The organism is Enterococcus thailandicus (assembly GCF_001886265.1).
GTDB lineage: Bacteria > Bacillota > Bacilli > Lactobacillales > Enterococcaceae > Enterococcus_B > Enterococcus_B thailandicus.
Genome location: NZ_JXLE01000011.1, coordinates 1 through 57671 on the forward strand (window position 1 = coordinate 1; position 57671 = coordinate 57671).

At 35.8% G+C, this 57671-nt stretch carries 57 protein-coding genes, 1 pseudogene and 1 other annotated feature (1 of these 59 running past the window's edge); of the genes and pseudogenes, 44 read left to right on the forward strand and 14 right to left on the reverse strand.

Features of this window, described 5'->3' with window-relative positions:
• Positions 1–404, forward strand: a pseudogene (locus RV17_RS08575) (helix-turn-helix domain-containing protein); the annotation flags it as partial.
• A 220-nt stretch (positions 405–624) separates the two neighbouring features.
• On the opposite strand, the gene cadA reads toward RV17_RS08575, so the two are convergent.
• Together cadA and cadC are read right to left on the reverse strand one after the other, a co-directional pair.
• Complete coding sequence (gene cadA / locus RV17_RS08580; RefSeq protein ID WP_002372033.1) at positions 625–2742, reverse strand: cadmium-translocating P-type ATPase CadA; 2118 nt, start codon at positions 2740–2742, stop codon at positions 625–627.
• Positions 2739–3098: a Cd(II)-sensing metalloregulatory transcriptional repressor CadC gene (gene cadC, locus RV17_RS08585; protein ID WP_002372035.1), complete on the reverse strand. Its 360-nt coding sequence runs from the start codon at positions 3096–3098 to the stop codon at positions 2739–2741. The genes cadA and cadC overlap by 4 nt, the downstream gene beginning before the upstream one ends.
• A 357-nt stretch (positions 3099–3455) precedes the next feature.
• Between cadC and arsC the strand changes: the two genes are divergently transcribed.
• The 6 genes from arsC to RV17_RS08615 all read left to right on the forward strand — a co-directional run bounded on the left by arsC (position 3456) and on the right by RV17_RS08615 (position 8188).
• A complete protein-coding gene (gene arsC / locus RV17_RS08590) occupies positions 3456–3863 on the forward strand; it encodes an arsenate reductase (thioredoxin) (RefSeq protein ID WP_002372037.1) in 408 nt (135 codons plus the stop codon).
• A 1300-nt stretch (positions 3864–5163) separates the two neighbouring features.
• The gene (locus tag RV17_RS08595) at positions 5164–5427 is read left to right on the forward strand and encodes an uberolysin/carnocyclin family circular bacteriocin (protein ID WP_067484535.1); all 264 of its coding nucleotides are present in this window, start codon (positions 5164–5166) and stop codon (positions 5425–5427) included.
• Positions 5411–6583, forward strand: coding sequence for a hypothetical protein (locus tag RV17_RS13600; protein WP_176694881.1), 1173 nt, complete (start codon positions 5411–5413; stop codon positions 6581–6583). The genes RV17_RS08595 and RV17_RS13600 overlap by 17 nt, the downstream gene beginning before the upstream one ends.
• A gap of 71 nt (positions 6584–6654) precedes the next feature.
• Positions 6655–7104: a hypothetical protein gene (locus tag RV17_RS08605; protein ID WP_071869001.1), complete on the forward strand. Its 450-nt coding sequence runs from the start codon at positions 6655–6657 to the stop codon at positions 7102–7104.
• Positions 7104–7694, forward strand: coding sequence for an ATP-binding cassette domain-containing protein (locus RV17_RS08610; protein ID WP_071869002.1), 591 nt, complete (start codon positions 7104–7106; stop codon positions 7692–7694). The genes RV17_RS08605 and RV17_RS08610 overlap by 1 nt, the downstream gene beginning before the upstream one ends.
• Positions 7691–8188 carry a hypothetical protein gene (locus RV17_RS08615; protein WP_071869003.1) on the forward strand — a complete coding sequence of 166 codons (498 nt, stop codon included), beginning with the start codon at positions 7691–7693 and terminating at the stop codon, positions 8186–8188. Before RV17_RS08610 ends, RV17_RS08615 begins: the two co-directional genes overlap by 4 nt.
• An 86-nt stretch (positions 8189–8274) precedes the next feature.
• On the opposite strand, the gene RV17_RS08620 is transcribed toward RV17_RS08615, so the two are convergent.
• The 4 genes from RV17_RS08620 to RV17_RS08630 all read right to left on the reverse strand — a co-directional run bounded on the left by RV17_RS08620 (position 8275) and on the right by RV17_RS08630 (position 11119).
• Complete coding sequence (locus RV17_RS08620; protein WP_231885453.1) at positions 8275–9585, reverse strand: GHKL domain-containing protein; 1311 nt, start codon at positions 9583–9585, stop codon at positions 8275–8277.
• Positions 9582–9740 carry a hypothetical protein gene (locus RV17_RS13465; RefSeq protein WP_157495874.1) on the reverse strand — a complete coding sequence of 53 codons (159 nt, stop codon included), beginning with the start codon at positions 9738–9740 and terminating at the stop codon, positions 9582–9584. The genes RV17_RS08620 and RV17_RS13465 overlap by 4 nt, the downstream gene beginning before the upstream one ends.
• Complete coding sequence (locus RV17_RS08625; protein ID WP_067484547.1) at positions 9737–10309, reverse strand: accessory gene regulator B family protein; 573 nt, start codon at positions 10307–10309, stop codon at positions 9737–9739. The genes RV17_RS13465 and RV17_RS08625 overlap by 4 nt, the downstream gene beginning before the upstream one ends.
• Before the next feature lie 93 nt (positions 10310–10402).
• Positions 10403–11119, reverse strand: coding sequence for a LytR/AlgR family response regulator transcription factor (locus RV17_RS08630; RefSeq protein WP_067484549.1), 717 nt, complete (start codon positions 11117–11119; stop codon positions 10403–10405).
• 562 nt (positions 11120–11681) lie between these two features.
• On the opposite strand from RV17_RS08630, the gene mafR reads away from it, so the two are divergent.
• Positions 11682–13130, forward strand: coding sequence for a global transcriptional activator MafR (mafR, locus tag RV17_RS08635; protein ID WP_067484550.1), 1449 nt, complete (start codon positions 11682–11684; stop codon positions 13128–13130).
• 12 nt (positions 13131–13142) lie between these two features.
• Here mafR and RV17_RS08640 read toward each other — a convergent pair whose 3' ends face one another.
• On the reverse strand, positions 13143–15695 hold the full coding sequence (locus RV17_RS08640; RefSeq protein WP_071869004.1) for an HAD-IC family P-type ATPase: 2553 nt from the start codon (positions 15693–15695) through the stop codon (positions 13143–13145).
• Positions 15696–15878: 183 nt separating this feature from the next.
• Between RV17_RS08640 and RV17_RS08645 the strand changes: the two genes are divergently transcribed.
• The 5 genes from RV17_RS08645 (at position 15879) to RV17_RS08665 (ending at position 18782) form a co-directional block, all read left to right on the forward strand.
• Positions 15879–16208, forward strand: a complete 330-nt coding sequence (locus RV17_RS08645; protein ID WP_071869005.1) for an ArsR/SmtB family transcription factor — start codon at positions 15879–15881, stop codon at positions 16206–16208.
• A gap of 1 nt (position 16209) precedes the next feature.
• Positions 16210–16887: a type 1 glutamine amidotransferase domain-containing protein gene (locus RV17_RS08650; protein WP_071869006.1), complete on the forward strand. Its 678-nt coding sequence runs from the start codon at positions 16210–16212 to the stop codon at positions 16885–16887.
• Positions 16888–17142: 255 nt separating this feature from the next.
• Positions 17143–17583: a MarR family winged helix-turn-helix transcriptional regulator gene (locus RV17_RS08655; protein ID WP_067484562.1), complete on the forward strand. Its 441-nt coding sequence runs from the start codon at positions 17143–17145 to the stop codon at positions 17581–17583.
• A 1-nt stretch (position 17584) separates the two neighbouring features.
• Positions 17585–18214 carry a nitroreductase family protein gene (locus RV17_RS08660; protein ID WP_067484565.1) on the forward strand — a complete coding sequence of 210 codons (630 nt, stop codon included), beginning with the start codon at positions 17585–17587 and terminating at the stop codon, positions 18212–18214.
• 124 nt (positions 18215–18338) lie between these two features.
• Positions 18339–18782 carry a DUF2798 domain-containing protein gene (locus RV17_RS08665; RefSeq protein WP_071869007.1) on the forward strand — a complete coding sequence of 148 codons (444 nt, stop codon included), beginning with the start codon at positions 18339–18341 and terminating at the stop codon, positions 18780–18782.
• Between the two features lie 40 nt (positions 18783–18822).
• Here the strand turns inward: RV17_RS08665 and RV17_RS08670 are convergent, their stop codons facing one another.
• Positions 18823–19338: a PadR family transcriptional regulator gene (locus RV17_RS08670; protein ID WP_071869008.1), complete on the reverse strand. Its 516-nt coding sequence runs from the start codon at positions 19336–19338 to the stop codon at positions 18823–18825.
• A 112-nt stretch (positions 19339–19450) separates the two neighbouring features.
• Between RV17_RS08670 and RV17_RS08675 the strand changes: the two genes are divergently transcribed.
• Complete coding sequence (locus tag RV17_RS08675; RefSeq protein WP_071869009.1) at positions 19451–20647, forward strand: MFS transporter; 1197 nt, start codon at positions 19451–19453, stop codon at positions 20645–20647.
• Positions 20648–21142: 495 nt separating this feature from the next.
• Positions 21143–21472 carry a hypothetical protein gene (locus RV17_RS08680; RefSeq protein ID WP_067484575.1) on the forward strand — a complete coding sequence of 110 codons (330 nt, stop codon included), beginning with the start codon at positions 21143–21145 and terminating at the stop codon, positions 21470–21472.
• A gap of 135 nt (positions 21473–21607) precedes the next feature.
• Here the strand turns inward: RV17_RS08680 and RV17_RS08685 are convergent, their stop codons facing one another.
• The 3 genes from RV17_RS08685 to proB form a co-directional block, all read right to left on the reverse strand.
• Entirely contained in the window at positions 21608–21952 is a 345-nt protein-coding gene (locus RV17_RS08685) for a hypothetical protein (protein WP_067484577.1), read from the reverse strand.
• A gap of 116 nt (positions 21953–22068) precedes the next feature.
• On the reverse strand, positions 22069–23316 hold the full coding sequence (locus tag RV17_RS08690) for a glutamate-5-semialdehyde dehydrogenase (protein ID WP_071869010.1): 1248 nt from the start codon (positions 23314–23316) through the stop codon (positions 22069–22071).
• 57 nt (positions 23317–23373) lie between these two features.
• Positions 23374–24174 carry a glutamate 5-kinase gene (proB, locus tag RV17_RS08695; protein WP_067484580.1) on the reverse strand — a complete coding sequence of 267 codons (801 nt, stop codon included), beginning with the start codon at positions 24172–24174 and terminating at the stop codon, positions 23374–23376.
• A 239-nt stretch (positions 24175–24413) separates the two neighbouring features.
• Here proB and RV17_RS08700 point away from each other — a divergent pair, with 239 nt between their 5' ends.
• From RV17_RS08700 to RV17_RS08755, 12 genes are all read left to right on the forward strand, one after another.
• The gene (locus tag RV17_RS08700) at positions 24414–24947 is read left to right on the forward strand and encodes a dCTP deaminase/dUTPase family protein (protein ID WP_071869011.1); all 534 of its coding nucleotides are present in this window, start codon (positions 24414–24416) and stop codon (positions 24945–24947) included.
• Between the two features lie 40 nt (positions 24948–24987).
• On the forward strand, positions 24988–26361 hold the full coding sequence (radA, locus tag RV17_RS08705; RefSeq protein WP_067484585.1) for a DNA repair protein RadA: 1374 nt from the start codon (positions 24988–24990) through the stop codon (positions 26359–26361).
• A 29-nt stretch (positions 26362–26390) separates the two neighbouring features.
• Positions 26391–27542 (forward strand): PIN/TRAM domain-containing protein, encoded by a 1152-nt coding sequence (locus RV17_RS08710; RefSeq protein ID WP_067484588.1) that lies wholly within the window; start codon positions 26391–26393, stop codon positions 27540–27542.
• A 175-nt stretch (positions 27543–27717) separates the two neighbouring features.
• Positions 27718–29178, forward strand: a complete 1461-nt coding sequence (gene gltX / locus RV17_RS08715; RefSeq protein WP_067484591.1) for a glutamate--tRNA ligase — start codon at positions 27718–27720, stop codon at positions 29176–29178.
• Positions 29175–29386, forward strand: a binding site (T-box leader). It overlaps the preceding gene by 4 nt.
• Before the next feature lie 79 nt (positions 29387–29465).
• Positions 29466–30002, forward strand: coding sequence for a serine O-acetyltransferase EpsC (epsC, locus tag RV17_RS08720; protein WP_067484593.1), 537 nt, complete (start codon positions 29466–29468; stop codon positions 30000–30002).
• On the forward strand, positions 29999–31411 hold the full coding sequence (gene cysS / locus RV17_RS08725; protein ID WP_071869012.1) for a cysteine--tRNA ligase: 1413 nt from the start codon (positions 29999–30001) through the stop codon (positions 31409–31411). The genes epsC and cysS overlap by 4 nt, the downstream gene beginning before the upstream one ends.
• Positions 31408–31803, forward strand: a complete 396-nt coding sequence (locus tag RV17_RS08730) for a Mini-ribonuclease 3 (RefSeq protein ID WP_067484597.1) — start codon at positions 31408–31410, stop codon at positions 31801–31803. Before cysS ends, RV17_RS08730 begins: the two co-directional genes overlap by 4 nt.
• Positions 31796–32653, forward strand: coding sequence for a 23S rRNA (guanosine(2251)-2'-O)-methyltransferase RlmB (gene rlmB / locus RV17_RS08735; RefSeq protein WP_067484599.1), 858 nt, complete (start codon positions 31796–31798; stop codon positions 32651–32653). The genes RV17_RS08730 and rlmB overlap by 8 nt, the downstream gene beginning before the upstream one ends.
• A gap of 4 nt (positions 32654–32657) precedes the next feature.
• Entirely contained in the window at positions 32658–33188 is a 531-nt protein-coding gene (locus tag RV17_RS08740; protein ID WP_067484601.1) for an NYN domain-containing protein, read from the forward strand.
• A gap of 75 nt (positions 33189–33263) precedes the next feature.
• On the forward strand, positions 33264–33845 hold the full coding sequence (locus RV17_RS08745) for a sigma-70 family RNA polymerase sigma factor (protein WP_067484603.1): 582 nt from the start codon (positions 33264–33266) through the stop codon (positions 33843–33845).
• Between the two features lie 107 nt (positions 33846–33952).
• Positions 33953–34198, forward strand: a complete 246-nt coding sequence (locus RV17_RS08750; RefSeq protein ID WP_067484607.1) for a Veg family protein — start codon at positions 33953–33955, stop codon at positions 34196–34198.
• 86 nt (positions 34199–34284) lie between these two features.
• On the forward strand, positions 34285–34716 hold the full coding sequence (locus tag RV17_RS08755; protein ID WP_067484610.1) for a GNAT family N-acetyltransferase: 432 nt from the start codon (positions 34285–34287) through the stop codon (positions 34714–34716).
• Positions 34717–34755: 39 nt separating this feature from the next.
• Here the strand turns inward: RV17_RS08755 and mscL are convergent, their stop codons facing one another.
• Complete coding sequence (gene mscL, locus RV17_RS08760) at positions 34756–35217, reverse strand: large conductance mechanosensitive channel protein MscL (RefSeq protein ID WP_067484613.1); 462 nt, start codon at positions 35215–35217, stop codon at positions 34756–34758.
• Positions 35218–35368: 151 nt separating this feature from the next.
• Here mscL and yfmF point away from each other — a divergent pair, with 151 nt between their 5' ends.
• The 8 genes from yfmF (at position 35369) to rny (ending at position 44824) form a co-directional block, all read left to right on the forward strand.
• Entirely contained in the window at positions 35369–36637 is a 1269-nt protein-coding gene (gene yfmF, locus RV17_RS08765) for an EF-P 5-aminopentanol modification-associated protein YfmF (protein WP_067484616.1), read from the forward strand.
• Positions 36630–37922, forward strand: coding sequence for an EF-P 5-aminopentanol modification-associated protein YfmH (gene yfmH, locus RV17_RS08770; RefSeq protein ID WP_071869013.1), 1293 nt, complete (start codon positions 36630–36632; stop codon positions 37920–37922). The genes yfmF and yfmH overlap by 8 nt, the downstream gene beginning before the upstream one ends.
• A 1-nt stretch (position 37923) precedes the next feature.
• Positions 37924–38649 carry an elongation factor P 5-aminopentanone reductase gene (ymfI, locus tag RV17_RS08775; RefSeq protein WP_071869014.1) on the forward strand — a complete coding sequence of 242 codons (726 nt, stop codon included), beginning with the start codon at positions 37924–37926 and terminating at the stop codon, positions 38647–38649.
• 22 nt (positions 38650–38671) lie between these two features.
• Positions 38672–39556 carry a helix-turn-helix domain-containing protein gene (locus RV17_RS08780; RefSeq protein WP_071869015.1) on the forward strand — a complete coding sequence of 295 codons (885 nt, stop codon included), beginning with the start codon at positions 38672–38674 and terminating at the stop codon, positions 39554–39556.
• Between the two features lie 154 nt (positions 39557–39710).
• Positions 39711–40289: a CDP-diacylglycerol--glycerol-3-phosphate 3-phosphatidyltransferase gene (gene pgsA / locus RV17_RS08785; protein ID WP_067484631.1), complete on the forward strand. Its 579-nt coding sequence runs from the start codon at positions 39711–39713 to the stop codon at positions 40287–40289.
• 96 nt (positions 40290–40385) lie between these two features.
• Positions 40386–41630 (forward strand): competence/damage-inducible protein A, encoded by a 1245-nt coding sequence (locus RV17_RS08790; RefSeq protein WP_071869016.1) that lies wholly within the window; start codon positions 40386–40388, stop codon positions 41628–41630.
• A gap of 104 nt (positions 41631–41734) precedes the next feature.
• The gene (gene recA, locus RV17_RS08795) at positions 41735–42781 is read left to right on the forward strand and encodes a recombinase RecA (protein ID WP_067484637.1); all 1047 of its coding nucleotides are present in this window, start codon (positions 41735–41737) and stop codon (positions 42779–42781) included.
• A 486-nt stretch (positions 42782–43267) separates the two neighbouring features.
• Entirely contained in the window at positions 43268–44824 is a 1557-nt protein-coding gene (gene rny / locus RV17_RS08800; RefSeq protein ID WP_067484639.1) for a ribonuclease Y, read from the forward strand.
• A gap of 42 nt (positions 44825–44866) precedes the next feature.
• On the opposite strand, the gene proC is transcribed toward rny, so the two are convergent.
• The gene (gene proC, locus RV17_RS08805) at positions 44867–45682 is read right to left on the reverse strand and encodes a pyrroline-5-carboxylate reductase (RefSeq protein ID WP_067484643.1); all 816 of its coding nucleotides are present in this window, start codon (positions 45680–45682) and stop codon (positions 44867–44869) included.
• Positions 45683–45825: 143 nt separating this feature from the next.
• Between proC and mprF the strand changes: the two genes are divergently transcribed.
• The 8 genes from mprF (at position 45826) to RV17_RS08845 (ending at position 55882) form a co-directional block, all read left to right on the forward strand.
• Positions 45826–48399 (forward strand): bifunctional lysylphosphatidylglycerol flippase/synthetase MprF, encoded by a 2574-nt coding sequence (mprF, locus tag RV17_RS08810; RefSeq protein WP_071869037.1) that lies wholly within the window; start codon positions 45826–45828, stop codon positions 48397–48399.
• A 181-nt stretch (positions 48400–48580) separates the two neighbouring features.
• A complete protein-coding gene (gene ispE / locus RV17_RS08815) occupies positions 48581–49432 on the forward strand; it encodes a 4-(cytidine 5'-diphospho)-2-C-methyl-D-erythritol kinase (RefSeq protein ID WP_071869017.1) in 852 nt (283 codons plus the stop codon).
• A gap of 403 nt (positions 49433–49835) precedes the next feature.
• A complete protein-coding gene (locus RV17_RS08820; RefSeq protein WP_143139935.1) occupies positions 49836–50792 on the forward strand; it encodes a metal ABC transporter substrate-binding protein in 957 nt (318 codons plus the stop codon).
• Positions 50793–50824: 32 nt separating this feature from the next.
• Positions 50825–51505, forward strand: a complete 681-nt coding sequence (locus RV17_RS08825) for a metal ABC transporter ATP-binding protein (protein ID WP_067484650.1) — start codon at positions 50825–50827, stop codon at positions 51503–51505.
• Complete coding sequence (locus RV17_RS08830; RefSeq protein ID WP_067484652.1) at positions 51478–52305, forward strand: metal ABC transporter permease; 828 nt, start codon at positions 51478–51480, stop codon at positions 52303–52305. Before RV17_RS08825 ends, RV17_RS08830 begins: the two co-directional genes overlap by 28 nt.
• A gap of 163 nt (positions 52306–52468) precedes the next feature.
• Positions 52469–53290: a pur operon repressor gene (gene purR, locus RV17_RS08835; RefSeq protein WP_067484655.1), complete on the forward strand. Its 822-nt coding sequence runs from the start codon at positions 52469–52471 to the stop codon at positions 53288–53290.
• 157 nt (positions 53291–53447) lie between these two features.
• Entirely contained in the window at positions 53448–54821 is a 1374-nt protein-coding gene (gene glmU / locus RV17_RS08840) for a bifunctional UDP-N-acetylglucosamine diphosphorylase/glucosamine-1-phosphate N-acetyltransferase GlmU (RefSeq protein WP_071869018.1), read from the forward strand.
• Between the two features lie 92 nt (positions 54822–54913).
• Positions 54914–55882 carry a ribose-phosphate diphosphokinase gene (locus RV17_RS08845; RefSeq protein WP_067484661.1) on the forward strand — a complete coding sequence of 323 codons (969 nt, stop codon included), beginning with the start codon at positions 54914–54916 and terminating at the stop codon, positions 55880–55882.
• A 111-nt stretch (positions 55883–55993) separates the two neighbouring features.
• Here the strand turns inward: RV17_RS08845 and RV17_RS08850 are convergent, their stop codons facing one another.
• Entirely contained in the window at positions 55994–56770 is a 777-nt protein-coding gene (locus tag RV17_RS08850; RefSeq protein WP_067484664.1) for a hypothetical protein, read from the reverse strand.
• Between the two features lie 265 nt (positions 56771–57035).
• On the opposite strand from RV17_RS08850, the gene RV17_RS08855 reads away from it, so the two are divergent.
• On the forward strand, positions 57036–57671 hold the 5' end (the start) of the coding sequence (locus RV17_RS08855; protein WP_071869019.1) for a patatin-like phospholipase family protein. Its footprint extends 1077 nt past the window's final position; 636 of the gene's 1713 nt are visible here — the first part of the coding sequence; it begins with the start codon at positions 57036–57038; its stop codon lies beyond the right edge, outside the window.

Below are 57671 nucleotides of genomic sequence, written 5' to 3' on the forward strand. Positions count from 1 at the left end.
ATGAGAAAAAGCAGCTTTACCTTGGTTCAACTAAATTTGGTAAAGAAGCTCAACTCTATTTACAACATGATAATCAAAATCACATTCTGCACATTCTGCCCTTTACCTTTTCCAACTTTAGTGTGGATCGCTTACTCGTCTATTTAGCAAATCAAGAATCCTATTCCTATTTTGGGAAACATTTGCCCAAGGAACTAGGTGAAAAAGTCATTCTTCTATACTCGATCAATCAATTGACCGGCGATGTTCGAATCGCCCCATTAGTCTATTCAAAAGAAACAGCCTCCTATCAATACACAGAAGATAATCTATACCTATTAGAACAACAATACCTCTATCTTCCATTCGCAATGGAAATCGAGAAAGAACGCCTGTTAAATGCAGCGTATCCGCAATCAAAATAAGGTGACAAGATTGATAAGCATGTGACAAAGAAAACACTGCTAGGACACTCCCAAATGGGTAGTTGTCACAGTTTCCTGTTCTTTGTTAGCCCCCTGTTAGAAAGAGGGGCTTGCCCATGCAGTCCGGCTACGCCGTCCTGCAACAGCATTAAAAAGAGGAAAGACTAGCTTATACGGCGCTGCCGTCGCTAGTCTTTCCTCTTTTTATGCTACTACTTGTCTATTTAGATTTAACTTTCATCAGTCGTAAGCCGTTCAAGGTAACTAATATAGTTGCTCCCATATCAGCTAAGATAGCAATCCATAACGTTAACCAGCCTGGAACTACAAGTAATAATGCTAATAGTTTGATTCCCAATGAGAAGGTAATATTTTGCTTAATGATTCTCAATGTTTGTCGACTTAATTTAACTATAAAGGGAAGTTTCTGTAAGTCATCACCCATTAAAGCTACATCAGCTGTTTCTAAAGCTGTATCTGTTCCAGCGCCACCCATTGCGATACCGACTGTTGAGGCAGCTAATGCTGGTGCGTCATTAATACCATCACCAACCATGGCGACTTTTCCATAGGTTTCCTTAAGTGATTTAATATAATCTAATTTATCTTGAGGCATCAAATCGCCTTTTATTTCAGTTACACCTGTTTGTTTTCCGATTGACTGAGCAGTTGTAGCATTATCACCAGTCAGCATTATCGTATGCTCGATTCCTAAATCATGTAATTTTTCAATGACTGCTTTACTTGATTCTCTTAACTCATCAGCTACTGCAATGACTGCTAAAATTTGTTTATCTGTTCCTAAGAGCATTGCTGTTTTTCCTTGTTGCTGAAGTCTTTGGTAATTTTCAATAATCTTTGAGTTATCTGTTAAGATAGATTCAAAAAGCTTTGGACTCCCTACAAGATAGGTAATCCCCTCAATGTTTCCTTGTATTCCTTTTCCAGTAATTGAAGTAAACTCGTCAACAACTACTGATTTATAAGAAATCGCTCTATTATCAGCTTCTTTTAAGATTGCTGACGCGAGAGGGTGTTGAGAATATGATTCTAATGCTGTAATAATTGAGAAATATTTCTCTTCGTCTTTTGAATCAACTGTAGTGAAATCTGTTACCGTTGGTGTTCCTTTAGTCAATGTTCCTGTTTTGTCAAAGGCAATCGCCTTGAGGCCACCAATTTCTTCAAGATAAATACCGCCTTTTACCAAAACACCATTTTTAGCAGAGTTTCCAATTGCTGAAACGATAGACACAGGTGTTGAGATTACTAAAGAACAAGGACAGCCAACAACTAATAAAGAGAGCCCTTGATACAACCAAGTATTCCAATCTCCGTTAAAAAATAATGGGGGAACGATGACGATTAATGCGGCAATCACCATAATGGTGGGTGTATAATATTTCGCAAATTTATCGACAAATGCTTGAGCAGGTGCTCGTTCACCTTGTGCTTCTTCAACTAGGTGAATAATTTTGGCAATTGTCGTGTCGTTCACATGCTTTGTAACTTTGACTTCAAGTGCACCTTCTTCATTAATCGTTCCTGCAAAGATATCATCATTAATATTTTTTTCAATAGGGACAGATTCACCGGTAATCGCAGCCTGATTTACTGAGGAATGGCCTTTAATGACTTGACCATCCATAGCAATTTTTTGTCCAGGCTTAATGATCATAATATCGCCTACTTCGATTTTTGAAACATTAATCATTTGTTCAACATTATTTCTTCTAATTAATGCTTCTTTCGGAGCAATATCCATTAGGGAACGTATTGATTGTCTTGCTTTATCCATTGAAAACCGTTCTAAAGCTTCGCTAATTGCAAATAAGATAACAACGATTGAGCCCTCAGTCCACTCGCCAATAATTGCAGCACCAATGATTGCAATTGTCATAAGAGATTCCATTGAGAAATTCAATTTTAATAGGTCTGAAAATCCTTCTTTAAACAAACTAAATCCGCCGATAATAATCGCTAGTATAAATAATCCTTCTGTTAATAGCGCATCTTCACCGTTAACTACTTGAGATCCTAATGCCAAAATAATTAAAAACAGTGAAACCAATAGGTTCCAGTTTCTTTTCACAAAAGGCTCTTTTGTTTCAATGCGAGGTTCTGTATCATGTTCGGACTGAACTTTAAGATTCTCAAAAGCTCCTGCAGCTTCAATTTCCGCAATAGTCGCTTCGCCTTCGATAGAGATTTTTCCGGCACCGAAATTTACTTTTGCATCGGTAACTTTTGGTATTTGAGAAACATTTTTTTCGAATTTTGCCGCACAATTCGTACAGCTCAATCCTTCAACCCGATAGACTTGTTTTTTTTCACTCATACTAGCACCTCATCTTCTAAATACAGTTTGGAATTTAGTAGTTGGACAAATTTATCATTCTTGATAGAGTAATAAACCAATTTCCCTACTTTCCGACTCACAACAATTCCATTTTTTTTCAATGATAATAAATGGTGTGAGGTTGTTGCCACGGTTGCCTCGATAGTTGCTGCGATATCACATACACATAATTCATCCTCATAACTTAGGGCGTAGATAATTTTTAAGCGATTCTCATCAGCTAAAATTTTGAAGACACTTTTTAAGCTCGAAATATCCTCAGTTTGTAACTTTTCTTTTCCTAGTAAAACTTTATCTTCATGAACACATGAGATTTCACAAATTTCGTTTTTCATACAGCTCCTCCTTTATTCTAATGGATATTTGAATGTAGTGTATCATAGATTAATAGAATAATCAAATTTTAATTTGAATATGCGAGGAGTTATATAGATTGTATGGATGCATCTATATAAGTAGTGATTTTCAAATTAGATTGAATCGAATGCAAATAATAAACTAATTAATTTGAACTGAAAGACAGAAGCATTTGACAAAACATAGATGATTATCTATATTTTTACATAAGCGCCGGCAGTTGGCATCTTAGTTGAAGTGCCAGTCATGTTACTGTTAGTTAAAATATCTAATCGCACAAAAAAATTGGTTCATTCAAAATCCATCAGAATTGTCTGATATCGGAGGAAATAATAATGAGAAAAATTTACTTTTTATGTACAGGCAATTCTTGTCGTAGTCAAATTGCAGAAGGCTATGGGAAAGCGATTTTGCCAACAGATGAATTTGAAATTAAAAGCGCCGGCATTGAACAACATGGGTTAAATCCTAGAGCCGTTCAAGTAATGGCTGAGGAAGGGATAGATATCTCTACGCAAACATCTGATTTGATCGATATGGATTATTTTAATCAAGCAGACCTAATTATTACGCTATGTGGCGATGCCAAAGATAAATGTCCAGTAATTCCAAAAGGGATTAAGCATGTTCATTGGGATTTGGAAGATCCAGCCAAAGCAACTGGAACAGAAGAAGAAATCATTAATAAATTCAGAGAAATTAGAGATGATATAAAAAGTCGTGTAGCGAATTTGCTAGATTAAGTAGCAACTGTCATCTATCTCGGTAAAAGATAAAAAGACGTAAAATGTCCTTTTGATAAATTGGAAAATTAAAGTAAAAGCCGTGCGAAGTGAAACATAAATCTTCGATGGCTCTTACTATTTTAAGAGAAAAGGATCTGCTTTTGGCGTAAAATTGGATTTATCTATCTGACATACTGACGAGTATTTTTTGACCCTATATTTGACCTTCTCAATCACATTTAAGTAGGTGTGACCGGCTTATACAATTATTCGAGAATCTAGTAGCTTAGCTAATTCTGGCCTTGAAACCCCTATTAGACAGCTATCCAGCCATCAATACGGTCTCAAATAAATAAGAGGGGAGGAATAACTCTAAAAAAGATTGATAAACTAGTAAGAAAATTGTATTCAACTACCATTCATCTTTGGTTCAAATTGGTTCAAGTAATATCAATATTAATCCTATTTTATCCATATCAAACTGTTTTTTAGATGTTTGTAATGTTGATATAATTGGATTTCTATTGATAGAAGTACTTGTAATAAGTACGAGTCACATCTCAAAACGTTAATATATCTTATATATCAACATTTCAGACACTTTCCAATTTTCGGAAGGTGTCTTTTTTTTATTTATTACGACTTCGAATCTATAGGTTAGAGGCAACTTGCTTCTAATTATCACCTTTTTCGTCTAATCAGTGAAAAACTAGTTCTGCTCGTCCAACAAAAATTGAGGATCTAACAAATGAGATACGTTATTTCACGAAAATTGTAGAACAGTGAGCCTCTTTCCAAAAACTTTCATCTTCGTAGACTGAACTGTGCAATTCTCACTACACGGTTTTTGTACATTTTTGAACTAACTTGAGAAATTTTCCATCTTTAGAATTTTGTAAAGTCTTGTTGAGCCAAGCGTGATCTGTTTTTCATAAAAAAGTCTTTTTTTAAAGAAAACAAATAATAGTTTATGGATAAGTACACAATTAAGCATGAGATCATCCAATGAGAAAGGATGAGATTGAGTCTAAAAGCACCTAGTACGTGCTAATAGGCTATCGTGTTTTTTAGTACGGCTGTAGATTGCTAGAAATTAGGATACTTTACCAATTAGGCACTTTAAACTGTTATTTAGGTAATTTCTAAAACATGGAACTTTTCAACGAATAAACTAAAAATATCTTATTAATTGATCAATATAAGAAAATAGCTTCAAGGAGATGATGAACCTGCTTTCTCACCTATTTATGGATAGCTAGGTGATTTATTCAGTGGTGGTAGTAACAGTTTTTAAACAATAAAACATGGAGGAAGTATTATGAAAAAGAATTTATTATTAGTTTTACCAATTGTAGGTATCGTAGGATTATTTGTGGGTGCACCAATGCTAACTGCTAACCTTGGGATCTCTTCTTATGCAGCAAAAAAAGTTATTGACATAATTAATACTGGTAGCGCAGTCGCTACAATCATTGCTCTTGTCACTGCTGTTGTTGGAGGCGGCTTGATTACAGCTGGGATTGTTGCTACAGCGAAATCATTGATTAAAAAATATGGAGCTAAATATGCAGCAGCTTGGTAAAAACGTATTAAAGGCGACTATCAAGTCGCCTTTAATTTTCCCAAAAAAACTTCTTTTAGCGCAATATCGGAAACGAATAAATTGGCCATGGTCAACAAAATCATTATTTTTTGTCGCTTCGAGTGTTTACCTTATTTCAGCACTACTATTGGGATTTTTTGATTCCGTTTTTTCTAATGTCATATTTTCATTCAGTGTTTTCGTCTTGCTACTAAATTATAATTTGCCTTTGACTAGTGATGTCTTCAACATGAAAAAATTCAGGGTAGTATTAGCGAATAATCATGGAAAAAAGAGATTTCTTTTATGGTTAATCCTTTATTATAATCCTTTTATTTTAGTAGGCGTTCTGTTTTTTGCTTCTTCTGTATGTGCTAGTTTTATTCAAGGTAATTTTATTCATTCGATTGATCTATTTTTTCTATTCATTTTATCAATTCAAGTGTTGATTGCAGAAATAGTTATGTCAAGAAGAGGAAAGGCAGTCACAACACTTCAATTAGTCTTTTTTTTAGCTACAACTATTTTGCAGATGAATCTTATTATTAAATATGTGCTTTATCTTTTATTGTCAATAATTGGTTATTTGTTTTTTAGGAATCCTAACGATTTTTATTTTCAAAAAGTAACTAAATCTAAAAATAGTACTAGTCGTTCTGTCTTAAAAACGATGTTATACAACGTAATATTCAGTGATAAGAAGCAAAAGATATTCATGCTGGTGCCAGGGGTGATTGCGCCATTAATCGCTCATAAATTAGGTGCTTCGTTTTCCCCTGCAATTACTTTTATTTTAATGTTACTTGTCCAATACGAAATTGTAATTGATAATCAGCTAGAAGATTTCGAAGTACCATTAGCAAAAATTAAAGCTCTAAAATCTGCAAAAATTTCATTTTTTAAAAGATTTGTTTCAACTCTATATTTTAAACTGTCAATGTTCACTATTTTTATTATTTTGATTGCAAATTATTTTTACTCTCGAAATTTTATTGAGTTTATTATTCCGAGTATCGTTGAGACTATCTACATACCGTTAATGTCCATGTATTATTTGTTCTTTTTGGAAAGAGAATTGATGACAAGATCTCATATAAATTCAGTTTTGCGTGAATTTTTGCCGATTACGATTATCTTCACTTTCTTTATTTTTTAGGATGGGGAGGAATTCTTATAGATACTTTAGATGTAAACATTAATATAAAGAAACGGGTAATACTATTTTTTGTGGTTTCAATTTTTATTTTTCTAATTCTATTCTTGTTTTACCAATATAGTGGAATTTTACAAACTGAAGAGTTAGTCTCAACCCCTCCTGTAAAAGGGCTAGAATATGTTGAGGCCATCTTTGTCAACAATCTACTAAATTACTTACAGTATTTATTTTTTCCAGTTGCTCCGGTATTAATTATTAAAGACGATATCCTTCTTTCTGTACCTATTGCGCAATCTGCAATCAATTTTGGGGTGATTCAAACATTAAAAAATTTATTTCCTCATGGATTTTTGGAGATACCAAATATTCTTTGTTTTCAATTTTTGTCTATAACCATGTTTTATCAATTATTTTTTAAAGGCTGGAAAACTTTAGTACCAACTTTTATGAAGCTTCGAAAAGTATATTTAGCTTCATTATTAGTTATTTTAATTGCTGCAATAGTAGAAGGGGTATTCTAATGATAGAAATAAAAAGCTTGAAAAAAAAATATACAAATAATCAAATTCTCAATGAGCTGAATTATACTTTAAAGGATGAAATTTACGTGCTATACGGAAAAAACGGAGTAGGAAAAACTACGTTAATGAATTTATTAACAGGGATAGAATCCCCAGATTCAGGAGAAATAAAAAACGAGTCAGGATTATCTTCCTTATATTTAGAAGCGGTAGGAATAGGAATGTCTGATATGTCAATCAGAGATAATATTAAATTGCTTTACTGGTTATATGGGGAGCGATGCACAGATGAAATTCTTGAATTGCTTTCAGAAACTTTATATAGTAAAGAACAGCTTGATACTGAGTATGCTTTAGCTTCTTTAGGAATGAAATTAAAGGTTGGTTTATCACTACTATATGCAGCCAAAGAGTGGGGATTGATCGTACTTGATGAAACATTATCTGGAATTGATCCACAATCTAAGAAAGTTATACTTGAGCAACTAAAAACTAAAAAATGTCCAGTAATTATAGTATCTCATAACTTTGATAATATAAATTCATACAAAAAAATTGAGCTAACGAAAGAAGGAATAGTAAATCAATGAAAGACAATATATTTTTTAAAGTGATTATGTCAGTTTTCTACTCAATTGTATTGATGTTGATGTTAATAGAGCTAATTACGAAACCGATATTCAAACCTGTATTTGATATAGCTGTTCACGAAACGGGAATACCTGCTAGTAAATTGCTAATAATTTGTGGAATTGCAATCTTTTTGTTTGGTTTTGTTTTACTTTTTTTTCAAACTGGAATTTATTTTATGGGACTTAAACTTTTTAACACTTCAAAAGAGAATCTAACTAAAATCTTTCCTTCAGTGACGCTTTCGATGAGCATTGTTGGAGTGATATTTTTATTTGTTTCAATGTTTATTGACGTTACTAACTCACTAGTTTTATTGACTACCCCAGCAATCGTTTTACTTTTAAATAGTATTATTTATTACATTCTTTCAAAAGATAGAAAAGGATTTTTAATCATATTGGTTATCTCAATGGTAATGTATGCTATGAATGGTTTAGTAAATAGAATATAAAAAAGAGGCTGTGAATATTCTGCATCCTTCAAAAAAGTTAGGTTTTAGTCTAACTTTTTGGGGCGGTGCATTCACAATCTCTTTTTTTATATTTTTATGGTTAATTTTTGAGAGAAAATTTGGTTTTCAATGGTTGTTTCTAAATCGTAGTTATCGTTTTCTTTAGTTATTTGATTTACATAAAGTAGTCCTAGTCCATGATTGTTTTTATCGCTTTTTGTGGTATATCGTTCTTTTTTTTTGTTCATTTCAGGGAAGGTTCCTTCAAAAGAGTTTTCAATAATAAAATTAGTGCTATTGATATCTTTGTTGATAGATATCCAAAGTGATTTATCTTCAGTAGGGATCGTATTTTCAATCGCATTATCTAATAGAATAGATAAAATACGTACTAACATGACTAAGTCAACTGTTTGATCAAAAAATATTGGCTGATTGATTGAGAGAAAAACGGATAGGTTCCTTCTTTTTGCATACTCATATTTATAACTAACTAAGCTTTTTATTTCAATATTTTTAATTTTTGAAAGAGCTGTATTTTGTTTACTTATATTTAAAAGGAACTTTTCTGTAGGTGCCAGCACATGCTCATAGGTATCCTTAATTTGCGCCAGATCCTCATTAGCAATAGCTATTCTAAGTGTGTGGAGTATATTTAAATAATCATGCCGAAACATTGCTAAATCATCATTTAAACGCTCAATCTCGTTATTGTAGTCACTTAGATTTCTCAAAAGTAAGATATTCTGCTCGTTCTCCGTGTGATGTTTTCCAAATTGGATAAGTACCAAAAGTGTAAATAATCCAAGTGAAAAGAACAAGTACATTAGTCCCTTGTCATTCAAAAATAAATCTTGGATAAATTCTATTGGAGCATAACTTGTTGTCAATTCAGAAAACAATACGAGCAAGAATATATTTATAAGTATCATTGGGATAAGATACTTATTGGGTCGTAAATAATCTCGCATTGAAGCGACTTTGTCTGGCTTTGCTACCCTGATTATAAATATATTAAAGGTAAGAAAAATGATGTTTAAAACAGAGACTATTAGTTCTTCTTTTGAATAATTCCTAAAGATGATTGTGTTGATAGATTGTTCGGTAAAATTCAAAAAGGCCGAAATCAATACAGTAAATATACTTAAAAATATGACTAAAGTTTTCTTTTCCTGTTTTTTTAAATAAAAACCAATCAGAACTAAAATTGCAATAACAAAAATATACTGAAATTGAGGGAAAGAGGAGGAGCCAATTACAAAAAGAAAAATAAAGATCAGTATAGCTGAAATTGCCTTATGTTTAAATTTAGTTTGAGAACTTCCTAACAGAAAAAAGTATAAAGAGGTAACAAAGTAACTGGATAAAAATGCCCCAATTAAGTAGAAAATAATCATTTTTTTATTTTAGGTTTTTCTACTTCATAAAACCATTGCCCCATAAATTTAGGTGATGTAATAGCAGTAACATCAATCGCTCCCTTTTCAGCTAACACAGCTGCATCCACTTTCTTTTCAATTTTTTCTTTGAAGTAAGATTTTAAACTTTTCATTTGTAAGCATCTCCTGTAATAAATTTTTTTAATGGAGGATAAATCATTAACGATTGTAATACTAATGTGTAAACAAGAAGATTTTGAATTTCATTAGGACAAAAGATGGAAATGATGAAAATGCCTAAATTTACACTGATCGCTTTAACTTTTGTATTCAAATTTTTTTCTTTTGTCGTTTTCATTTCTGCAGCGTTAAACTGTGGGGCATAAATAGCAGTTAGCACTAAGACTACAATCCCTATTATTGCTAAAGCAAAATAAGAAATTTGGAAATTCATTTTTCCAATAAAATAGGGAATAACTACATAAAAAAGTGCATTTAAAACGGAGCAACCCAGTTTAGATTTTGAATGCCAACCTTTTGAATATTTGCGTGTTACTGTCATTAAAAAGCCTACAATAATGGTTTCTTTGAAAGTCTTAAATAAAGCAGCCAATATGATTATTTCGCAAAGCTTCTGTAACCCTACTAAATAGCATTCAATATAATATCGAGTGTAAATTGATCTTTCGTCGTTATCATCTACTGAAATAAGGAAAATTTTTTGTGCGATGTAGTTTACCATTAAAACTTAATCCCTCCATATAAAAAATATAATAACCCAAATTTTCCCCATTTTAAGATGATCGTCCTATTTGACCATTAAACACTCCTAACATCACAGTATTAACTGTGTGATCTCTTTATAATATTTTCTAGAAATAGGAATTTGGTTCCTACTTTTGGTTTTAATAAGTTTATTTTTACGATCGATATCAGTAATATTATTTATGTTAACAATATAAGAATGATGTACTCTTTTAAAACTTTGATGTAACGGTAATATCTCACTTAACGAACCATAAAATTCCTTATAGAAAGATATACCGTAGATAGCAATTTTGTGCATTCCGATACTTTCAAAATAGCATATAAGAGAAGGATCGAGTCTAAATATATTTGATTTGGTTTCTATTGAGATGAAATCAGAGGTATTAGTTAATGCTTTTGAGTTATTATATGCTGAAACACAGTTAGCAATCTCAGTTGTAAATGTCTCTAAATCATCATTTTTATTGATGAATGTATAAGCATTTACGAGATATTTGTATGATTTCAAGGCAAGTTCATAGTGACTTGAAACAAAAACGATTAGCCCATCTTTATCAATTTCTCTAATTTTTTTCGCACCATTAAAACCGCCTTCGATTTCTTTGTGTAGATCAATGTCAATGAAATACAGGTTCATTTCACTGTTTAAATATACTTTTTCATATATGCTTTCGATGTCTGAATGAAGATGAATTTGTTCATGAGGATCAAGTATCTTTTTTTCAAGAATTTGCTTTAAATAGATACCCTGAACAATATTGTCTTCTAAGATATATATAGCCAAATGATCACCCCTAAATTCATTATTATCATTAAAAACGTTTCATGCTTAATTATCGTACGTATTAAATATAAATAGTATATCATCTCATGGATTTTAATAGAACCCGTCTTTAACTGCTAGAGTCGTTGCGAACTCATTCGCTTACGAATATAGTATGGGACAGAGACTTTTAAGGCAATCGAGTACCATTCCATTCTATTTTTTCAAGGCACTTTCCAAGTTTTTGGAAGGATTATTTTTTATGAATGTTGCTTGTAATGAAAGTTATTCTGGAAAGTAAGTACTAATTAACTACCAAAATTCAAATTTAGTTTATCCCTTACCAAGTTAAGTCTTTCCATTTTATTTATTTAAAATTATACTTAGTAAAGTAATGAAAACGATGTCGGAAACCATGAAACTGCTACAAATCAGGGAATATCGAATCAAAATTCAATCATTTAATTAAAGTATGGATATAGATCAAAAAGATGAAATAACTATTTTTTCAGTTGGTTTACACATAAAAAATTTGTCACACCAATTTTTACGAGCTGATTATTTTTTGGAAAGGGGGCTCCGTATGTACTCATTAGTGAAACAATTTATAACAGAAAAAGATTTATATCGACAGGTGTTATTGTTGGAACAACTTCTTAATAATTCACAAGTTACAGTCAAAGAGTTAGCCGAAAAAATCGAAACGACGGAACGAACCGTTTTTTCAGATTTGAATTCCGTTCGTAGTTATTTACCTTCTGGTTGGGAAATAGCTACAGACAATAATGGCATCAAATTGATTAGTGAAATTACAGTTGCAACAAATGATATTTGGGAAGTCTTCTTGCCACACTCGATTACTCTTCAATTAGTCAAGGAGCTACTCTTTACAAAGGAATTAAATTTATCCGATTTTTTGTATAACACAGGAATCTCAATGGAAACACTCAAACGCCACACCACAAAGGTCAATCAGAAACTAAAAAATTATCATATTCGCATTCGTTTAAAAGGCGGAACAGCACAGCTAGTTGGAGAAGAAAGCTCAATTCGGATTTTTTATCATAGATTACTTTTGCCATTTACCCATAATAATTATTTTTTTGAAGACTATTTTATTCACGAAGATCATTATCAATACTTTTTAGCGAAAGATATCTCAACTAAACTGAAAGTTGAAACAGAACAGATATTTGGCATTTGCTGGTTCTTTATCAATACGATCAGAATCAAGGCGGGTTGCCAGATCAACCAATTTTCATTTAATCAGAAGGATCCACTGTTATGTTTATATGTCCCATCATTAAAAAAATTGTATAAAAAAGAAGGCATTTATCTTGAAGAATCAGAACTGTTTTTTGCTTTCTTCTGTTTTTTTGAAAGCTGGAATTATAACAATGAATTTGGTGAAGAAGTGAAGACTGTTTTAAATACTGACTATCCTAACTTACTTGAGAAAGCACAAGAAACGGTTCAAAAATTGGCTGAAAAACTCAATCTTCCCAAATTACACGAGACACACTTGAAGTGTAATTTATTGATCCTATTATTGAAATATGCTGAGTCACCCAGTCTTTCAGAGCAGTTTCAATTAGAGTATCAAGAACTGTTGATTCAACAAAATGAAGCATATCCCATCGTCCAAATGATAGGGGAAGAACTATTTCAAGAATTATTGAAAGTCGCATCGATTAAAGAGCAAGCATATTTTGTGAATATTTTTCTTTTGTTGTGCCAACAAGCAATTTTCTCAATCAAAACACACACCATAACTATTTATCTTATTTTTCAAAGTGAACCTGCTTGGAAATTATTTTTACAACAAGAGTTGTCTGATTATTTAGGCAAACGGATTCGCATTGAACCGATTGAATTGACTCAATTAAATGAGCTCACGTATCAAGCCGGTGATTTGATTGTTTCAAATATCCCAATTGATAGTTCTCCGTTACCGGTTTTTTATCTTTCATTGATACCTACAAAAAATGAGCTCAGTCGGTTGACTGAACTCACGAATCATTCTTACATCTAGCCAGGTCTTCTCTTAGGAGACAGACTCATGGTTAGGTGCTTTTTTTTTGCTTAAAAAATTTTTACTGATTTTTTTCTCAAGCTCAACGATGAAAAACAGAGCCAATGCGTTGCCAAAAATCAATAATTGTTGGTTAAGGGATAAGCTAGTTGTGCCAATCAATTGTTGAGCAGCTGGTAAGAAAATCACGATTGCTTGAAGGATGAACAAGATGCCTAGTGAAATAAACAGGGCTTTGTTTTTCCAGATGCCTTGGTTGAGTGAAGGATCAAGTAATTCGCGACAATTAATCATGTAGACTGCTTGACCTAAAACGATGCTTTGTAACAAGACAGTTTGTTGTAATGCAGCGCCATCGAACTGAATGGATAAGAGGTAGGCAGGCACCATGATTAACAAGGATACGTAGAATATCCGAAAGACATTATACAGTGACAAGATGCCAGCATTTGTTTCTCTAGGAGGGCGCTTCATCACGTTTGGACTTGCTTTTTCAAATCCTAAAGCGTAGGAAAGTGTAATGGTCGTAGCCATATTGACCCACAAAATTTGAACAGTAGTTAGGGGAAGTGGACGGTTCAACAATAAAGCAACAATCACGATTAGCCCTTGTGCTAATGCGGTGGGTAAGAAGAAATTGATTGTTTTTTGCAAATTATCAAAGAGTCTGCGTCCTTCTTTGACTGCTTTAGCAATCGTATGGAAGTCATCATCAGCTAAAACCATGTCTGCGGCTTGTTTGCTGACCTCACTACCTTTGATTCCCATAGCGATTCCAACATCTGCTTTCTTTAGTGCTGGCGCATCATTGACACCATCACCAGTCATCCCAACAATTTCGTCATTTTTTTGTAAAGTTGTGACGATTCGTAACTTATGTTCAGGCGTTGTTCGAGCAAAAACATCAACTTTTTGGACTTGTTTAGCAAGTTCTTCATCTGATAACAAATCGATGTCGACACCTTCTAACACATTTTCTGTGTGCTTCAATCCAATTTGAATGCCAATGGCTTTAGCTGTTTCTTTGTGATCTCCTGTGATCATTTTGACTGAAATTCCAGCTTGCTGAGCTTCTTTGACGGCTTGGATCGCACTCTCTTTTGGAGGATCAATGATACCAGATAAACCAACGAAGTTCAGATTGGTTAAAAGCTCATGGGTTAATTCTGTAGGCTCTGTGAAGGTCTTGTAGGCGAAACCAAGAACTCGTTGGCCTTTTTCTGCTAATTGTGTAGATTGTTTTTCCCAATTTAATTTTTCTTGTTCAGTTAATTGTGATTTTTTCATCAAAACTTCTGGTGCGCCTTTGATAAAAACAAGAAATTGCTTGTCGATAGAATGTGCAGTGGCCATATATTTGTAACTTGAGCTAAAAGGAATCTTGCCTAGAACTGGTTTTAAAGTTAACTCATCATTTTTGACGTAGTTTAGTAAGGCTAATTCTGTTGGGTTCCCTTTTAATTGCTCGATTGGTTGATCGTCTTTAGTCTTTAATTCTTGACAGTTGTTCATGATCTCTTTCATCATTTGTGGTTCATCAGTTAAGACGTCCATCACGGTCATTTCGTTTTTGGTCAATGTTCCTGTTTTATCGGAGCAAATGACGGTCATCGAACCTAGTGTTTCAATTGTTGGCATGCCTTTGATGATGGCATTTTCTTTTGCCATTTCTTTGACGCCCATTGAAAGGATCATTGTTAAGACAGCGGGTAATCCTTCTGGAATCATTGAAACAATCAGTGCAACTGAAGCAGAGAACATCAGATTCAATTCCAGTCCGTATCTTAAACTAGAGAAGAAAAGTAAGAATACGATCAGGGCTAAAATGCCTTGAAAAATGTATTTATTTAATTGGTGCATTTTTTTAATAAGAGGGGTTGTCTGCACTTGTACAGACTGAAGTGCCTTGTTGATTTTCCCAATCTCAGTTTGATTTCCAATTTCGACAACGATACCTTGGGCAGAGCCTGTTTGAACTAATGTGCCAGAAAATGCCATATTCACTTGATCTCCTGTTGGCGATGTTTCTTCAATCGTGGCACTTTGCTTTTCAACGGCTAAAGATTCCCCGGTCAAAATAGCTTCTTCAATGGTTAAATCGTGTGTGTCAATCAAACGTAGATCTGCCGGGACAACATCTCCTGACTTTAGGATAACAATATCTCCTCGGACGAGTTGTTCCGCATCAATCGTTTCTTGAATACCAGCGCTAAGGACGACTGATTCTTGTCCCATCATATTTCTGAGCCCATCTAAAGAGTCTTCAGCTTTTCTTTCTTGCCAGTAACTAATCAACCCATTGATAACGACTACTAACAAAATAATACTCCCGCCAATGATATCTCCGGTGAAAAACTTGAGTAATGCGGCAATCATCAAGACAATCATCAATAAATCCGTAAAATGTTTCGCAAACTTTTGCCATGGCTTCAATTGTTCTTGCTTTTCAATTTTATTTAATCCATCAGTTTCTAAACGAGCTTGACGTTCCTGTTGTGTCAGTCCAGCTGTTTCAGCACGCGTTTTTTGCTTCACTTGTTCAGTTGAAAGTTTATACCATTTCATCTTGTTTCCTCCTGTAATTATTTACTTGATACCTTAAGTATATAGAGAAATTTTCTGATTTCTGGTCGATAATTTCAGGGGAGGGTGAAAAAGATGCGTCATCACTGGAAAAAGGATAACTAATTTGACAAGAAGACTACTTTGATGGTTTAATGGTTTAAAAATATGAACGGAGAATGCAAGATGCCTGATTTTACGAATTTAAAACAAGAATTCTCAGAAGTGAGTGATTTTTTAATCGCTTTGGGTGATGAAAAACGCCAGGCAATTATCATTAGATTGCTAGAAGATCGTGCTTGCCAAGGTGTAAGAGTGAATGAGTTAACTGAAATAACGAATTTATCCCGTCCAGCAGTATCGCATCATTTAAAAATTTTAAAAGAGGCAAAAATTATTGATTATCGTAGTGAAGGAACGAAAAACTTCTATTATCTAACACACGAAACCGCTGAAATCAATAAACTACAAAAATTATTAGTTGACGTGAGTCAAATTATCGCAGAGGTTGATTAACGTGAAAAAAGTCTTGATTGTTGAAACAAATGTTACTCATTATCAGGGGACAACGGAGCCAACTGGATTGTGGTTGGGTGAAGCGGTTGAATTTGTGGCTGAAATGAAAAATGCTGGGATTGAAGTCGATTTTGTTAGCCCAAAAGGTGGATTTGTCCCGCTTGATCCACGCAGTATGAAATACATAGATGAATCAATTCTTGAAATTTATGAAGATCCTGATTTTATTCATAGCGGATTGACGGACACTTTGCGTCCAGACCAAGTGAATCCGGCTGACTATGCTGCGATTTATTATACTGGAGGACATGGTGTGATGTGGGATTTTCCGGATGATTTGTCAATTCAAAATCTTGCGTCTACTATTTATGATAACAATGGGTATCTGGTTTCTGTGTGTCATGGGGTAGCAGGACTATTGAATATTAAAGATAAGAGTGGTAACTATTTGATTGAAGGTAAAAATATTACTGGATTTACTACGACTGAAGAAATCATCGCAGGGAAAAAATCTGTTGTCCCATTTTTGAACCAAGTGGCGGTCGAAAAACGTGGCGGCCATTTCAAGAAGAAAAGATTTTATCGTGAATATGCAATCAAAGATGATCGAATGATAACAGGACAAAATCCGTTTTCTGTGCGAGCAGTTGCCAAATTATTGATTGCTGAATTAATTTAATTAACGAACTAGCTAACTAACTTTCTTACGTTGTTGGCTAGTTTTTTTGTGCAGTAAGCTAATACCCTCTTGTCAAAAATATCACTAAGTTATTAACTTGTTCATATACATTATTAAAAAATATTAGTGGTTACATCTTGAATCGCTAATAAAAAAATTATTTAACAAGCAAAAATTCTTGCGTTTCTCAACAAATCACTTTATTATTGACGAGTCAACGATTGACAAGTCAATGGTTAGTGTGAGGAGGAGCAGATGTCTTTAGAAGAAATTAGTCATGTTTTATATCAAATTAAAGTAGCAGATCAAAAGATTATTCAAATTTTTGAAGAGAATATTGGATTGAGTTTGACGCGTTATGAATTATTAACGCTTTTAAGAGAAAAGAATCCTTGTTCACAAAATACGCTACAATCATTCTTACAAATCGATCAAGGAGCGGTAACTAGGCACCTGAAATTATTAGAAACAAAGGGTTACGTTACACGACAACGAAATCCTTTAAATAATCGTGAGGTAGTTGTTACCCTCACCGCTAAAGCAGAAGAGAAACTTTCAAACTGCGAAAGAGAGCACACGGATATGGCTAGCATTTTATCGCCGGCATTTGAACCAGAAGAAATGTCACAGCTATTAGTGTTGCTTAATAAATTAAATACGCAATTATCAGCAATCAAAACGAAAGAAGTGGAATAAAATGGAAAAAGCAAAAGATTTTTCAACAATTATGTATGGCAGAAAATCCGTCCGAGTGTACGATGAAACTTATAAAATCCCCCATGAAGAAATGTTAACCATGATTCAGAAAGCAACCACAGCTCCTTCTTCAGTGAACATGCAACCATGGCGTTTTGTTGTTGCAGAAAGTGACGAAGCAAAAGAAAAATTGCGTCCACTGATTCGTTTCAATACAAAACAAAATGATACATCTTCAGCTATGGTGATGATTTTTGGTGATCTAGAATGTTATGAATATGGTGAAGAAATCTACAATCAAGCATATGAAGCTGGCAAGATGCCAAAAGAAGTTCGTGATCATCAATTGGCAGCAATCATTCCTTACTACAAATCATTTTCTAAATCAGAAATGAACGATATAGTCAAAGTTGATTCTAGTCTTGCTGCAATGCAATTCATGTTGGTCGCACGTGAACACGGGTACGAAACGAATCCAATTGGTGGATTTGAAGCAGACCAACTAGCAGAAGCTTTTGATTTGGAGAAAGAAAGATACGTACCAGTAATCATTTTATCCATCGGAAAAGCAGTAGAAGAAGGGTATGAGTCTGTTCGCTTAGCTGCTGACAAACTAACTACTTTCAAATAAATTCCCATTTTTTAAGTACTCAAGTCAAGATTTATTTATTTTATGATAAATAAAATAAATGCTTACGAGAATTTTTTGTCTGTGCTACGATAATCCTCGTGACAAAATGAAAGGAATGATTTGAGTGCCTACAAATAAAAAAGAAGGAATTATTTTTACTACGATGATGTGCTTTTCAATGGTTTTTGGAATGAGCATCTATAATTTATGGTTACATCAGGAGCTTTACTTCACAAAATTTATGATAGGGCTACTTCCAGGATTTATTGTTGCCTTCATATTAGATGTTTTTGTCATCGGTGTTTTAGCAAAAAAAATTGCATTTAAACTGCCACTGAATCCAGAAAAAAAAGTACCTATTATCTTAACAATTTCTTGTTTAATGGTCACTGGCATGGTTACTTGTATGTCACTTTTTGGTGTAATAATGGAACAAGGAATCTCGGATAATTTATTACCGGCGTATCTGAACGCTTGGAAAATGAATGTCATTGTAGCTTTACCTTTACAACTCCTTTTCGTAGGACCTTTTTCTCGAAAAGTATTGAACATCATCCAAACAAAATAAAAATAGAGTGTGTCATCTCAACAGGTGACACACTCTATTTTTATTCAAAGAAAGCTTGCATTTGATCTCTTACCTGTTGGCACCATAAAATTTCTTGTTGGCAAAGAAGAACTTTTCGTTTGATGACGACATAGCGTCCAAAGTCTTCTTTTTTCGTTGAGGTAAGGCCATCTAATTTGGCTTGGTTTTTTTGAAGTATTTTATTCAATTGTTGTTCACGTGTAAATAGCAAACCATTTGCTGTGTTTTTATCTAATGTAGAAAAGGCATAGATTTTTGCTAAAAATTCGTCTTTTTGTGTTGGTGAGGGTGTCTCTTCCTTAATCCATTCTTCAACGAGTAAACGTCCTTCATTCGTTAGCTCATAAATTTTTTTTTGTGAATGCTGCTCGTTATCTAAGATAGACAAGTAACCTTGTTGCTCGAGTTTCGCTAAAGTTGTGTAAATTTGACTATGGTGTGCCTCCCAGAAAATATTAATCAATTGTTTTAACTCATAGCCAGATCGTGGCTTTGTTAAAAGAACACACAATAGAATATAAGATAAAGTATTCACTGAGTAATACTCCTTTCTCCGTTTTTTTTTATTATATCATAAAAAATATACTCAAATTACATGTGCATATTGACATGTAATTTGAGTCATGTATGATGCTAGGTAGAGGGGAATGATAAATTTGGAGAATAAAATTGAACTGGAAGAACAAACTTCCGAGAAAAATTCAGCATTGGTTGTGGCTGCAACCTGTATGATTGCTTTTATGGGAGTAGGATTAGTTGATCCCATTTTAAAAACAATTGCTTTACAATTAAATGCGACGCCTGCAGAAACCACGCTTTTATTTACGAGTTATATGTTAGTAACAGGTGTAGTCATGTTATTTACGGGATTTCTATCTAGCAGAATTGGTTTGAAAAAAACATTGATGATGGGCTTGTTGATTATTGTGTTATTTGCCGGACTAGGTGGATTATCAAATAATATTGGTTTATTGATTGGCTTGCGTGCTGGTTGGGGGATCGGTAATGCACTGTTTGTTTCAACAGCGTTAGCAACAATTGTTAGTATTTTGGTAGGAAACACAGAGAAAGCAATCATGATGTATGAAGCTGCAATTGGCTGTGGAATGGCAATTGGTCCGTTGTTAGGTGGCGTACTAGGAAGTGGATCATGGAGATACCCATTCTTTGGTGTCGCCTTTTTAATGTTGTGTGCTTTTGTTGCATTGGCTATTTTATTGCCTGAAATTGAAAAACCGAAACGTAAGGTTCAATTTTTAGAAGGAGTGAAAGCTTTAGCTAATCATAAATTACGTTCAGTTGGTTTAATTGCATTACTATACAATTTTGGCTTTTTTACTTTGCTGGCATATGCGCCCTTTCTGTTAACTGGTTATACTGAGATGCAAGTGGGATTTATCTTTTTTGGTTGGGGTGTGTTGTTGGCAATTTCTTCCATTTTTGTAGCACCATTTTTAGAAAGAAAGTATACAACGTACCGTACAATCATGACTGCTTTTGTTTTCTTTACATTTTGTTTGATCTTACTTGGTTTGGGAACATCAATTCCGATACTTGTACCAATCAGTATTGTGTTAGCAGGATTTTTCCAAGGAATCATCAATACATTGTTAACAACTATTGCGATGGAAATTCCAGGTTTGGAGAGAAATGTGGCTTCTTCTAGTTATAGTTTTGTCCGCTTTTTTGGGGGAGCTTTGGCACCATTCATTGCGGGGAAAATAGGAGAAATCTTTGATGAAAAATATTCGTTTTATTTTGCAGCAATTATTGTTTTGTTAAGTTTAGGATTTATTGTTTATCATCGACAATATTTTGTAACAGAAGAAGGAAATCAGAAATAAAAATGAAAATGAAAAAGATTCTAGATGCTTCGTTATAAAGTTTCTAGGATTTTTTTTATTTTCTTGCTGCGCTGATCTGTACCTTGAATCAAAGTAAATACCGAAGCAATACCTAGATAAATCCAGCTACGCAAATTGAGTATTCTTACTCAAATACTATAGCCAACTCGTTTGAGCCACTAGTAAAAAAGAATAATATCCGCTAAAATCAAAGGATAAAAGCTAGCAAGGATAGTATTTAAAAGAGAAGTGAGAGAAGATAATAGCAACCACATGCGCTAATTCATTAAAGGCAGAACAAATGCCAACTCTAAAAGGTTAATAAAAATATAAGATGGAAATTAAATCTAATGTAAATATTTTTTCTCTTATTGAACCAGTAACTAACAGGTAGCAATAAAAGAAATAAGATAGGAGTCATAGTTATCCTCCTAAATTAGTGTCATCTATTAATGTATCAGGTTTAGTGGGGAAATAGCGAGGAGTGAAGAAAAAATGTTTGAAGAAGATTTTCGTGAAGTGGGGCTAACATTAGTTGAATTACCCATTGAATTGATTGATGGACGACCAGTGTATCGAGGCTATCTTAAAGAATTACCGACAATCAATGCACAAGGTGAGTCTAGAAAAGTCATGCAACAAAAATTAGCAACGATTTATCAAGCGTATCGTACAGAGATGCTGGAAGAATTGGAAGAAGAAAAAGAAAAGACGATGAACTTATCTGTTGATGAGTTGCTTCGATATTACGACGGAGAGACATTTGATGGTTTTTCAATTAATGAAGGAAGTTCTGAGACAGATTCAGAAAATCATTGGAGTTAATCAAATTAGGGAGTGGAACAAAACTAAAAATCCAGTCGTTCGTAATCTAGTTTTCAATAAAAAAGCCTAAATCAACGTTTTCAAAAACGAATTTTAGGCTTTTTTTATTTGGGCTAATTTTGTTCTAGCCCCTATTTAATGAAATGTGTGTTTCAAATGATCTTTATTCAATTGATATTTGTAAGTTAAATGGAAAAAACCTGCAATTAAAAGTGTGAATGTATATGGTAGCGAATAATTAAAAAATGATACGTAATTAATCGCTGCTAATAAACTCAAGGCTAACATATAGCTTACATAAAGTCGGATTAGTAATCCTTTTGGGCCGATTTTTTCAAAATACTTTGTCCATTTTTCTCGCTGCATGCCTTGACTTCTTTTTTTTATCTGAAAGAAAAGTGTTAGTAAAGCTACACCAAAAAAAGCGGCAATGTTTAGGGAAAATAAATAGACTAAAAAGACGGTTAAAATTTCAAACATGAGAATACCTTTCTATTAGTTGAATCATTAAAAAATAATTTAACTTTTTTTGCATAACTTATAGTGAGAGGAAACAACATATGATAACAAATGTTTCTTGTGAAACAAATTAGCTGTTACTCACGGACTTGGCCTTCGCCATAAATGATATATTTTGTTGTAGTTAGTTCATTAAGTCCCATTGGTCCTCTTGCGTGTAATTTTTGCGTGGAGATACCAATCTCAGCACCAAATCCAAAAACAGTACCATCAGTAAATCGGGTAGACGCATTAACATAGACTGCTGCGGCATCTACTTGATTTAAAAACATTTGACTAGCAGCATAGCTGTCTGTAACGATTGCTTCCGAATGTTTTGTGTTGTGGCGGTTGATATGGGTGATGGCTTCGTCGATTGAGTCGACGATTTTTACTGCTAAAACATAATCAAGATATTCTGTATCCCAATCTTCGTCTGTTGCTAAAGATGCCGTTTCTAAATATTCTAGGGAGCGTTGATCTGCGCGTAATACAACGCCACTGTCGACTAATGCTTTTTCAATTACTGGCAAGAAAAAAGGTGCGACTTCTGCATGAATCAATAAAGTTTCAGCAGCATTACAAACAGAAGGACGAGAAGCTTTTGCATTGACGATAATTTTTTTTGCCATTTCTAATTGTGCGTCTTTATCAATATAAATATGATTGTTTCCTGTACCAGTTTCGATAATTGGAACAGTTGCATGAGCTTTGACTCGTTGGATTAAACTTGCTCCCCCACGAGGAATTAAAACATCTAAATAATCAGTCAGTTTCATCAGTTGATCAGCAACCTCGTGAGAAGTGTCTGTCACAAATTGAATTGCGTAAGGAGAATGTCCATTGTCCACCAAAACTTGTTGTAGGATTTCTACCAGTTTTTGATTGGACACAAAGGCTTCTTTTCCACCACGTAAGATAACTGCATTTCCAGATTTGAAAGCTAAGCTGGCAGCATCTGTTGTGACATTTGGTCGTGATTCATAAATAATTCCAATAACACCAAGAGGCACGCGTTTTTTTCCAATCAGCAAGCCGTCCTCATTTTTCCACATATGATCAACTTTTCCGATTGGATCGTCCAGTTGGGCAACCTTTCTCATTTCCTCTGCCATTGAATGAATTCGTTCAGATGTGAGTCTTAATCGGTCTTGCATCGTCTCGCTAATTTTATTTTGTGTTGCATGAGTCAAGTCTTCTTTGTTTGCTTCAAGAATAGCCACTTGATTTTCTTCAATCGCATCCGCCATTTTAAGTAACAAGTCATTTTTATCCGTTGTACTCATTAAAGCTAAAGTAGTAGCACTGCTTTTAGCATTTTCTCCGAGCTGTCTTAAATCGATCATCATAAATCCTCCTTTGTTTTTATAAAAGTGGGGCGAGTTCTCTCATCGAAAGGTCTTTTAGTTGTGCTTGAAAAAAGTACCGATTTCTTTACCGGCTAAAATATCAAAAATGATTGCTGGATTTTTCCCGTTTGCAAGGACCATAGAGCGGTTTGCATCAAAAATTCGTTTTGCAGCTTGTAATTTGCTGTGCATACCACCTGTTCCAAATGTACTTCCCGCACCACCAGCTTTTGCCATTAAATCGTCATTGATTTCTGTGACCAATGAGTACAGTTCAGCTTGAGCGTTAGTTGAGGGATTGTCAGAATAAAAGCCATCAATATCAGATAAGACAATCAATAAATCCGCCGTAACTAATTGAGTTACGATTGCAGAAAGTTGGTCATTGTCTCCAAATTTTGTCGAATGATCTAACTCATCGACTGCAACGGTGTCGTTTTCATTTACAATGGGGATTGCACCGAGAGCGAGAAGCTGCTCTAAAGTATTGGTTACGTTTTTTCTGCTTTCTGGAAAATCGATTACGTCACGTGTTACTAAAACTTGTGCAGTTTGCTGACCGTAAGTTGCAAACCGTTGATTATAAATATTTATCAACTCACCTTGACCAATCGCGGCGATTGCTTGTTGTTCAGGAATCGTTTGTGGTCTTTGATTCAGATTCATTTTTGTCATTCCGACCCCGACAGCACCAGAGGAAACCAAAATGATTTCTTTTCCGCGATTGCGTAAATCGGTTAAAACAAAAGCAAGTTGATCAATCGCAGCGAGATTTACTTTTCCATTCGGATAAATCAATGTGCTTGTTCCTACCTTGATGATAATTCGTTTTGCTTGAGTTAGTTCTTTGCGCATGAGACACCTCTAATAATTATTTGAATAAATTTTGTATGTAATTTTTTTCTATTCTACTTGTTTTAGTGTCTAAAGTCATGTTTAAAAGAAGAAGTTTTTTTCAATTAAGAAGAAAAAAAGGTCTATCTTTGAAAACTTTTCTACAGGATAACAGAATTTCTTGAAGATTTTGCAAAGAAAGGCCTTTGGTAGTGTGAATATGGTAAAATAAAACATAGTTTATTCTAGGGGGAAGATTCGTGAAAAAAAGAGGTTTTGAAGTTGTTTCTAACTATGCGAGTCAAGAAATCAATTTACCAAAAAGAGCAACACACCACGCTGCAGGATATGATTTTGAAGCTGCGGCAGATATTATTATTCCAAGTATTTGGAAGTCAGGTATAAAAAATGGACTTACTACATTGATAAAATCAATGGGAGAAGAAGCAACAGCAATTGATGAAAAACAATTAAAACCTACTTTGGTGCCAACAGGTATCAAATCCTATATGGGAGAAGATGAATTTTTACAATTAGCTAATCGTTCAAGTAATCCTTTAAAACGGTTTTTGGTTTTAACAAATGGTGTTGGGGTCATTGATAGTGATTACTACAATAATCCAGATAATGAGGGACACATTATGTTCCAGTTTACTAATTTTGGTTTTAAAGATGTGATGATTAAAAAAGGTGAACGAATTGGTCAAGGCATTTTCTTGCCGTTTTTAAAGGCAGATCAAGATGAAACAACAACAAGTCGAGAAGGCGGGTTTGGTTCTTCGAATAAAAACTAAATTGGCCAGAATTTATTAGCTATTTAAAGGAGGCGAGACAATGGCAAAAAAATCAAAGACACAATTTGTTTGTCAAAATTGTGGTTATGTGTCGCCTAAATTTTTGGGACGTTGCCCAAATTGTGGAAAATGGAATACGATGGTCGAAGAGATTGAACAAGATACAAGTGATCGTCGAGTACGCACCAGTTTAACTGGTGAACGAGCAAAGCCTACCAAAATCGACGAAGTAGTCCCTAAAAAAGAGCCTCGTGTACAAACAAAGTTAACAGAGTTAAACCGTGTACTTGGGGGTGGGGTAGTTCCAGGCTCAATGGTATTGATTGGTGGAGATCCGGGGATTGGGAAGTCAACGTTGCTTTTACAGGTATCTCAGCAATTAGCAGCTATTGGGGGAAAAGTTTTATATGTTTCTGGTGAAGAAAGTGCGGAACAAATTAAGCTTCGTGCGGAACGATTAGGAAACATCGATACCGAATTTTATTTATATGCTGAAACAGATATGAATGAAATTAGTCATGCAATTGAACAGCTGAAACCAGACTATGTTATTATCGACTCGATTCAAACAATGACTCAACCAGATATTACAAGTGCGGCTGGTAGTGTTAGCCAGGTAAGGGAAACAACTGCTGAATTGTTGAAAATTGCGAAGACTAATGGTATTGCTATTTTTATTGTTGGACATGTTACTAAAGAAGGCTCGATTGCGGGACCAAGAATGTTGGAGCATATGGTGGATACTGTTTTGTATTTTGAAGGAGAAAAGCATCACAGTTTCCGAATTTTACGTGCGGTGAAAAATCGTTTTGGTTCAACGAATGAGATTGGTATTTTTGAAATGCGTGAACATGGACTAGAAGAAGTATCTAATCCTTCTCAAATCTTTTTGGAAGAACGTTTAGATGGCGCAACTGGCTCAGCAATTGTTGTTGCAATGGAAGGTACTCGTCCAATTTTAGTAGAAATCCAAGCTTTAGTTACACCAACCATGTTTGGAAATGCGAAACGCACGACTACAGGTCTAGATTTTAATCGTGTTTCTTTGATTATGGCAGTTTTGGAAAAACGAGCAGGATTGCTGTTACAAAATCAAGATGCTTACTTAAAAGCGGCTGGTGGAGTAAAATTAAATGAACCAGCAATTGATTTAGCGATTGCGGTAAGTATTGCATCAAGTTATAAAGAAAAAGGAACACAACCAACAGAATGTTTTATTGGCGAAATTGGGCTTACTGGTGAGATCCGACGTGTGAGTCATATTGAACAACGTGTCAAAGAGGTTCAAAAATTAGGATTTACGAAAGTCTATTTGCCAAAAAATAATCTAGGTGGGTGGAAGGCTCCTGTGGGTATTGAAGTTATTGGAGTCGCAACATTAAGCGAAACGCTTAAAAAAGTATTTCAAGCATAAAAATAAAAAAATGAAATGGAGGAACAACTATGCAAAAACGCGTCATTACATTGTTGATGATCATTGCGGGAGCAAGTCTAGGTATTTCTTTTTTACCAGCTGCTTGGCAAGCAATCGGCCAACAAACCAATGGCTGGCTGAACAATACGTTTACTAATAGCCTGTTAGGTGCACTTATTTTCTTTATTTTATCTCTGCTATTAGCAAAACATATTGCTGCTGTGCTGAAACAAGTAGAAGAAAAATTGAGTGAGATTAGTTTAACTTATTTATTGTTTGGAGCAATTGGTACAATTATTGGGTTAACTTTAGGGGTAATTATTTCAACTCCTCTTTACAATATGGAAATTCCATTTGTAAATAGTGTTTTACCCATTCTATTGATGATCTTTTTAGGTTATTTTGGTATGAGAATGGGCACAACTCGAATTGATGAATGGAAGAAAATCTTTGCGCCACGAAACAAGAAAGTGGAACAAGAATTACCAAATCAGTTTGAAAGCCAGTTATTAGAACGTAAATCAGGCGATAATTTCCACAAATATAAAATTTTAGATACGAGTGTTATCATTGACGGTCGAATTTATGATATTGCTAAAACAGGTTTCTTAGAAGGAACGTTAATGATTCCAAATTTTGTTTTATATGAATTGCAATACATCGCAGATTCTGGTGATAGTTTAAAACGAGTTCGTGGACGCCGCGGGCTAGATATTTTAAATGCTTTACAAAAAGAAGAAGGTATCTCTGTTGAAATGTATGATGGAGACTTTGAAGAAATCAGTGAGGTTGATAGTAAACTAATTAAATTAGCTAAACTGTTAGATGGCGTGATTGTTACTAATGATTATAACTTGAATAAGGTCTCTGAGTTTCAAAATGTGCCAGTCTTAAACATCAATGCGTTAGCAAATGCAGTTAAGCCAGTTGTGATTCCTGGTGAGACAATGAATGTTTTAGTCGTAAAAGTCGGAACAGAGCGTCAGCAAGGTGTTGCTTACTTAGATGATGGAACAATGGTTGTCGTTGAAGATGGCCAGCATTATATGAATGAGCATCTTGAAGTTGTCGTAACTAGTGCGTTGCAAACAGCAGCTGGTCGAATGATTTTTGCTAAACCAGCGCATGCAGGTCGGGGTATTGATAACAAAAAAAATTCTGAAACGAAGACAAAATCTTAATTTCATAAATAAAATGAGCCAACTGATGAGGAAATTCAATCGGTTGGCTTTACTATTTGTACTAGAAAAGGTAAAATTTTGCTGAGTGACTTTAAATAAATAATGTTTTTAAGGTCAAAGCTGACGGATTTTTGCTGTTAGTCACATAAGTCTAGTTTGAAAGAAGAGGAAGAAAATGACGAAAGTACGCGTACGCTATGCACCAAGTCCAACAGGGCATTTACATATTGGAAATGCACGAACTGCATTATTCAATTATTTATTTGCTCGCCACAATGATGGAGAATTCATCATCCGTATTGAAGACACTGACCAAAAACGTAACATTGAAGATGGAGAAAAAAGTCAGTTAGAAAATTTAGCTTGGTTAGGAATGGATTGGGACGAGTCTCCTGAAAATCCTGGAGAATATGGTCCTTATCGTCAATCTGAACGTAAAGAAATTTATCAACCACTGATTGATCAATTACTTGCAAGCAATCGAGCTTACAAATGTTACTGTACAGAAGAAGAATTAGAAGCGGAACGTGAAGCACAACGCGCTCGTGGTGAAATGCCTCACTATGGTGGGAAATGTGCAAACTTAACGCCAGAAGAACAAGCTGAAAAAGAAGCTCAAGGGCTAGAGTCAGTTGTTCGTTTCCGTGTGCCACGAAACACAGAATATAAGTTCAACGATATGGTCAAAGGTGAAATTTCATTTGAATCAGATAATATCGGCGGAGACTTCGTCATTCAAAAACGTGATGGCATGCCAACCTATAACTTTGCTGTAGCAGTGGATGATCACTTGATGAAAATTACTCATGTTTTGCGTGGAGATGACCATATTGCAAACACACCAAAACAATTAATGATCTATGAAGCATTTGGTTGGACACCACCAACATTTGGTCACATGACACTGATTATTAACAGCGAAACTGGTAAAAAATTAAGTAAACGCGATGAATCAATCCTTCAATTTATCGAACAATATCGTGAATTAGGTTATTTACCTGATGCAATGTTTAACTTTATTGCATTGCTTGGTTGGTCACCAGTAGGCGAAGAAGAAGTCTTCAGTCAAGAAGAATTAGTGAAAATGTTTGATCCAGAACGTTTGAGCAAATCACCTGCAGCATTTGATGCGAAAAAATTACAATGGGTAAACAACCATTACATGAAAGAAATGGATTTAGCTGAATTAACAGATATGTGTTTACCATATTTGATTGCAGATGGCCGAGTTGAAGAAAATCCTGATGAAAAAACAATTGAATGGGTGAAAAAAATTGTTCAATTATATCAACCACAAATGAGCTATGCTGCGGAAATCGTTGAAGTGTCAGAGTTATTCTTTAATGAACATCCAGTTTTAAATGATGCGGCAAAAGAAGTATTAGCTGGTGAAACAGTTCCAGCTGTTTTGACAGCATTTAAAGCACAGCTAGAAGAAATGGAAGTTGTTGATGCTCCAACAGTTAAAGCAGCTATCAAAGCTGTACAAAAAGAAACTGGTGTTAAGGGCAAAAACTTATTCATGCCAATTCGTGTTGCTGTTTCAGGACAAATGCATGGTCCTGAATTACCAGACACAGTTGAATTATTAGGCCGTGAAAAAGCACTTGCTCATTTAAACCAAGTAATAAAATAAACACGAAGAACAGAAGAAGTAAGCAACTAGTTTGTTTTTAGAGAGGCGACGGAAGGTGAAAGTCGTTACAAAGTAGGTGTTGAAATGCCTCTGGGAGTGGTTTTAGCGAACACAAGTAGCTAAAAACGGGTAGCAGACGTTATTTTGCTTCGAGGTAATCTGTTTTGATTATGAAAAAAAGTGGAACCACGCCATTAGCGTCTTTTATTTAAGGAAACTTATTTAAAAGACGCTTTTTATTTATAGTTTTGGTTACATAAATCTGTTATGGAAAGGAGTGAAGGTGAATGAATTGGTTTACGCGAATAATTACTGCTACGAAAAAAAATGATCCTGCTGTACGTTCGACTTTAGAAATTGTTCTAACATATCCAGGATTCCATGCGTTACTTTGGCATCGTCTTTCTCATTTCTTATACCAACATCGTTTGTATTTATTAGCTAAAATCATTGCCCAATTCTGGCGCTTTTTAACTGGGATTGAAATACATCCTGGCGCACAAATTGGTAAAGGTGTCTTTATTGATCATGGAATGGGCGTAGTGATTGGAGAAACGGCAGAAATTGAAGATGATGTGGTCTTGTTCCATGGTGTGACTTTAGGCGGGACAGGCAAACAAACAGGTAAACGACATCCTACAGTTAAACAGGGCGCGTTGCTCTCTGCAAATGTACAGATTTTAGGTCCAGTGACAATTGGTCGGCATGCAAAAGTCGGAGCAGGGGCAGTGGTACTTAATGATATACCAGATGATGCTACAGCAGTTGGTATTCCGGCAAAAGTTGTTCGGATTAAAGGTGAAAAGATAAGGAGAACAGAATGATAAAAATATATAATACGCTTACTCGAGAGAAAGAAAAATTTGTTCCTATTGTAGAAGGTCAGGTTGGAATGTATGTTTGTGGGCCAACCGTTTATAACTATATCCATATTGGAAATGCGCGGAGTACCATTGCATTTGATACAATTCGTCGTTATTTTGAATATCGCGGCTATCAAGTGAAATATGTTTCGAACTTTACAGATGTGGATGATAAAATCATCCGCGCAGCAAAAGATTTAGGGATCACAGCACCAGAAGTTGCGGATCGCTTTATCCAAGCATTTGAGGAAGATACTAAGGCGTTAAACGTGGAACCAGCAACCTTACATCCAAGAGTAATGGATCATATGCCAGACATTTTATCGTTTATCCAAGTACTGATTGAAAAAGGCTATGCGTATGAAGCGCAAGGTGATGTTTATTATCGGACACGTCGTTTCAAGGATTATGGTCAGTTGAGCGATCAGTCAATTGATGAGCTTGAAATTGGTGCGAGTCAACGAACGGGTGAAGAACAACAGCTGAAAGAAGATCCATTGGATTTTGCTTTATGGAAAAATGCCAAACCGGGAGAAATTTTTTGGGAGTCGCCATGGGGAAATGGTCGTCCAGGCTGGCATATTGAATGCTCTGTTATGGCTACAAAACACTTGGGTGAAACAATTGATATTCATGGTGGTGGACAGGATTTAGAGTTTCCTCATCATGAGAATGAAATTGCCCAAAGTGAGGCCAAAACGGGACAAAAATTTGCAAATTATTGGATGCACAATGGTTATGTAACGATTGGCGAAGAAGATCAAAAAATGAGTAAGTCTCTTGGTAATTTCATTACTGTCCATGAAATGATTCAAACAGTGGATCCACAAGTTTTACGTTTCTTCATGGCAACAACGCAATATCGCCGACCAATTCGTTATAGTGAGGCAACGATAAAGGAAGCGGCAACAAATCTACAACGCTTAAAAAATACGTATGATAACGTTCAATTTCGTAAAGATAGTGCTGCTAGTTCATTGACAGATGATAGTGACAAAATGGCAGAATTAACTGAGTTAGAAACGCGCTTCATTCAAGAAATGGATGATGATTTCAACGCAGCAAATGGAATCACAGTTGTTTATGAGCTTGCAAAATGGTTAAATACTTATTTGGAACAAGAACAAGTTTCCCTACCAGTTTTAGACCAAGCAATAACTTTATATGCGCAATGGTTAGCGATTTTTGGAATTTTCTTTACTTCCGAAGCGTTACTAGATGAAGACATTGAACAATTGATTGAGGAAAGAAACCAAGCACGCCAAGCGAAAAATTTCGCGCGTAGTGATGAGATTCGGGACTTATTTAAAGAAAAAGGGATCATCCTGGAAGATACACCGCAAGGAACCCGTTGGAGAAGAGAAGTATGAGAGATTACACGCAGCTAAATGGTTTAGCTCTTGCATACGTTGGTGATGCAATTTATGAGATTTATATTCGAGACTACTTGATTGATCAAGGACAAACCAAACCAAATAAATTACACCATACGGCAACAAATTATGTATCTGCTAAAGCACAAGCTTATTTGATTCAAAAAATGTTAGAAGAAAATATTTTAACAGAAACAGAAGATATTTATTATCGTCGCGGTAGAAATGCCAAAAGTCATACAGGTGCTAAAAATGCAGACATCACGACTTATCGAATTGCTACAGGCTTCGAAGCGTTGATGGGGTATTTACATCTAACAAAGCAAACCGAACGAATGGAAGAATTGATTGAATGGTGTATTCAGAAAATAGGTGAAAAAAATGGATAGAAAAAATAATTTTAAAAATAAAAAACGACATACTAACGACTGGAGCAAGCAATCAAAAACATCTCAAAAAAGAACAAAGCAAGAATCAAATCATACGCAAGAAAAAGACGAATCAATTGAAGATAATTTTGTCTTTGGTCATCATGCTGCTGTGGAAGCACTTCAACAAGGACGAGGAAATAAATTGTTTCTCCAAGAAGACGCTCATGGCGAGAAGGTAGATGAGTTAAAAATAATTGCTCGTGACCAAGCAGTTCCCGTGAAATGGGTTCCTAAACAAAAATTGGATACATTAAGTGATCGAGGTGTACACCAAGGTGTGGTGTTGGCTATCACACCTTACGAATACTTATCGTTAGAACAGTTGCTTGAACAAACAAAAACAAAAAAAGAAAATCCTTTCTTTTTGATTTTAGATAGTCTAGAAGATCCTCACAATTTTGGCTCGATTTTGCGAACAGCTGATGCAAGTGGTGTGGACGGCGTAATTATCCCTAAGCATCGCGCAGTAGGAATCACACCAATCGTTACCAAAACGTCTACTGGAGCAGTTGAGCATGTGCCGGTAGCAAGAGTAACTAATTTGATTCAAGCAGCTCAGCAACTAAAAGAAGCTGGTTTTTGGATTTTTGGAACAGACATGTCTGGAACGAATTTTCAGAATTGGAATGCAAAAGGTTCAATTGCATTAGTAATTGGTAATGAAGGGCGCGGTATGAGTCAAGGATTGAAAAAAGAAATGGATGAATTATTGACAATCCCGATGGTAGGGCATGTTCAAAGCCTGAATGCAAGTGTTGCAGCAGGTCTGTTGATGTATCAGGCGTTTTCCCAACGACAGGGGGAGTAAGCTGATGAAGAAACAGTTATTGATTGTCGATGGTTACAATATGATTGGTTCTTGGCCAGAGCTTGTTTTGTTAAAGAAGCAAGACAAAATGGCTGATGCACGTGAAGCCTTGCTTCATCGGTTGTCTAATTATGCAAAATTTGAAGGAATTGAAGTAATTGTGGTTTTCGATGCGCAGCTGGTTCCTGGAATTCAACAAAACTATAAAAAATATCAGCTAGAAGTTGTATTCACCAAAGAAGATGAAACAGCAGATAGTTATATTGAGCGAGTAGCGGGTACGTTGAATGATCGATTGACACAAGTAACAGTTGCTACAAGTGATTTGGCGGAACAATGGGTAGTGTTTTCACAAGGAGCCTTACGAACTTCTGCGTATGAGTTGTATAAAACAATCAAAAAAACAGAAGAAACAATAGCCCAAGAGAATATAAATATGCGTTTTATTGATTTTCGACGTAATTCTCCTTGGAATGATGAACAATTGCATAAATTGTCTAAAAAGTTAGACGATTTAATGAAAAAGGACAGATAACCACGTTATCAGATTAAATAACACGATTTTTGATGCTAATATTCCTCCATAATAGAGATTATGGAGGATTTATTTATGCCTGAGGAGTTATTACGTGCTGCACGCAATGGTGATGAAGAAGCATTTTCTACCCTTTATCAGAAATATTATCCACTTTTATTACGCTTAAAAAATAGTTATTATGTGCGGAATTTTATGAATGAAGATTGGGAGCAAGAAGCACGTGTTGCGTTATATCAAGCATTAAAAACCTATGAAAATAACAAAGGAGTTAGTTTCGGTAGTTATTACAAAAGCGTTATTACTAACCAAATTTATTCGTTATTAAGGAAACAAAACGCATTAAAACGCAGAGATCAAAAAGACGAAGTTTCTATGGAACAGAAAATGGAATCTGAAGGACCAGATTTCTTAGCAGAAGTGACAACTCAAGAACCTGTAGCAGTCCAACAACTGCTGTTGAATGAAGCAATTGAAACATGTGAAATCCATTTTTCAAAAAGAGAAGCGCAAATTTTTCATCATTACATGCAAGGAAGTGATTTTTCCTACATCGCAAAAGATTTATCAATGGATATTCAGCAAGTAATGAGTGGATACAGTCGTGTAAAACAGAAAATCAAGAAGCATTTGAAAGCGTACAGTGAAGAATGCTAGTTAACATTCTTGTTTCAACTGTTTTTTTTTATTGCATTTCTTTTTTTTATATGGTAGACTTGAAAAGTTTTGGACTATCTGTTATAATCGATAACGAGGTGAACTGTATGCCAACAACTTTAGCTACAATCAAGAAAGATTTAGAAGGTCGTATCGGCAGCCAAATCATGTTGGTTGCTCAGACAGGAAGAAAGCGTCAAACAGAACGCCGCGGCGTTTTAACAGAAACCTATCCTTCAGTATTTGTCGTTGACTTAGATCCTGAAGAAAACTCTTTTGAACGAGTGTCTTACAGCTACTCTGATGTATTAACTCGTACAGTAGAGATTGAATTTTTAACAGAAGCAGTTTAAAAGCTGACGGGCCTTATGTGGTTCGTTTGCTTTTTTATTTTTGAACAAGTAATCTATAAAAAGAAAACTTGTTAGGAGGCTACTGAATGAATTACCAAGTGAAAACATTTGATGAATTAACGACAAAAGAATTTTATATGCTAGTAAAAGAAAGAATTGCCGTTTTTGTGGTCGAACAAAATTGTCCATATCAAGAAGTGGATGAAATCGATCCTGAGGCATTGCATACGTTTCTGACAGATGAGCAAGGAAATGTAGCAGCTTACACACGGATTTACAAAGAAGAAGATGCTGTTCATTTTGGTCGAGTCTTGGTAGCCAAGGAACATCGTCAATCGGGATTAGGTAAGCAAATTGTTCAACGGACGTTGGAAGTTATTGAACAAAAGTATCCAAATACGCCAATTATTATTGGTGCACAAGATTATCTACGTTCGTTTTACGAATCATTTGGTTTTAATGCCATTTCCGATGTTTATTTGGAAGATGATATTCCTCATATTGATATGAAAAAATAAAAAAACTTGAAACAACAAAATTTGTTGTTTCAAGTTTTTTTATTTTGTGGTTGATTCGTCTTCTACTTTTGCTTGAAGTGTTGAACGACCATTATCTTCAGCTACTTGTTGTGCCAGTAAATCACGAATGTCACTTAAGTATTGTTCAGCAGTTGGCTCATCAAGAACCTCTTCTTCTGTTTTACGTAAATCTTTTGCACTGTTGGCTGCTTTGACCACTAAGAACAAAACAAAACCTGTAATTAAAAATGTAATAATAGCACTAACAACATTACCAAATGAAAAAGTTACGCCTTTGACAGGTGTGACATCTAATACAGACAATGCTCCGTCCAAATCAGAAGTACCAGTGACAAGAGCAACTATCCAACCAATTAATGGTGTAATCAATCCTTCTACGATTTGATTAACGATTCCCGTGAATGCACTCCCAATAACAACCCCAACAGCTAGGTCGAGCACGTCGCCACGCATAATAAACTCTTTAAATTCTTTAATCATAAAACCCCTACTTTCTTTTTCCTTACCCTTAGTATATCTAAGAATAAAAAAATATAAAAACAATAAACGCTTTTGTTCGCGAAATGCTTGAATATTAACCTTCTATGCTATACTAGAAACAACTGTAACGATAAAAGGAGCACAACGACTTATGACGAATAAATTGGCGGAGGGCGTGAATTTACATGTCCTGCAAACAAAAAAATATAAAACGATTCGAATCTTTATTCGATTTACAACACGTCTTGATCGAGCAGTCATTACGCAACGGTCATTACTGAGCAGTTTGTTAGAAACAAATAGCTTAAACTATCCAGATCAAACACAGCTTAGCGCGAAATTAGCTGAATTATATGGTGCAAGTTTTGGCTGGAATGTAAGCAAAAAAGGAAATTTGCATTGGCTGAACGCAGGCATCAGTTTTGTTAATGGTGATTATGTAAATGACTCAAAGATTCTGCTCCAAGTTGTTGACTTTTTGAAAGAGGTTATTTTTGCACCAAATATTGTGGCGGGGCAGTTCGATAATCAAACGTTTGATTTAGAAAAAAATAATCTGAAAACTTATTTAGAAAGTTTGGACGAAGATAAACAAACATTAGCTTCATTAGCACTACAACGTCTTTACTTTGAGCAAACAGATGCTCAAAGAATCCCTAGTTTTGGAACAGTAAAAGACTTAAAAGAAATTACAGCAGAGTCACTTGCTACGTATTACCAGAAAGTCTTAGCGGAAGATCAAGTCGACATTTTTGTAATTGGAGATGTGAATGAGACGGAAGTTACTGAAGCAATTCAAACATTACCATTTACTGACCGCGAATTTGTACACCCAGAAATTTTTTATGCGCAACCACAATCAAATGTAATCAAAGAACGCCAAATGCATGAATCTGTTGTACAAGCCAAGTTAAACTTAGCTTATCAAACCAATGTTTATTACAACCAACCTGAGCGTTTTTCATTAATGGTGTTCAATGGTTTGTTTGGTGGGTTTCCGCATTCAAAATTATTTATGAATGTGCGCGAAAAAGAAAGCTTGGCTTACTATGCTTCTAGCAGTGTGGACACGTTCCGTGGATTTATGACTGTTCAAACAGGCATTGATGGAAAAAATCGCGAAAAAGTTTTACATTTGATTCATAAACAATTAGAAAGTTTACGAAATGGAGAAATCACTGACCTTGATTTAGCTCAAACAAAAGCAATGTTGAAAAATCAATACTTGCTATCACTTGATGCACCTCAAGCAGCGATTGAATCGACTTATTTAGATAACTGGCTACCAGAAACCAAATTAACAGATGACGAGTGGCTAGCTCGACTGGAAAGTATCACAATCAAAGATGTTCAAAAAATTGCAGATCAAGTAGAGCTTCAAGCAATTTTCTTTTTAGATGGAGGAAGCATGAATGAATAAAACTGAGTATTCACAAATTAATGAAACGCTTTATCATGAAGTGCTACCAAATGGATTGACCGTTTACTTGTTGCCAAAAAATGAGTACCACAAAACTTATGGCTTATTTAGCACTAATTATGGCTCAATCGATAATGAATTTATTCCTTATGGAGCAACTGAAAAGATAAAGGTACCTGATGGAATTGCCCATTTCTTAGAACACAAATTATTTGAAAAAGAAGACGGAGATGTTTTCCAATTGTTTGGACAACAAGGTGCGTCTGCAAATGCATTTACTAGTTTTACCAAAACAAGTTATTTGTTTTCAACGACGGATCAAGTGGAAAAAAATTTATTGACACTATTGGACTTTGTACAAGCACCCTATTTTACTGAGGAAACAGTCAACAAAGAAAAAGGAATCATTGGACAAGAAATTCAAATGTATGAAGATGATCCTAACTGGCGTCTATTTTTTGGTATTTTGAATAACTTATATCCAAACCATCCTTTACACATTGATATTGCAGGGACGGTTGATAGCATCGACAAAATTACTGCCGATGATTTGTATACTTGTTATCACACGTTTTATCAGCCAAGTAATATGGTTTTGTTTTTAGTTGGAAATTTAGATCCAGAGAAACTAATGGAAGTTATTAAAGAAAATCAAATGAGTAAAGAATTTCCACCAGCACAAGAAATCAAGCGATACTTCCCTGAAAATAATGATGAAATTATCGAGGAAAGTCGTCTGAGAGCAGCTGTGACACGTAAAAAATTCGTATTGGGAATTAAAGGTGTTGACGAGTTGCCAGCAGATGGCTATCAATTGATGCGCTATAAAACAGCATTGAATCTCTTATTCCAATTACTGCTAGGAAATACTTCCCAAAACTATTTGAAACTTTACAATGAAGGAATCATTGATGACAGTTTTGGTTTTGAATTTAGTTTAGATCGTGAATTTCATTTTGCTGATTTTAGTGGTGATACGGATGAACCAAAACTTGCTGCGCAGCAAGTACGGAAAATCATTCTTGGTTTTGAGAAAGATCCAGAAGTAAATGAAAAAAATCTTGAATTATTGAAGAAAAAAATGTTAGGGAAATACTTCCAATCACTTAACTCCATTGAGTATATTGCTAACCAATTTACCCAAAGTCTTTATGGTGCGTATACTTTATTTGATTTGCCAGAAGCGATTGAATCAATCCAATTAGCTGATGTATTAGCTGTTGGTTCGGCATTTTTAGTGGCAGAGACGTTTAGTGAGTTTTATATGGAACCACAGGGTGAGTGAGATGCCAACGGCGTTAGTTATGGGAGCTAGTGGGGATATTGGTGAAGCGATTTGTCGTCAGTTGGCGCAAGAGGGCTGGTCATTGTATTGTCACTATCATCGCAATGAAAAAAAAGTATTAAATTTCGTTTTAGACTTGCAAAAATGTTATCCGCTGCAAGATTTTTTTATGGTATCCTTAGACATGTTAAGCATGGAAGAAATACCGAAATTTACACAAGGATTATTTCAAGTTGACAGTGTCATTTTTGCATCAGGATTTACGAAATATGCTTTGTTTAAGGAGTATACGGAATTAGACATGGACCAGCTTTGGCAAATTCATGTGAAATCTCCGCTATTGCTTTTGCAAAGGCTAGAAACAAAACTTGCTCGGTCTGATTATGGCAGAATTGTGTTTATTGGTTCTGTTTACGGGATGCAAGGAAGCAGTATGGAAACAGTTTACAGTGCTGTTAAAGGTGCCCAACAAGCATTTGTTAAAGCATATGCAAAAGAAGTTGCAACATTAGGAATAACGGCCAATGTCATAGCGCCAGGAGCTGTCGCAACAGCGATGAATCAGGACTGGTCTAAGACAGAATTAACGGAATTAAAAGAGGCAATCCCGCTAGGAAGACTAGCTCAGCCAAAAGAAATTGCTGCTGCTGTCACATTTTTATTACAAAAAGAAGCGGCCTATGTCACCGGAATTACACTACCAGTAACGGGTGGTTGGCTAGAATAAAAAGACTGGAGAAGATGAACGAGTGGCTTTTGAAACCATTGGGGAAAAATTACGGCAAGCTCGTCTAAATAAAAAAATATCTTTAGACGAATTACAACAAATTACAAAAATTCAAAAACGTTACCTTGAAGCAATCGATAACGACGAATTCGATCAACTTCCTGGTAAGTTTTATGTACGTGCATTTATTCGTCAGTATGCGCAAGCTGTTGGAGAAGATGGCGATAAACTTGTGGATGTTTTCGATGGAAAAAGAAAATTATCTGATGGCTCAGAAATTAAAAGACCAGAGCCAGAAACTGTGAGTGGTTCACGAAAAGCAATGCACCAAGAAGAATTTAAACCAAGTAAATTTTGGACAAGTCTGCCTGTTGTTTTGTTAGGATTGGTTGCAGTTGCAATCGTGATTGTTGTTGGTTATATGACGTGGCAAGATCGACAAGCGGCACCAATTATTAGTGAAGCGAGCTCATCAATGACAGTCGATGGATCAATTGAGGAAACAAAGCAATCCTCACAATCAAGTGAATCAACGTCAGCACAATCTTCGACAGTTGAATCCACGACTGAAGAAAAGAAGATGACGATTACTGCTGGTACAGATACAACGAATGCAATTGATGTGAACATTATTGATGCAACGGAGCCTTTAACACTGGAATTCACAGCGAAAGATCGTGTGTGGGTAGGTGTGATGGTTAATGGTGCGTATGTTTACCAAGGAACACTTGCAACTGGTGAATCACAGAGTACACAGATTGCTGCTAATGTGCCTAATGCAGTTGTGACAATTGGTGCAGCAAGCAATATTTCAATTAAAGCAAATGGGGAAGATGTTCCAGTGAATGCTGGAGAAAATAATTTAAGTCCCAAAAACGTTAACCTTGCTATCCAATACGCAGAATAATTCAAACAAAACTGCAATAAAAATCCACTCGATTTTTATTGCAGTTTTTCAATAGTAAAATGAATAATTTTTTTCGTGAGTGAAAAAAGTAAGTTATTTCTGTGGAAACTTTAGTGAGACTCACGTAAAATGAACAAGAAAGGAGTGCAATAGTGTGAATTTACCAAATAAATTAACTGTATTAAGAATTTGTATGATTCCAATCTTTATCCTTGTTGTAGGAGTACCTTTGGATTGGGGACAATTGACGGTGGGAACAACAACTGTTGCTGTAACACAAATAGTTGGAGCAATCATTTTTGCAATTGCAAGTATTACAGACTGGCTTGACGGGAAAATTGCTCGTTCTCAAGGTTTAGTAACAAACTTCGGGAAATTTGCCGATCCTTTAGCAGACAAAATGTTAGTTATGACAGCATTTATTATGTTAGTTGGTCAAGATAAAGCACCAGCATGGGTTGTTGCGATTATTGTTTGCCGAGAATTAGCGGTAACAGGTTTACGCCTATTATTAGTTGAACATGGTGAAGTAATGGCAGCTGCATGGCCTGGAAAAGTGAAAACTGCTACTCAAATGGTTGCAATCATTTTGTTGCTTATCAATAACATTCCATTTAACTTGATTGGTCTTCCATTAGATCAAATTATGCTTTATGCCTGTTTAGTATTCACAATCTATTCTGGTGTTGATTACTTTGCCAAAAATAGTGCTGTGTTTAAAGGCTCAATGTAATTTCGATAAAAGCTTGGTGACAATTTTGTCCCAAGCTTTTTTTAAATAAAAAATATTTTCGTTATAGCGTATTAATTATTAGGGAGAGGAAAATTTATGAAAGCAGAGATTATTGCAGTAGGAACAGAGCTACTTCTTGGTCAAGTGGTCAATACAAACGCAACTTTTTTGGCTGAGCAGTTAGCAGATCTTGGTATTGAAGTTTACTATCAGACAGTTGTTGGGGATAACAAACAAAGACTAGATGAGTTGATAGGCTTAGCAGAGTCACGAAGCGAGTTAATTATTTTGTGTGGTGGGTTAGGTCCTACAGAGGATGACTTAACCAAAGTAGTAACCGCTGACCATTTGGGGAAAGGGTTGGTTCAAGATAGAGAAGCCTATCAAAAATTATTAGAGTTTTTTGAAACAACCAAGCGTAAAATGACTGCGAATAATTTGCAACAGTCACAAACTATTGAAGGAGGTATTGTTTTACCAAATCGTACAGGGCTAGCTGTTGGGACATTTATCCAAGAAAAATCTCATGCGTATATCCTACTCCCTGGGCCACCAAGTGAACTGAAACCAATGTTCATTGAGCAAGTGCGTCCATTATTGATCGAAAAATTTCCTTCGAAAGAAAAATTAATTTCACGCGTCTTACGTTTTTATGGCATTGGTGAATCACGATTAGTTACAGAGCTAGCCGAACTAATCTCAACACAAATTAATCCGACGATTGCACCCTATGCGAAACCCAATGAAGTTACCTTACGTTTAACGGTTAAAACCAATGATATTCATGCCGGTAATCAAGCATTGCTTGCACTGGAAGAAAAAATTCAGGAACGGGTGGGCGAATATTTTTATGGCTATGGAGATGATAATTCGTTAGAAAAAGTTGTGGTCGATTTGCTAAAAGAAAGAGGGAAAACAGTAACTGCTGCTGAAAGTTTAACTGCAGGAGAGTTTCAAGCAACATTAGGAAAACTTTCCGGTGTTTCTGAAGTTTTTCCTGGAGGATTCGTGACATACTCAGAAGAAACAAAAGCCGATTTTTTAAACATCGATCCTCAATTTCTGGAAAAATATGGAACTGTGAGTCAAGAGTGTGCCGAAAAAATGGCTGAGCAAGCAAGAAAGTTAGCGAAAACGGACTATGCGGTATCGTTTACAGGCGTTGCAGGACCAGGTATGCTTGAAAACCAAGCCGTCGGAACAGTTTGGATTGCTGTAGCTTCAGCTGAGGAAGTAAGTGCAACTAAGTTTCAATTTACGCGCGGACGTGAAGCAATTCGTCGCAACTCGGTAATGGAAGGTCTGAATATGTTACGTAAGCGGATTTTAAGAAAAAAATAAAATGCGAATATTTGTTCGGTTTTTCTTGCTTTTTAATTCTAAAACCGCTATGATAATTGTATTGAAATGACGTTGTTAATGTGAATATAAGGAGGATTATCGTATTGGCAGATGATCGTAAAGCGGCCTTAGATGCTGCGTTAAAGAAAATTGAAAAAAGTTATGGTAAAGGTTCTATTATGAAATTGGGCGAGAAAATCGACCAACAAATCTCAACAATTCCAAGTGGTTCACTTGCTTTAGATGTAGCATTGGGAGTAGGTGGTTATCCACGAGGAAGAATCATCGAAGTTTACGGGCCAGAAAGTTCTGGTAAAACAACGGTTGCACTTCATGCAATTGCCGAAGTACAAAAAAATGGTGGGACAGCAGCCTTTATTGATGCTGAACACGCATTGGATCCTCAATATGCCCAAAAATTAGGCGTTAATATCGATGAATTGTTGTTATCACAACCAGATACAGGTGAACAAGGATTAGAGATTGCTGATGCATTGGTTTCAAGTGGTGCAGTAGATATCGTTGTTGTCGATTCAGTAGCAGCGTTAGTTCCGCGAGCAGAAATTGATGGTGAAATGGGTGACGCTCACGTTGGATTACAAGCTCGTTTGATGTCCCAAGCTTTGCGTAAATTATCAGGTTCAATTAATAAAACAAAAACAATTGCGATTTTTATCAACCAAATTCGTGAAAAAGTAGGCGTAATGTTTGGTAACCCAGAAGTAACACCTGGGGGACGTGCATTGAAGTTCTATGCAACGATTCGTTTAGAAGTACGTCGTGCAGAACAATTGAAACAAGGGACAGATATTGTCGGAAACCGTACGAAAATTAAGGTAGTTAAAAACAAAGTTGCACCACCATTTAAAGTAGCAGAAGTTGATGTAATGTATGGACTAGGAATCTCACAAGAGGGAGAACTACTTGATATGGCGGTAGAAAAAGATATCGTTGATAAAAGTGGTGCTTGGTATTCATATAAAGAAGATCGTATCGGCCAAGGACGCGAAAATGCAAAAATTTATATGTCTACTCACCCAGAAATGATGAATGAAATTTCTGGCTTGGTTCGCGAAGCTTATGGAATTGGTGAAGGTATTGAAACAGAGGAAAAACCTGAACAGGAAGAATTACCTTTAACAGAAGAATAATGAATTTGACTTTCAAAGGTCGGGACAAACTGTCTCGACCTTTTTTGTCGAGGGTGAAACTAGAAGTTAGAGTTTTTATCAAGAGTAAGAGGTTTTCTCAAAAATAAAAGAACATTTGTAATCGTTAATTTATATTTATAGGACAATTTGCATTCGGATATAACAGTTGCGGTTATCTAGTTCAACGGAAATAATCGAAAACTTGACTTTTATCTGTGAAAAGAAAAAAGGATTAAGTCTAGCGAATAAACCAAGTGCTATCAAGACCTCTTTCTGTCGGTAATGATAAAAAACCACCGTTTAATATAAAATTAGAAAGCAGTTTCTTTGTTTATTTAAAGTTGACACTAAGGGGTACAAACATTAGAATAAACTTGTGTACTTTTTGTGCACATATGCAAGTAGGCATATTGATAAGATTAAAATAGTTTATCAGAAAAACTACGTGATTGATAAAATGAAAAAGATAGTATGGAGGTGGATTTTATGGTATTCAACATTCTCCTCGCTATCATCGGTTTAATTGTCGGTCTTGGTTTAGGGTTGGTCGTTGCGAAGTCACGTCACGAAAAAGAGATAGCTGGTGCAAAAACATCAGCTGTGGGTATTATCGACAGTGCAAAGAAAGAAGCAGAGACTCTAAAAAAAGAAGCATTGTTGGAAGCTAAGGAAGAAAATCAGAAATATCGTTCTGAAGTTGAAAGTGAGCTGAGAGAAAGCAAATTAGAATTAAAATCTCAAGAAAATCGATTGATTCAACGTGAACAAACATTGAATCGTAAAGATGACTCATTGGAAAAACGTGAGAACTCACTTGAAAGCAAAGAAGAAATACTTAGTTCAAAACAGCAATTAATTGAAGAGCGAGAACAAGACGTTGAAAAATTGATTGAAGATCAACAAAAAGAGTTAGAGAAAATTGCTGGTTTATCTAAAGAAGATGCAAAGGATGTTATCATGAAGTCAACCGAGGAAGAGTTGAATCATGAGTTAACTGTTATGGTGAAAGAATCTGAACAGCGTGCAAAAGAAGAGGCTGATCGTAAAGCGAAGAACTTGCTTTCATTAGCTATTCAACGTTGCGCGGCAGATCAAGTTTCTGAAACCACAGTATCAGTTGTTACTTTGCCAAATGATGAGATGAAAGGTCGCATTATTGGTAGAGAAGGTCGTAACATTCGCACATTAGAAACACTAACAGGAATTGATTTGATTATCGATGACACTCCTGAAGCAGTTGTTCTTTCTGGTTTTGATCCAATTCGGAGAGAAATCGCAAGAATGACGTTGGAAAAATTAATTCAAGATGGGCGTATCCATCCAGCTCGTATTGAAGAAATGGTTGAAAAATCACGTAAAGAAATGGATGAACGTATTCGCGAATATGGAGAAGAGGCTGCGTTTGAAGTTGGTGCACATACACTCCATCCAGATTTAATTAAGATTTTGGGACGGTTACGTTTTAGAACAAGTTATGGTCAAAATGTGTTGAAACATTCAGTGGAAGTTGCTAAACTATCTGGAATTTTAGCTGCAGAATTAGGCGAAGATATCCAATTAGCTAAACGAGCAGGCTTGCTACATGATATTGGGAAAGCACTTGACCATGAAATTGAAGGTTCTCATGTTGAGATTGGTGCAGAATTAGCTGCCAAATACAAAGAAAATCCAGTGGTTATCAATGCGATTGCTTCTCACCATGGTGATGTGGAAGCGACATCGGTTATTTCAGTACTTGTTGCTGCAGCCGATGCTTTATCAGCCGCTCGACCTGGTGCACGAAGCGAATCTTTAGAAAACTATATTCGTCGTCTTCAAAACTTAGAAAATATTTCTAATAGTTTTGCCGGCGTAGATTCAAGTTTTGCTGTACAAGCAGGACGTGAAGTACGTGTAATGGTAAAACCTGAAGAAATTTCTGACTTAGAAGCAGTTCGTTTGGTTAGAGATATTCGTAAGCGAATTGAAGAAGAATTAGATTATCCTGGACACATTAAAGTAACTGTTATTCGCGAAACACGAGCAACAGATTACGCTAAATAAAAAAACGACCAATGACTATTTTAGTCATTGGTCGTTTTTTCATTATTGTTGATTTTTTTGTGCAAGCATTTCTTGATCTTTTTCAATGGTAGTATTGATTCCCTTGATGATTGCTGGAATAAACCCAGCTTCTTCAAGTGCAACGACCCCGGCAACTGTTGTTCCTCCTGGAGAGGAAACTTGGTCAACTAATTCCCAAGGATTTTCATTGCTCTCAAGGAATTTTTCGCACGAACCTAAAATTGCTTTGGCAGAGATTTCGGTGGCTAATTTTTTTGGTAAGCCATTGAACACCCCGGCTCTTCCCATAGCGTCAATGAGCATGTAAACAAATGCAGGAGAACTTCCAGCCAAGCCAATAAAAGCACTAAAATCTGCTTCGGCTAAAGGATAGACGCTCCCGATTGCTTCAAAGATTCGTGTTGCGTGTGCGAATTGTTCTTCGGTAGCAACAGAATTTTTACAAATGGCAGAAACTCCGGCACCAACGCTGACATTGACATTTGGCATGACGCGAATTATCGCAGCTTGCGAGCTATTTAAGGCTGTTTCAAGATCATTTAAAGTTGTGCCAGATGCAATAGAAATAAAAAGAATTTTTTGACTATAGTCTTGTAGTTCATGAAGTACGGTTGAAATAATTTTAGGTTTTACTGCGAGTAGAAGAATGTCTACTTGTTCAGCGACTTCTTGATTTGTTTGACAAGCAGTGACTCCTGTTTGCTTGGCAAAGGCTTGTGCGTTTTCAAAATGGCCACTCGAAACAAAAATTTCATCTTTTGAAAAAGTTTCTTTTTCAAGTAGCCCACGAATAATTGCTTGTGCCATATTTCCTGTTCCAATAAATCCAATGTTCATTTTATTTCCTCCCTTTTGATTTTAGAATAGCTTTGTTTGTTAGGAATCGCAAGCAACGTGCTAAGCAAAAGTGGAAAATTATAATTAAATAAGCTAACATTAGTGTTATGAAATGAAAGTACATGAGTTTGGAAGGTAAAAATGTGAAAAATAAAATACAATTGATTCTTCAATGGATGAAAAGTCATAGTTTGATTTTAAAATTGATTTTTTTTGGTTCAGTATTAGTCTTTGTCGCGAATCAGGTTGCTAATATCGCAAATGGTATGAGTTGGCAAGATATTTTGGAAACAATGGATAAGCAGAATCACCTAACAATTGTTTTAATGACGTTGCTTGGATTACTGGGTGTGTTACCAATGCTTTTATATGATTGGGTGACACTTAGAGTATTGGAAAAGCAAGGAAAGCCTAAGATGCCAAGGCAAGAATTTTTTCTAGCGGCTTGGATTACGAATACAATCAACAATTTGGCAGGATTTGGTGGTGTCGTGGGTGCAAGCTTGCGCGCTAATTTTTATGGTAAGCAGGCGGATCGAAAAAAGGTACTGGCAACTGTTTCAAAAGTAGCAGTCTTTATGATAACAGGTTTATCTGTGTGGTCGCTGTTCACTTTTGTGGATGTCTTTTTCATTCAAACAGAGAGTATTTTTCGAAGTTATTGGATTTGGTTACTAGGTGGAAGTTTTGTTGCACCGGTCATTTTCTTTTTTGCGTATCTTAAAAGAAGGACCTTGTTTTCAGAATTTTATCCAAAAGGCTTGGTGGGTTTATTTTTTGCCTCGTTTGGTCAGTGGACAGGTGCGCTAACCGTATTTCTATTAATTGGCAAGCTGATGGGAATCAACGTATCCCTTCATTCGATTTATCCCATGTTTATTGTGGCAACGCTGATAGGTATGTTAACGATGGTTCCGGGTGGTATGGGAACGTTTGACGTGTTGATGATTCTTGGTATGAGTCAGTTAGCTGTTCGTCAAGATGTAGCAGTTGTTTGGTTATTGTATTATCGCCTATTTTATTATGTAGTGCCATTTTTAACAGGTATTCTTTTGTTTATCACGCATACTGGTGTGAAAGTGAACAGGTTTCTTGATAATATCCCACGGTTGTTTTTCCAAAAAGTGGCACATATCATTTTAGTTAGTGCTGTTTATTTTGCGGGTATCATGATGGTTTTACTATCAACAATTACAAATTTATCTGCGATTAGTCGCCTATTTCAAATTTTGTTGCCTTTTTCATTTAATTTCTTAGATCAGACACTCAACCTACTTGTCGGATTTTTACTGTTAGGCTTGGCTCGCGGTTTAGCGATGAAGGTGAAAAAAGCGTATTTGCCAACAATCACCTTGTTGATTTTTGGTATTTTAAATACGATTACTCGAACGTTGTCGTGGGAATTGATTTTAGTTTATGTCCTTATTTTGTTAGCAGTTTGGCTGGCACGCAAGGAGTTTTATCGCGAAAAATTTGTCTATTCTTGGGGAGCAATCGCTTTTGATGCTTGCTTATTCGGGTTCTTGTTTGTTGTTTATGCAATTGCAGGTTATCATAGTGGTCAATTTTGGGTAGGACGAATGACTGCGAACAATTTTATTCTGTTTCCTTCAGATGAGGTCTGGTTTTCTGGACTGGTTGGTTTAGGTATTTCGTTGTTAGCGCTGGTGGCGTTATATCAGTATTTATCTACGGCAACGGAGGAGCTTGGAACGGAGCTAGAGGCAGAGCGATTGGATCAGCTGATTGATCAATATGGTGGAACAGCTTCTAGTCATTATTTGCAATTGTCGGGATATAAATATTTTTATTATCAAGAAGGTAGTAAGGATCAAGTAGTTTTTGGCTATCAGGTGAAGGGAAATAAATGCTTTGTGCTTGGAGATCCAATTGGTAATCCAGCTATGTGGCGAACGGCAACCAAAAGCTTTCTGAAAAAAGCTGATTGCTTAGGTTATCAGCTGGCTTTTTATAAGGTGTCAGAAAAATATGTTGTGATGCTGCATGAAGTTGGGTTCCGTTTTGTTAAAGTAGGGGAAGCAGGGATTGCTGACTTAACGATGGCAGATGTTCCTTGGCTGAATCAACAATTAGAATATCAACGATTAACAAATGAAGGCTATCATTTTACTTGGTATGATGAAATTCCTGAGGAACTGCTTGCAACACTGGGAGAGGTGTCACATGCTTGGTTGAATGGCGAAACAGAGAAACATTTTTCTGTTGGCCGATTTGACAAAGAGTACGTGAAGACCAGTGGCGTGGGTGTTGTTCGAAAAGACCAACAAGTAGTTGGTTTTGTGACGGCACAACCGATGACACAAACACAAGCAGGATATGATTTGTTGCGAGTGTTGCCGGGAGAACCTGTCGCATTGAGTGACTACCTGTTAGCAAATTTGTTTGTTGTGTATCAAAAACAAGGCTACTTGGAAGCAAATCTTGGTCTAGCACCTTTGGCGAACGTTGGAGAAACAGATTTTTCATTTATTCAAGAAAAAATGATGAACATCGTTTATAATTATGGAAACTTTTTCTATGCTTTCCAAACGACTTATGAAAGAAAATCAAGGTATGTCAGTCGTTGGGAAGGACGTTACTTTGCTTATATGAAAGGTAGCAATTTTGTATTCGCAACTCTTCAATTATTTATTCTGATTGGTCGCGGGAAAGGGAAAAATCCAAGCTTAGCTCAAGAAGTCTTGACTGAACTATAAATAGGTAATGAGAATAAAAATCGATTTGAAAGATTGAGAGGATAAGAATGAATAACGTCTTATCCTCTTTTTTTCTTTTTGCTTCAGTTGAAATAGGAATTTAAGGCGGAAGTTAGCTATACTTTTATTTTCCCCTATGATAGAATACTTTCGACTTAGACTTTTCGAATGGGTGAGAGGTATGGAACTAATTGAAAAAGCACCAGCCAAAATAAATTTAGGATTGGATGTATTATATAAACGGCCAGATGGGTACCATGAACTTGAGATGGTTATGTCGAGTGTGGACTTAGCAGATCATTTGATTTTTGAAGAATTACCTGAAGATCAAATCGTGGTGGAAACAAATAAAGCTTTCTTGCCTGTAGATCAACGAAATAATGTCTATCAAGCAGCCGTATTACTGAAAAATAAATTTAATATCAAAAAAGGCGTTAAAATCGTTGTTCAAAAAAATATCCCAGTGGCTGCTGGCCTAGGTGGAGGCAGTACTGATTGTGCCGCAGCCTTGCGCGGAATCAATCAATTATGGGATTTGGGCTGTTCCTTAGAAGAATTAGCAGCAATCGGCTTAGAAGTTGGTACAGATGTTCCTTACTGTGTATATGGGAATACGGCATTTATTGGTGGTAAGGGTGAGGAAGTAAAACTTATTCCATCTATGCCACAGTGTTGGGTTATTCTAGTCAAACCAAGAATGAGTGTTTCTACACGAACAGTGTTTAGAGATCTTGACACGCAATCCATTCAGCATCAGGACGTCGCTGGATTGGTGGAAGCAATCCAACAACAAGACTATCAACAAATGATTCAAAAAATGGGAAACAGTTTAGAAGATGTGACTGGGAAAAGGCATCCTGTCATTCATCAGATCAAAGAACGAATGATTAAATATGGAGCGGACGTGGCTTTGATGAGCGGTAGTGGACCAACAGTTTTTGGTTTGTGCCAACACTATTCGAGAGCACAGCGAGTATATAATGGATTAAAAGGGTTTTGTGATGAAGTTTATCTTGTACGCACATTGCGTTAAAGCTTAAGTGAATTTCGGAAAAGATTTTTGTAGTCGATTTAATAACTGAGAAGTAATTAAAAAGCATATAAGTTTAGTTTTCTTTTGCGGCTAAACTTATGTGCTTTTTTCTATTCCAGGGAAATGGTGGAAGCATGACCTTTATCCAATTGTAACAATTCATGGGATCACCCCTTTCGTAAAGTTTGCGCCATTTTATCTGAGAATAGAATGATGGTCTAGTTGCTGAAAAGAAAGCCTATTCTATGAAAAAGTATTCAAGTGTTTTACGGTTTACTTCTAAATATGCGTTGTAAATCAGAAATTTTCCGAATCCTATTGACTGCGATTTTTTATTTTGATACATTAGTCCACGTTGACAAATCGTAAAATTCCGATTTGCTATTTTAGAAAGGGGTAAACAATGATTAAAAAATATGTATGGGCAACGATAGCTGTTGCAGGAATGTTGTTATTTGCTGCTTGTGGACAAACTGAAAAGAAAAGTGAGTCAAAGACAGACGAATTAACCATTATTACTTCTTTTTATCCAATGTATGATTTTACGAAGGAAGTTGTTGGTGACGAAGGCAAAGTTGAGTTACTGATACCTGCAGGAACAGAACCCCATGATTTTGAACCAAGTGCAAAAGAGATGGCAAAAATTTCAGATGCAGATGTTTTCGTGTATAATAGTTCAGACATGGAAATTTTTGTTGATTCAATAAAGAAATCAGTTGATCAAGAAAAAACATTGATGATTGAGGCAGCTAAGGGAATTGAACGCTTAGAAGGAACGGAAGACCATGATCACGAAGCTGAAGATGAGCATGAAGAGAGCCATGACGGACATGAGCACGAATATGATCCTCATGTATGGTTAGACCCAGTATTAGCAATTCAAGAAGTTCAAACCATTGCGAAAGAATTGGGAGATAAATATCCTGAAAAGAAAGCGACATTTGATAAAAACGCGGAAGCTTATATCAAAAAGTTAGAAGAGTTAAATCAAAAATACGCAACAGAATTAAAAGATGCAAAAAATCGGACATTTGTTACGCAACATGCTGCATTTGCTTATTTAGCTAATCAATATAACTTAACGCAAAAATCAATTTCAGGTATTTCACCAGATCAAGAGCCGACACCAAGTCGCTTGGCAGAACTGAAATCATTTGTTGAGGAAAATCAGACAAAAGTCATTTATTTTGAAGAAAATGCTTCTTCGAAAGTGGCTGAGACGCTAGCTGCTGAAACAGGCGTGAAGCTTGAAGTGCTAAATCCACTGGAAAGCTTAACGGAAAAACAAATGGCTGCTGGTGAGAATTATATTTCTGTAATGGAAGAAAATTTAGCGGCATTGAAAGAAAGCATTAAGTAAGTTATCGAGTAAGTTTAGAAGGAGGTCTTGTGATGCATTATATCGAAGTATCTGATTTGACCTTTTATTATGAAGAAGAACCAGTATTAGAAGATGTATCTTATCATGTTGATGCTGGGGAGTTTGTCATTTTAACTGGAGAAAATGGAGCAGCAAAGTCAACGTTGATTAAAGCAACTTTGGGATTATTAAAGCCCACTAAAGGAACTGTCACGATTGCTACGGAAAATCAAGAAGGAAAAAAATTGAAGATTGGCTACATTCCCCAACAAGTAGCATCATTTAACGCGGGATTTCCAAGCACAGTAATTGAATTAGTTCGTTCAGGACGGTTTCCTAGAGGTAAGTGGTTCAAACGTCTGACTAAAAAGGATCACGAATACGTGAAGCTTGCCTTGGAGTCTGTTGGAATGTGGGATATGCGGCATCGTCGAATTGGTGAGCTGTCAGGCGGACAAAAACAACGAATTAGTTTGGCACGTTTGTTTGCAACTGATCCAGATTTATTTATTTTAGATGAACCAACGACAGGGATGGATGAAGAATCTAGAAATGAATTTTATCGTTTGTTGCGACATAGTGCGCATGTGCATGGAAAATCAGTTTTGATGATTACTCACGATCATGAGGACATCAAGCAGTATGCAGATCGACAAATTCGTTTGGTAAGGAAGGAGGATTCTCAATGGCGTTGCTTTCATATGAATTCATGAGAAGAGCATTTCTTGCTGCGATTTTTATTGCGGGAATTGCCCCAATGCTGGGCGTTTTCTTAGTAATTAGAAGACAGTCGTTGATGGCTGATACACTTTCTCATGTTTCGTTAGCAGGTGTGGCGTTGGGGTTCTTTCTCAATTTGAACCCAACAGTTACCACAATGATTGTTGTGGTCTTAGCAGCAATCGTTTTAGAATATCTACGTACGATTTATCGGACGTACTCTGAGATTTCGATTGCAATTTTAATGGCCGGAGGACTAGCGTTAGCGTTAGTCTTGATGAATTTGAGTGGTGGGAATTCTGCAACGAGCATTCAATCTTATTTATTTGGATCAATTGTGACCATCACGTGGGATCAAGTCATTTTCTTAGGTATTTTATTTGTAGTCATTGGCATCTTATTTGTTTTATTCAAACGTCCAATGTATGTCCTAACTTTCGATGAAGATGTGGCGCATGTTGACGGATTGCCTATCCATGCGATGTCGATGATGTTTAACGTGATCACAGGTGTTGCGATTGCGGTAATGATTCCAATTGCAGGGGCATTGTTGATTTCTGCAATCATGGTGTTACCAGCAGCAATCGGCATGCGCTTAGGTCGGAGCTTCAACGTCGTGATTGCAATTAGTATTTTTGTTGGCTTTGTCGGGATGCTTTCTGGATTAGGTAGTTCCTTTTACTTGGACACACCGCCGGGAGCAACAATCACGTTAGTCTTTATTGCATTATTCTTAATCGTTAATATAGTGAAACGACTATCAATTGGGTTAAAACGAAAAAATCGAGCATAAAATGTGTTGAAAGAAACGGCGGAAACGAAATATTTCCGCCGTTTCTTTTTTTATAAATCAGAAATACCGAACTATTTTCTTATTTTTTTATAAAATGCTCGAATTTTTGAAAAAAAACTTATATAATGAAAAACGACAATTTTAAAAAAGGGAGCTGGAATATGTGAAAGTACGTCGCAGTGAGCGTCTTGTTGATATGACTCAATACTTATTAGATCATCCACACGAATTGATTTCGTTAACAAGTTTTGCCGAACGTTATGAATCTGCTAAATCTTCCATCAGTGAGGACTTAGCGATTATCAAGAAAACATTTAAAGAAAGAGGTTACGGCACACTAGAGACAATTCCTGGTGCGGCGGGTGGTGTCTTGTTTATTCCCGAGATTCCTTACGAAGAAGCAAAGAAATATATTGAATCTTTAGCCGAACGTTTATCAGAACAAGATCGCTTGTTGCCAGGTGGCTATGTTTATCTATCAGATTTATTAGGAGAACCTGAGTTATTAAGACAAGTTGGGAAAATCATCGCATCAAAATATTTAGGTGAAAAAATTGATGCCGTGATGACAGTTGCGACAAAAGGTGTACCAATTGCCCAAGCCGTTTCTTATTATTTAAACGCTCCGTTTGTCATTGTTCGACGTGATTCAAAAATCACTGAGGGCTCGACTGTGAGTGTAAATTATGTTTCAGGCTCATCTGAGCGAATTGAAAAAATGGAACTTTCAAAAAGAAGTTTGAAACGTGGTTCAAGAGTTCTTGTCGTCGACGACTTTATGAAAGGCGGCGGAACAGTCAACGGAATGAAGAGTTTGATTGAAGAATTCGAATCTGAATTAGTTGGTATCACTGTTTTTGCAGAATCAAAATTCCATGGACATCGTGCAATCGATGATTATACTTCACTACTTTATGTGAAAGATGTTGATACAAAAACGAAAAACATCACAGTTGTTCCTGGAAATTATTTCTCAGAAGAATAACTTTATCAGCGAAACGAATCAAGTTAGAAGAGGTTGGGACAAAAAGCTGTCCCAACTTTTTTATTTTTAACGCAATTTTTTAAAATAATCGTTAGTTGAAAAAAAGCGAGCACTGGGCTAAACTTAACACAGGAAATGATAACTAGGAGTGAAGTAAGTGGAAGCACGTTATGCAATTATTTTGGCAGCGGGAAAAGGAACTCGTATGAAGTCAAAATTATATAAAGTATTACATCCAGTTTCTGGAAAACCAATGGTCGAACATATTATCAATCGAGTAAGTGAAACTAATCCTGACGAAATCATTACCATCGTTGGTCATGGGGCTGAACAAGTAAAAGCACAATTAGGTGAACGTAGTGAGTATGCTTTACAAGCAGAACAACTAGGCACTGGGCACGCAGTTTTACAAGCAGCCTCTTTCTTAGAAGGCAAAAAAGGAACAACGTTAGTCATCAGTGGTGACACACCATTATTAACAACAGAAACACTAAACAATTTATTTGAATACCATCAAGGAAAAAATGCTAGTGCAACGATTTTAACAGCACAAGCACAAAATCCTACTGGTTACGGACGAATCATCCGCGATCATGTTGGAATCGTAGAAAAAATTGTCGAACAAAAAGATGCTTCACCAGAGGAAGCACGCGTAAAAGAAATCAACACAGGTACTTACTGTTTTGACAACGAAGCATTATTTACTGCCTTGAATAAAGTGGGTACGAACAATGCCCAAGGTGAATATTACTTAACTGATATTATTGAAATTCTAAAAGAAGATGGCAATACGGTTGCTGCCTATCAAACAGAAAATTTTGAAGAATCAATGGGTGTAAATGATCGTATCGCATTGGCAAAAGCAAATGAAATCATGCGTAAACGAATTAATGAAGCACACATGACTAATGGTGTCACTTTTGTTGATCCAGCGTCAACTTATATTGATGCGGGTGTTGTTATTGGTTCAGATACAGTGATTGAAGCAGGCGTACAATTACAAGGCGAAACAGTCATTGGGATGGATTGCATGATTGGTGCACATTCACGAATTGTGGACAGTGTGATTGAAGATAACGTCGTAATTACTAATTCTGTGATTGAAAGCAGTCATGTGAAAAAAGCAGCAGATGTTGGCCCATTTGCTCACTTACGTCCAAACGCTGAAATTGGTGAAGGGGCGCACATTGGAAACTTTGTTGAAGTGAAAAATGCTGAGATTGGCAGTCATACAAAAGTTGGTCATTTGACTTACGTTGGTGATGCAACATTAGGTGAGGACATCAATGTTGGTTGTGGTGTGGTTTTCGTTAACTATGATGGTAAACAAAAACATCATACAAAAGTCGGTGCCCACAGCTTCATTGGTTCAAACTCAAACATCGTTGCACCGGTGACAATCGAAGATCATAGTTCGATTGCAGCGGGCTCAACCATTACAAATGATGTTCCTGAATATGCACTTGCAATTGCACGTGCGCGACAAGTAAACAAAGAAGGATATGCGAAAAAACTCCCTTATCTCAATTAGTTTTTTGTAAAATAACTTGATTTATTTAAAAAATATGTCTACTATTTACTAGGAAGAATTCCAGAGTTGTGAAAAAGAAAGTGGAGGTCCCCATGTCAAATCATTATTTTGATCCAAGATTAAAAATTTTTGCATTAAACTCAAATCGCCCATTAGCTGAGAAAATCGCTGCAGCTGTTGGTGTAGAATTAGGTAAATCATCTGTTACTCAATTCAGTGATGGTGAGATTCAAGTAAACATTGAAGAAAGTATTCGTGGTTCACATGTGTATGTTATCCAATCAACAAGTAGTCCAGTAAATGATAATTTAATGGAATTGTTGATTATGATCGATGCTTTGAAACGCGCTAGTGCAAAAACAATTAATGTAGTTATGCCGTACTATGGTTATGCTCGTCAAGACCGTAAAGCGCGTGCGCGGGAACCAATCACTGCTAAATTAGTTGCAAACATGATTCAAAAAGCAGGAGCAACAAGAATGTTGACCCTAGACCTTCACGCTGTTCAAATTCAAGGTTTCTTTGATATTCCTGTTGACCATTTAATGGGTGCACCATTAATTGCTAATTATTTCTTAGAAAAAGGAATCAAAGGCGACGATGTTGTTGTTGTTTCACCTGACCACGGTGGCGTAACTCGTGCGCGTAAATTGGCTGAGTTCCTAAAAGCACCAATTGCAATCATCGACAAACGACGTCCTAAAGCAAACGTTGCAGAAGTAATGAATATCATCGGTAAAGTTGAAGGAAAAACATGTGTCTTGATCGATGACATGATTGATACTGCAGGTACGATCACCTTAGCAGCTAATGCGTTGAAAGAAGCAGGAGCAACAAGTGTTTATGCTTCTTGTACACATCCAGTCTTATCTGGTCCAGCTTTGCAAAGAATTGAAGATTCAGCAATTGAACGCTTAGTTGTAACGGACTCAATTTATCTACCAGAAGATCGTAAAATTGATAAAATCGACGAAGTTAGCGTTGGTGGTTTGATGGGTGACGCAATTAAACGTATCCATGAAAATAAACCAGTTAGCCCACTTTTTGAAACAAAAAAATAAGCACTTAAAAAGATTGAACAAAGAGCCTATGGCTTTTTGTTCAATCTTTTTTTGCGAAAAAAGGAACGTAACATCTAACTGTTACGTTCCTTTACACAGGTAAAAAATTTTTTAATTTAGTGTACCGTAGGCAAAGTCATCCACATCACTGATTAGACGCCAACGTCGGTCAAGTGTGTTGTAGACGAGTGTACCAATTACAGGTTCTTCACGGTAGCGAGTCCCTTTTAATTTCCATATGTAGTCTTCAATCACATAGATGGGCATTCGATACTCATCATTGATCAATCCAGCTTGTTCAAATGAAAAAATAATGCCTTCTTGCATCAATGGACGCATTTCTTTTAGTAAATCACCATTGATTTTTTCAACAGTGATGCCACGGCGAAAGAATGATTTCTTTTCGTTGATTTTATCTGCAAGAATTTGACTCATCTTGTCTGCAAAAATTCGGTAAAATTCATCCAGGTAACGATAATAAATTCGGTTCAACTGATCGTTTAAATCAAAATAAACAAAATTATTTTGTAATTTATAGAAAAATGGTGAGTGCAGATGCGTTTTCATATGCCCAAAATACAATAATTCTGAAATTTCTAATGGTGATAGTTCTTTTAGCATAGTTAGGTCTGTAAAATCGATCCACTTTAAGTCGTCCGCATTATGACGATTACGAAGTGAGGAGAAGAAATGTTGAATATTTTCTGTTCCACGAATGATTTTCAAACCAGTGTGAGGTTCATATTCTCCTGCTGAAGCAGCAGGATCTAATAATAGCAAGTTTTGAGGATAATGCACGATGCTGTTTGAAAAATCATTTGCAGTTAATCCTTTGGTTAAAACAGCGTTACTAGTTGTGTCGATATGTACATAAACTGAATCAGTCATCATGCTCCTCCTTACTTGATTTCTCAACTATTTTATTTTACAACAATTGTAAGAAAAAAGCTTGTTTCTTTTATTTTAAAATTCCATTACAAAGTCACGTTTTCATTGAAAATAATCGTAGCTTTCAAATTGCTTTAAATTTGATATCAGTTATTTTTTAGAAAAGATAAATGAACTCTTTTGTTTTTGTAAAGGATAGGCGCAATTAGTTCAGACAAGAAATTTTTTTCAGAGACTGCTATACTTGGAGAAAAAGGAGAGAACGATGGATATCCAACCAATTTATTGGTCAGAAAGGCAGCGTCTACACAATGAGAGTCGAAAAATGGAACAACCATTTCCGTTTTTCAATGAACAACAAAAAAGTCGTGATTCTTTTTGGCAAACGGCAAAAAAGAAAAATGCATGGCGAGTCAAAGCTGGTAAACTAGTGCTCTACTTTGAGAAGAAAACAGGAGAAGCAAGTGAGTCAGATCATTTGGTGATAACAAATGTGTTAGCCAACGAATCTTTCCGGCAATGGCGTCAATTATTTACATTGCTGGAAAGTTGTGCGCGCTACTTTTTGAAATCGGCTTGTCAGTTTTCCTTTTCACAACCACTTTCTTCCCAAATGACCGAATTATTTATTCAATTTGGGTACCAAACAGTTGATACCAGGACTACTCAGTGGGTGAAAAATGTTTCTGGAAAATCTGCTGTGGTTTTTGGCGGGGGCGGCGCACATGGGGCCTACCAAATTGGTGTGTGGAAGGCATTACAAGAAGCTGGCTTTTCGATTGAACTTATTACCGGCACGTCAGTTGGTGCAATCAATGGCGTCTTGATGTTGCAAGGTGATTTGGATCAAGCTGAATTTTTATGGACGAATTTATCCACCAATCAGATTTTGGCTGTACCA

What these genes read in the sequence shown, in the direction of transcription:
- rny (WP_067484639.1), top strand. Translation starts at nt 43,268, where the DNA reads ATGGTATTCAACATTCTCCTCGCTATCATCGGTTTAATTGTCGGTCTT.
- proC (WP_067484643.1), bottom strand. Translation starts at nt 45,682, where the DNA reads ATGAACATTGGATTTATTGGAACAGGAAATATGGCACAAGCAATTATT.
- RV17_RS08690 (WP_071869010.1), bottom strand. Translation starts at nt 23,316, where the DNA reads ATGATCGATTTAAGACAGCTCGGAGAAAATGCTAAAAGCAGTGCTACT.
- RV17_RS08645 (WP_071869005.1), top strand. Translation starts at nt 15,879, where the DNA reads ATGCCTGATTTTACGAATTTAAAACAAGAATTCTCAGAAGTGAGTGAT.
- RV17_RS08660 (WP_067484565.1), top strand. Translation starts at nt 17,585, where the DNA reads ATGGAAAAAGCAAAAGATTTTTCAACAATTATGTATGGCAGAAAATCC.
- gltX (WP_067484591.1), top strand. Translation starts at nt 27,718, where the DNA reads ATGACGAAAGTACGCGTACGCTATGCACCAAGTCCAACAGGGCATTTA.
- RV17_RS08615 (WP_071869003.1), top strand. Translation starts at nt 7,691, where the DNA reads ATGAAAGACAATATATTTTTTAAAGTGATTATGTCAGTTTTCTACTCA.
- RV17_RS08755 (WP_067484610.1), top strand. Translation starts at nt 34,285, where the DNA reads ATGAATTACCAAGTGAAAACATTTGATGAATTAACGACAAAAGAATTT.
- RV17_RS08820 (WP_143139935.1), top strand. Translation starts at nt 49,836, where the DNA reads ATGATTAAAAAATATGTATGGGCAACGATAGCTGTTGCAGGAATGTTG.
- cadC (WP_002372035.1), bottom strand. Translation starts at nt 3,098, where the DNA reads ATGAAAAACGAAATTTGTGAAATCTCATGTGTTCATGAAGATAAAGTT.
- RV17_RS08730 (WP_067484597.1), top strand. Translation starts at nt 31,408, where the DNA reads ATGAGAGATTACACGCAGCTAAATGGTTTAGCTCTTGCATACGTTGGT.
- RV17_RS08625 (WP_067484547.1), bottom strand. Translation starts at nt 10,309, where the DNA reads ATGGTAAACTACATCGCACAAAAAATTTTCCTTATTTCAGTAGATGAT.
- RV17_RS08825 (WP_067484650.1), top strand. Translation starts at nt 50,825, where the DNA reads ATGCATTATATCGAAGTATCTGATTTGACCTTTTATTATGAAGAAGAA.
- cysS (WP_071869012.1), top strand. Translation starts at nt 29,999, where the DNA reads ATGATAAAAATATATAATACGCTTACTCGAGAGAAAGAAAAATTTGTT.
- RV17_RS08685 (WP_067484577.1), bottom strand. Translation starts at nt 21,952, where the DNA reads ATGTTTGAAATTTTAACCGTCTTTTTAGTCTATTTATTTTCCCTAAAC.
- ispE (WP_071869017.1), top strand. Translation starts at nt 48,581, where the DNA reads ATGGAACTAATTGAAAAAGCACCAGCCAAAATAAATTTAGGATTGGAT.
- radA (WP_067484585.1), top strand. Translation starts at nt 24,988, where the DNA reads ATGGCAAAAAAATCAAAGACACAATTTGTTTGTCAAAATTGTGGTTAT.
- RV17_RS08620 (WP_231885453.1), bottom strand. Translation starts at nt 9,585, where the DNA reads ATGATTATTTTCTACTTAATTGGGGCATTTTTATCCAGTTACTTTGTT.
- proB (WP_067484580.1), bottom strand. Translation starts at nt 24,174, where the DNA reads ATGCGCAAAGAACTAACTCAAGCAAAACGAATTATCATCAAGGTAGGA.
- RV17_RS08595 (WP_067484535.1), top strand. Translation starts at nt 5,164, where the DNA reads ATGAAAAAGAATTTATTATTAGTTTTACCAATTGTAGGTATCGTAGGA.
- RV17_RS08610 (WP_071869002.1), top strand. Translation starts at nt 7,104, where the DNA reads ATGATAGAAATAAAAAGCTTGAAAAAAAAATATACAAATAATCAAATT.
- RV17_RS08655 (WP_067484562.1), top strand. Translation starts at nt 17,143, where the DNA reads ATGTCTTTAGAAGAAATTAGTCATGTTTTATATCAAATTAAAGTAGCA.
- RV17_RS08830 (WP_067484652.1), top strand. Translation starts at nt 51,478, where the DNA reads ATGGCGTTGCTTTCATATGAATTCATGAGAAGAGCATTTCTTGCTGCG.
- RV17_RS08680 (WP_067484575.1), top strand. Translation starts at nt 21,143, where the DNA reads ATGTTTGAAGAAGATTTTCGTGAAGTGGGGCTAACATTAGTTGAATTA.
- yfmF (WP_067484616.1), top strand. Translation starts at nt 35,369, where the DNA reads ATGACGAATAAATTGGCGGAGGGCGTGAATTTACATGTCCTGCAAACA.
- rlmB (WP_067484599.1), top strand. Translation starts at nt 31,796, where the DNA reads ATGGATAGAAAAAATAATTTTAAAAATAAAAAACGACATACTAACGAC.
- RV17_RS08745 (WP_067484603.1), top strand. Translation starts at nt 33,264, where the DNA reads ATGCCTGAGGAGTTATTACGTGCTGCACGCAATGGTGATGAAGAAGCA.
- RV17_RS08740 (WP_067484601.1), top strand. Translation starts at nt 32,658, where the DNA reads ATGAAGAAACAGTTATTGATTGTCGATGGTTACAATATGATTGGTTCT.
- arsC (WP_002372037.1), top strand. Translation starts at nt 3,456, where the DNA reads ATGAGAAAAATTTACTTTTTATGTACAGGCAATTCTTGTCGTAGTCAA.
- RV17_RS13465 (WP_157495874.1), bottom strand. Translation starts at nt 9,740, where the DNA reads ATGAAAAGTTTAAAATCTTACTTCAAAGAAAAAATTGAAAAGAAAGTG.
- RV17_RS08845 (WP_067484661.1), top strand. Translation starts at nt 54,914, where the DNA reads ATGTCAAATCATTATTTTGATCCAAGATTAAAAATTTTTGCATTAAAC.
- mscL (WP_067484613.1), bottom strand. Translation starts at nt 35,217, where the DNA reads ATGATTAAAGAATTTAAAGAGTTTATTATGCGTGGCGACGTGCTCGAC.
- mafR (WP_067484550.1), top strand. Translation starts at nt 11,682, where the DNA reads ATGTACTCATTAGTGAAACAATTTATAACAGAAAAAGATTTATATCGA.
- RV17_RS08710 (WP_067484588.1), top strand. Translation starts at nt 26,391, where the DNA reads ATGCAAAAACGCGTCATTACATTGTTGATGATCATTGCGGGAGCAAGT.
- epsC (WP_067484593.1), top strand. Translation starts at nt 29,466, where the DNA reads ATGAATTGGTTTACGCGAATAATTACTGCTACGAAAAAAAATGATCCT.
- RV17_RS08850 (WP_067484664.1), bottom strand. Translation starts at nt 56,770, where the DNA reads ATGACTGATTCAGTTTATGTACATATCGACACAACTAGTAACGCTGTT.
- RV17_RS08790 (WP_071869016.1), top strand. Translation starts at nt 40,386, where the DNA reads ATGAAAGCAGAGATTATTGCAGTAGGAACAGAGCTACTTCTTGGTCAA.
- RV17_RS08675 (WP_071869009.1), top strand. Translation starts at nt 19,451, where the DNA reads ATGATAAATTTGGAGAATAAAATTGAACTGGAAGAACAAACTTCCGAG.
- yfmH (WP_071869013.1), top strand. Translation starts at nt 36,630, where the DNA reads ATGAATAAAACTGAGTATTCACAAATTAATGAAACGCTTTATCATGAA.
- ymfI (WP_071869014.1), top strand. Translation starts at nt 37,924, where the DNA reads ATGCCAACGGCGTTAGTTATGGGAGCTAGTGGGGATATTGGTGAAGCG.
- RV17_RS08640 (WP_071869004.1), bottom strand. Translation starts at nt 15,695, where the DNA reads ATGAAATGGTATAAACTTTCAACTGAACAAGTGAAGCAAAAAACGCGT.
- RV17_RS13600 (WP_176694881.1), top strand. Translation starts at nt 5,411, where the DNA reads ATGCAGCAGCTTGGTAAAAACGTATTAAAGGCGACTATCAAGTCGCCT.
- RV17_RS08750 (WP_067484607.1), top strand. Translation starts at nt 33,953, where the DNA reads ATGCCAACAACTTTAGCTACAATCAAGAAAGATTTAGAAGGTCGTATC.
- cadA (WP_002372033.1), bottom strand. Translation starts at nt 2,742, where the DNA reads ATGAGTGAAAAAAAACAAGTCTATCGGGTTGAAGGATTGAGCTGTACG.